52 protein-coding genes, 1 pseudogene and 2 other annotated features (1 of these 55 cut by a window edge) are annotated in these 57,671 nt (G+C 44.3%); of the genes and pseudogenes, 44 read left to right on the top strand and 9 right to left on the bottom strand.

Features of this window, described 5'->3' with window-relative positions; genetic code table 11:
* The first annotated feature begins 46 nt into the window (after nt 1-46).
* The 15 genes from motA (at nt 47) to FZC88_RS11490 (ending at nt 17,251) form a co-directional block, all read left to right on the top strand.
* On the top strand, nt 47-838 hold the full coding sequence (gene motA, locus FZC88_RS11560; RefSeq protein ID WP_113968680.1) for a flagellar motor stator protein MotA: 792 nt from the start codon (nt 47-49) through the stop codon (nt 836-838).
* Nucleotides 825-1,616 carry a flagellar motor protein MotB gene (motB, locus tag FZC88_RS11555; protein ID WP_148994977.1) on the top strand — a complete coding sequence of 264 codons (792 nt, stop codon included), beginning with the start codon at nt 825-827 and terminating at the stop codon, nt 1,614-1,616. The genes motA and motB overlap by 14 nt, the downstream gene beginning before the upstream one ends.
* A gap of 357 nt (nt 1,617-1,973) precedes the next feature.
* On the top strand, nt 1,974-3,365 hold the full coding sequence (locus FZC88_RS11550) for an alanine/glycine:cation symporter family protein (RefSeq protein ID WP_148994976.1): 1,392 nt from the start codon (nt 1,974-1,976) through the stop codon (nt 3,363-3,365).
* A gap of 239 nt (nt 3,366-3,604) precedes the next feature.
* Nucleotides 3,605-4,555, top strand: a complete 951-nt coding sequence (locus tag FZC88_RS11545; RefSeq protein WP_148994975.1) for an ABC transporter permease — start codon at nt 3,605-3,607, stop codon at nt 4,553-4,555.
* The gene (locus tag FZC88_RS11540) at nt 4,548-5,498 is read left to right on the top strand and encodes an iron chelate uptake ABC transporter family permease subunit (RefSeq protein ID WP_148994974.1); all 951 of its coding nucleotides are present in this window, start codon (nt 4,548-4,550) and stop codon (nt 5,496-5,498) included. Before FZC88_RS11545 ends, FZC88_RS11540 begins: the two co-directional genes overlap by 8 nt.
* Nucleotides 5,495-6,256 carry an iron ABC transporter ATP-binding protein gene (locus FZC88_RS11535; protein ID WP_148967391.1) on the top strand — a complete coding sequence of 254 codons (762 nt, stop codon included), beginning with the start codon at nt 5,495-5,497 and terminating at the stop codon, nt 6,254-6,256. The genes FZC88_RS11540 and FZC88_RS11535 overlap by 4 nt, the downstream gene beginning before the upstream one ends.
* 19 nt (nt 6,257-6,275) lie before the next feature.
* Nucleotides 6,276-7,226 carry a siderophore ABC transporter substrate-binding protein gene (locus FZC88_RS11530; protein WP_148994973.1) on the top strand — a complete coding sequence of 317 codons (951 nt, stop codon included), beginning with the start codon at nt 6,276-6,278 and terminating at the stop codon, nt 7,224-7,226.
* Between the two features lies 1 nt (nt 7,227).
* Nucleotides 7,228-7,536: an antibiotic biosynthesis monooxygenase family protein gene (locus FZC88_RS11525; RefSeq protein ID WP_148994972.1), complete on the top strand. Its 309-nt coding sequence runs from the start codon at nt 7,228-7,230 to the stop codon at nt 7,534-7,536.
* Nucleotides 7,537-7,656: 120 nt separating this feature from the next.
* Nucleotides 7,657-8,751 carry a carbohydrate kinase gene (locus FZC88_RS11520; RefSeq protein WP_148994971.1) on the top strand — a complete coding sequence of 365 codons (1,095 nt, stop codon included), beginning with the start codon at nt 7,657-7,659 and terminating at the stop codon, nt 8,749-8,751.
* Nucleotides 8,752-8,785: 34 nt separating this feature from the next.
* Nucleotides 8,786-9,703 (top strand): pseudouridine-5'-phosphate glycosidase, encoded by a 918-nt coding sequence (locus FZC88_RS11515; RefSeq protein WP_187443611.1) that lies wholly within the window; start codon nt 8,786-8,788, stop codon nt 9,701-9,703.
* 96 nt (nt 9,704-9,799) lie between these two features.
* Complete coding sequence (locus FZC88_RS11510) at nt 9,800-12,277, top strand: PAS domain-containing protein (RefSeq protein WP_148994969.1); 2,478 nt, start codon at nt 9,800-9,802, stop codon at nt 12,275-12,277.
* Nucleotides 12,278-12,560: 283 nt separating this feature from the next.
* Nucleotides 12,561-13,877, top strand: a complete 1,317-nt coding sequence (locus FZC88_RS11505; RefSeq protein WP_148994968.1) for an FAD-dependent oxidoreductase — start codon at nt 12,561-12,563, stop codon at nt 13,875-13,877.
* On the top strand, nt 13,874-14,863 hold the full coding sequence (locus FZC88_RS11500) for a class I SAM-dependent methyltransferase (RefSeq protein ID WP_148994967.1): 990 nt from the start codon (nt 13,874-13,876) through the stop codon (nt 14,861-14,863). Before FZC88_RS11505 ends, FZC88_RS11500 begins: the two co-directional genes overlap by 4 nt.
* 482 nt (nt 14,864-15,345) lie before the next feature.
* Nucleotides 15,346-16,653 carry a lysine N(6)-hydroxylase/L-ornithine N(5)-oxygenase family protein gene (locus FZC88_RS11495; RefSeq protein ID WP_148994966.1) on the top strand — a complete coding sequence of 436 codons (1,308 nt, stop codon included), beginning with the start codon at nt 15,346-15,348 and terminating at the stop codon, nt 16,651-16,653.
* An 82-nt stretch (nt 16,654-16,735) separates the two neighbouring features.
* Entirely contained in the window at nt 16,736-17,251 is a 516-nt protein-coding gene (locus FZC88_RS11490; protein WP_148994965.1) for a type 1 glutamine amidotransferase domain-containing protein, read from the top strand.
* 82 nt (nt 17,252-17,333) lie between these two features.
* Here FZC88_RS11490 and FZC88_RS11485 read toward each other — a convergent pair whose 3' ends face one another.
* Entirely contained in the window at nt 17,334-17,555 is a 222-nt protein-coding gene (locus tag FZC88_RS11485) for a DUF1128 domain-containing protein (RefSeq protein ID WP_044338940.1), read from the bottom strand.
* A gap of 166 nt (nt 17,556-17,721) precedes the next feature.
* Between FZC88_RS11485 and FZC88_RS11480 the strand changes: the two are divergent.
* The 15 genes and pseudogenes from FZC88_RS11480 (at nt 17,722) to FZC88_RS11415 (ending at nt 32,108) form a co-directional block, all read left to right on the top strand.
* A pseudogene (locus FZC88_RS11480) lies at nt 17,722-18,215 on the top strand (low molecular weight protein-tyrosine-phosphatase).
* On the top strand, nt 18,202-18,621 hold the full coding sequence (locus tag FZC88_RS11475; protein WP_148994964.1) for a hypothetical protein: 420 nt from the start codon (nt 18,202-18,204) through the stop codon (nt 18,619-18,621). The pseudogene FZC88_RS11480 and the gene FZC88_RS11475 overlap by 14 nt, the downstream one beginning before the upstream one ends.
* A gap of 17 nt (nt 18,622-18,638) precedes the next feature.
* On the top strand, nt 18,639-19,481 hold the full coding sequence (locus FZC88_RS11470; protein ID WP_148967403.1) for a YihY/virulence factor BrkB family protein: 843 nt from the start codon (nt 18,639-18,641) through the stop codon (nt 19,479-19,481).
* A gap of 119 nt (nt 19,482-19,600) precedes the next feature.
* Nucleotides 19,601-21,340: a sensor histidine kinase gene (locus FZC88_RS11465; RefSeq protein WP_148994963.1), complete on the top strand. Its 1,740-nt coding sequence runs from the start codon at nt 19,601-19,603 to the stop codon at nt 21,338-21,340.
* Nucleotides 21,337-22,059 carry a LytR/AlgR family response regulator transcription factor gene (locus FZC88_RS11460; protein WP_148994962.1) on the top strand — a complete coding sequence of 241 codons (723 nt, stop codon included), beginning with the start codon at nt 21,337-21,339 and terminating at the stop codon, nt 22,057-22,059. Before FZC88_RS11465 ends, FZC88_RS11460 begins: the two co-directional genes overlap by 4 nt.
* Before the next feature lie 267 nt (nt 22,060-22,326).
* The gene (locus FZC88_RS11455) at nt 22,327-23,775 is read left to right on the top strand and encodes a carbon starvation CstA family protein (RefSeq protein ID WP_148994961.1); all 1,449 of its coding nucleotides are present in this window, start codon (nt 22,327-22,329) and stop codon (nt 23,773-23,775) included.
* A 348-nt stretch (nt 23,776-24,123) separates the two neighbouring features.
* Complete coding sequence (locus tag FZC88_RS11450) at nt 24,124-24,324, top strand: hypothetical protein (protein WP_113968695.1); 201 nt, start codon at nt 24,124-24,126, stop codon at nt 24,322-24,324.
* A 501-nt stretch (nt 24,325-24,825) separates the two neighbouring features.
* The gene (locus tag FZC88_RS11445; protein WP_148994960.1) at nt 24,826-25,377 is read left to right on the top strand and encodes a sigma-70 family RNA polymerase sigma factor; all 552 of its coding nucleotides are present in this window, start codon (nt 24,826-24,828) and stop codon (nt 25,375-25,377) included.
* Nucleotides 25,370-26,008: a hypothetical protein gene (locus tag FZC88_RS11440; RefSeq protein ID WP_148994959.1), complete on the top strand. Its 639-nt coding sequence runs from the start codon at nt 25,370-25,372 to the stop codon at nt 26,006-26,008. Before FZC88_RS11445 ends, FZC88_RS11440 begins: the two co-directional genes overlap by 8 nt.
* A 51-nt stretch (nt 26,009-26,059) precedes the next feature.
* Nucleotides 26,060-26,310 (top strand) — a binding site (T-box leader).
* 61 nt (nt 26,311-26,371) lie between these two features.
* Entirely contained in the window at nt 26,372-27,595 is a 1,224-nt protein-coding gene (locus tag FZC88_RS11435) for an MFS transporter (RefSeq protein WP_148994958.1), read from the top strand.
* Nucleotides 27,596-27,619: 24 nt separating this feature from the next.
* Nucleotides 27,620-28,645: a hypothetical protein gene (locus tag FZC88_RS11430; RefSeq protein WP_148994957.1), complete on the top strand. Its 1,026-nt coding sequence runs from the start codon at nt 27,620-27,622 to the stop codon at nt 28,643-28,645.
* A gap of 46 nt (nt 28,646-28,691) precedes the next feature.
* Nucleotides 28,692-28,896 (top strand) — a binding site (T-box leader).
* A gap of 240 nt (nt 28,897-29,136) precedes the next feature.
* Nucleotides 29,137-30,567: a proline--tRNA ligase gene (proS, locus tag FZC88_RS11425; protein ID WP_148967409.1), complete on the top strand. Its 1,431-nt coding sequence runs from the start codon at nt 29,137-29,139 to the stop codon at nt 30,565-30,567.
* Nucleotides 30,564-31,160, top strand: a complete 597-nt coding sequence (locus tag FZC88_RS11420) for a hypothetical protein (RefSeq protein ID WP_148994956.1) — start codon at nt 30,564-30,566, stop codon at nt 31,158-31,160. The genes proS and FZC88_RS11420 overlap by 4 nt, the downstream gene beginning before the upstream one ends.
* A gap of 96 nt (nt 31,161-31,256) precedes the next feature.
* A complete protein-coding gene (locus FZC88_RS24010; RefSeq protein ID WP_187443194.1) occupies nt 31,257-31,430 on the top strand; it encodes a hypothetical protein in 174 nt (57 codons plus the stop codon).
* 117 nt (nt 31,431-31,547) lie between these two features.
* Complete coding sequence (locus tag FZC88_RS11415) at nt 31,548-32,108, top strand: GNAT family N-acetyltransferase (protein ID WP_148994955.1); 561 nt, start codon at nt 31,548-31,550, stop codon at nt 32,106-32,108.
* Between the two features lie 39 nt (nt 32,109-32,147).
* Here the strand turns inward: FZC88_RS11415 and FZC88_RS11410 are convergent, their stop codons facing one another.
* Nucleotides 32,148-33,827, bottom strand: coding sequence for a DUF3159 domain-containing protein (locus FZC88_RS11410; RefSeq protein ID WP_148994954.1), 1,680 nt, complete (start codon nt 33,825-33,827; stop codon nt 32,148-32,150).
* 168 nt (nt 33,828-33,995) lie between these two features.
* Here FZC88_RS11410 and FZC88_RS11405 point away from each other — a divergent pair, with 168 nt between their 5' ends.
* Together FZC88_RS11405 and FZC88_RS11400 are read left to right on the top strand one after the other, a co-directional pair.
* Nucleotides 33,996-35,018 carry a LacI family DNA-binding transcriptional regulator gene (locus tag FZC88_RS11405; RefSeq protein WP_148994953.1) on the top strand — a complete coding sequence of 341 codons (1,023 nt, stop codon included), beginning with the start codon at nt 33,996-33,998 and terminating at the stop codon, nt 35,016-35,018.
* Nucleotides 35,019-35,174: 156 nt separating this feature from the next.
* Nucleotides 35,175-38,135: a carbohydrate binding domain-containing protein gene (locus FZC88_RS11400; protein WP_187443592.1), complete on the top strand. Its 2,961-nt coding sequence runs from the start codon at nt 35,175-35,177 to the stop codon at nt 38,133-38,135.
* Nucleotides 38,136-38,452: 317 nt separating this feature from the next.
* On the opposite strand, the gene FZC88_RS11395 is transcribed toward FZC88_RS11400, so the two are convergent.
* The 4 genes from FZC88_RS11395 to FZC88_RS11380 all read right to left on the bottom strand — a co-directional run bounded on the left by FZC88_RS11395 (nt 38,453) and on the right by FZC88_RS11380 (nt 44,692).
* Nucleotides 38,453-39,256, bottom strand: coding sequence for an endonuclease/exonuclease/phosphatase family protein (locus tag FZC88_RS11395; RefSeq protein ID WP_148994951.1), 804 nt, complete (start codon nt 39,254-39,256; stop codon nt 38,453-38,455).
* A gap of 3 nt (nt 39,257-39,259) precedes the next feature.
* Nucleotides 39,260-40,894 (bottom strand): PTS transporter subunit IIBC, encoded by a 1,635-nt coding sequence (locus tag FZC88_RS11390; protein WP_148994950.1) that lies wholly within the window; start codon nt 40,892-40,894, stop codon nt 39,260-39,262.
* Nucleotides 40,895-41,378: 484 nt separating this feature from the next.
* Nucleotides 41,379-43,295 (bottom strand): heavy metal translocating P-type ATPase, encoded by a 1,917-nt coding sequence (locus tag FZC88_RS11385; protein WP_148994949.1) that lies wholly within the window; start codon nt 43,293-43,295, stop codon nt 41,379-41,381.
* 212 nt (nt 43,296-43,507) lie between these two features.
* Nucleotides 43,508-44,692, bottom strand: a complete 1,185-nt coding sequence (locus FZC88_RS11380; RefSeq protein WP_148994948.1) for an MFS transporter — start codon at nt 44,690-44,692, stop codon at nt 43,508-43,510.
* Nucleotides 44,693-44,821: 129 nt separating this feature from the next.
* Here FZC88_RS11380 and FZC88_RS11375 point away from each other — a divergent pair, with 129 nt between their 5' ends.
* Complete coding sequence (locus FZC88_RS11375; RefSeq protein ID WP_148995171.1) at nt 44,822-45,205, top strand: OsmC family protein; 384 nt, start codon at nt 44,822-44,824, stop codon at nt 45,203-45,205.
* A gap of 186 nt (nt 45,206-45,391) precedes the next feature.
* On the opposite strand, the gene FZC88_RS11370 is transcribed toward FZC88_RS11375, so the two are convergent.
* Nucleotides 45,392-45,811 (bottom strand): pyridoxamine 5'-phosphate oxidase family protein, encoded by a 420-nt coding sequence (locus tag FZC88_RS11370; protein WP_148994947.1) that lies wholly within the window; start codon nt 45,809-45,811, stop codon nt 45,392-45,394.
* Between the two features lie 90 nt (nt 45,812-45,901).
* On the opposite strand from FZC88_RS11370, the gene cax reads away from it, so the two are divergent.
* From cax to FZC88_RS24005, 5 genes are all read left to right on the top strand, one after another.
* Nucleotides 45,902-46,957, top strand: coding sequence for a calcium/proton exchanger (gene cax, locus FZC88_RS11365; protein ID WP_148994946.1), 1,056 nt, complete (start codon nt 45,902-45,904; stop codon nt 46,955-46,957).
* 130 nt (nt 46,958-47,087) lie between these two features.
* A complete protein-coding gene (locus FZC88_RS11360) occupies nt 47,088-49,043 on the top strand; it encodes a hypothetical protein (RefSeq protein WP_148994945.1) in 1,956 nt (651 codons plus the stop codon).
* A 237-nt stretch (nt 49,044-49,280) separates the two neighbouring features.
* On the top strand, nt 49,281-50,123 hold the full coding sequence (locus tag FZC88_RS11355) for a YfkD famly protein (protein ID WP_148994944.1): 843 nt from the start codon (nt 49,281-49,283) through the stop codon (nt 50,121-50,123).
* A gap of 104 nt (nt 50,124-50,227) precedes the next feature.
* Entirely contained in the window at nt 50,228-50,410 is a 183-nt protein-coding gene (locus tag FZC88_RS11350; protein WP_148994943.1) for a hypothetical protein, read from the top strand.
* Between the two features lie 78 nt (nt 50,411-50,488).
* Entirely contained in the window at nt 50,489-50,641 is a 153-nt protein-coding gene (locus FZC88_RS24005; RefSeq protein ID WP_187443591.1) for a hypothetical protein, read from the top strand.
* 78 nt (nt 50,642-50,719) lie between these two features.
* Here the strand turns inward: FZC88_RS24005 and yfkAB are convergent, their stop codons facing one another.
* Entirely contained in the window at nt 50,720-51,847 is a 1,128-nt protein-coding gene (yfkAB, locus tag FZC88_RS11345) for a radical SAM/CxCxxxxC motif protein YfkAB (RefSeq protein ID WP_148994942.1), read from the bottom strand.
* Nucleotides 51,848-51,961: 114 nt separating this feature from the next.
* Between yfkAB and FZC88_RS11340 the strand changes: the two genes are divergently transcribed.
* The 6 genes from FZC88_RS11340 to pdaA all read left to right on the top strand — a co-directional run bounded on the left by FZC88_RS11340 (nt 51,962) and on the right by pdaA (nt 57,260).
* Nucleotides 51,962-52,144, top strand: a complete 183-nt coding sequence (locus FZC88_RS11340) for an SE1561 family protein (RefSeq protein ID WP_034761313.1) — start codon at nt 51,962-51,964, stop codon at nt 52,142-52,144.
* 360 nt (nt 52,145-52,504) lie between these two features.
* Nucleotides 52,505-52,951: a GNAT family N-acetyltransferase gene (locus FZC88_RS11335; protein WP_148994941.1), complete on the top strand. Its 447-nt coding sequence runs from the start codon at nt 52,505-52,507 to the stop codon at nt 52,949-52,951.
* 84 nt (nt 52,952-53,035) lie between these two features.
* Nucleotides 53,036-54,592 (top strand): fumarate hydratase, encoded by a 1,557-nt coding sequence (locus FZC88_RS11330; RefSeq protein WP_148994940.1) that lies wholly within the window; start codon nt 53,036-53,038, stop codon nt 54,590-54,592.
* A gap of 121 nt (nt 54,593-54,713) precedes the next feature.
* Nucleotides 54,714-55,280, top strand: a complete 567-nt coding sequence (locus FZC88_RS11325; RefSeq protein WP_187443590.1) for a DUF4825 domain-containing protein — start codon at nt 54,714-54,716, stop codon at nt 55,278-55,280.
* A gap of 307 nt (nt 55,281-55,587) precedes the next feature.
* Nucleotides 55,588-56,376 carry a DUF2935 domain-containing protein gene (locus tag FZC88_RS11320; protein ID WP_148994938.1) on the top strand — a complete coding sequence of 263 codons (789 nt, stop codon included), beginning with the start codon at nt 55,588-55,590 and terminating at the stop codon, nt 56,374-56,376.
* 107 nt (nt 56,377-56,483) lie between these two features.
* The gene (gene pdaA, locus FZC88_RS11315) at nt 56,484-57,260 is read left to right on the top strand and encodes a delta-lactam-biosynthetic de-N-acetylase (protein WP_148994937.1); all 777 of its coding nucleotides are present in this window, start codon (nt 56,484-56,486) and stop codon (nt 57,258-57,260) included.
* A 60-nt stretch (nt 57,261-57,320) separates the two neighbouring features.
* Here pdaA and FZC88_RS11310 read toward each other — a convergent pair whose 3' ends face one another.
* A protein-coding gene (locus tag FZC88_RS11310; protein WP_187443589.1) for a DUF4362 domain-containing protein crosses the window boundary here: on the bottom strand, nt 57,321-57,671 show its 3' portion. Its footprint extends 96 nt past the window's final position; 351 of the gene's 447 nt are visible here — the last part of the coding sequence; its start codon lies beyond the right edge, outside the window; the stop codon is at nt 57,321-57,323.

The following is a 57,671-nucleotide window of genomic DNA, read 5'->3' as shown; positions in this document are numbered from 1 at the left end:
CATCCGATATTAGTAGTAGACTACGAAGAGTAAGGTGGAGCGATCGATGGATAAGACGTCTTTGATAGGAGTCATTTTAGGATTGATAGCGGTTGGAGTGGGGATGGTTTTCAAAGGAGTAAGCCCTGTTGCCTTGCTTAATCCTGCAGCCATATTGATTATTTTACTTGGGACAGTGGCAGCAGTGACCATTGCCTTTCCAACCCATGAAATTAAAAAAGTACCGAAGCTATTCGGCATACTGTTTAAAGAACAAAAACTGCAGGACCCGAAACAAACGATTCAATTTTTCTCCCAATTGGCAGATCTTGCCCGAAAGGAAGGACTGCTTGCACTTGAGGCCAAAACTCAGGAAGTCGATGATCTTTTTTTGAGGGATGGACTCTCATTAGCGGTGGATGGACAAAGCGCTGATTACATAAGGGATGTGCTGCATGAAGAAATTGATGCCATGGAAGAGAGACACAGTGCCGGGGCGCTCATCTTCACTCAAGCGGGTACCTATGCACCGACCCTCGGCGTACTTGGAGCAGTGATTGGACTTATTGCGGCCCTCAGTCACATGGACAATACGGATGAACTTGGTTACGCCATTTCTGCGGCATTCGTTGCAACGCTCCTCGGTATCTTCACGGGTTACGTTCTTTGGCACCCATTTGCCAACAAGCTGAAGCGTAAGTCAAAGCGTGAAGTTCAGATGAAAATGATGATGGTAGAAGGGATACTGTCGATCATCGAGGGAGAATCTCCACGGGTGATCGAACAGAAGCTGGCATCCTATTTACCGGCAAGTGAACGATTATTGTTGTTAAAGGGGGATGAGGATGAGGCGGCGTAAGAAGAAACATGACGACGAGCATATGGACGAGTCCTGGCTGATACCTTACGCGGATTTGCTAACTCTGTTACTGGCCCTGTTTATCGTGCTTTATGCGTCAAGTTCAGTGGACGCTCAAAAATTCAGGGAACTCTCCCAGGTGTTTAGTGAAATATTCACCGGTGGGACCGGAATGATGGAATATCCCAGTCCCGTAGCACCTCAGCAGTCGAGCGATCAGGAAAGCAAACAGGCAGCATCTTCAGGGAATGATGAGGAAAAAGAGAAGGAATTAAGTAAGGAAGAGCTTGAAAAGCAGGCATTTCTGAAGGATCAGGAAGAGTTAAAGGAAATTCAGGAAAAAATAAATCAGTATATCAAAACGAATAATCTGGAGATTCAATTCGTCACGAAGCTTACCGATGAAGGGTTGCTTCTTACAATCCGGGACAACGTGCTATTCGCCTCGGGATCAGCCACAGTCCAGGGAAGTGACCTGAGTGTGGCAAGTGAACTATCGGCACTGCTTGAAATGAATCCTCCTCGGAACATTATCATTAGCGGTCACACGGACAACGTGCCTATCAGTAATGCGGAATATGACTCCAACTGGGAACTGAGCGTCATGAGGGCCGTCAATTTTATGAAAATCATTTTGGACAATCCGAAGCTTGATCCCCAGTGGTTCAGCGCTAAAGGATTTGGAGAATTTGAACCGATTGCCGACAATTCTACAACAGAAGGTCGGGGACAAAACCGCAGGGTGGAAGTATTGATTCTGCCCAGGGTTTCAGAATAAGAACAGGGATCTGCAGTCAGAAGTTGGCTGCAGATTTTTTATTGGTCAGAAGTTGCCGTATTTCCGGGGAAATGAACGGGTTTTGTCGAATGGAACCCCCTGCCAAAACTCACTTTAATAGACTTTCACCAAATATATCATCCTCATACTTTCCAATTTTCAAACAAAATGTTTCACACAACCAAATTTAGGGAAAAGTTTGAAAAACCATTTAGAAGCTGTGGCTAATTTTTCAGGAACAGGGATCTCATTTAGGAGACAAAGGCATTATACATACATTTGTACGATCATTTAGGCCTGCCCCAATCAAGAATTCCAAACCTTAGCCACTGCCTCTACTAAAAAGGAGGAGCACGATTGGATACGTTTTTTGACATCATAGGTAAAGTTTCGGCATGGTTATGGGGACCTCCATTAATCATTGTCCTGGGTGCAACGGGTTTGTACCTGACATTTTTATTGAAATTCATACAATTTCGCTATCCTCTCTACATATTTAAGCAAACGATAGGGAGCGTTTTTAAGAAGCCAAAGGGCGAAGGAACGGTGACGCCGTTGCAGGCCTTGACGTCGGCTCTATCATCCACCATCGGGGCAGCGAATATTGTCGGGGTACCGGCAGCGATCATGTTTGGTGGGCCGGGAGCTGTTTTCTGGATGTGGGTGATTGCCTTGATTGGAATGGCCCTTAAGTTTTCCGAGAGTGTGCTTGCGGTCCGCTATCGTGAGAAGAACGAAAAGGGAGAGTTTGTTGGCGGTCCCATGTACTACATGACGAAAGGATTAAACATGAGGTGGCTCGGTGTATGGTTCGCCTTTGCCCTTATGATCGAGCTGATTCCAAGTGTGATGGTGCAGGGGAATGCTGTGGCATCCACGGTAGAAGAAACATTCAATGTGGATGGACTCATCACGGGCATTGTCGTTGCCCTCATCGTTGTATTAATCGTATTTGGTGGCATAAAGCGTATAGGTAAAGTGACGGAAATCTTTGTACCGTTCATGGCTCTGATCTATGTAGGAAGCGCATTGGTCATCCTATTTATGAATATTGATGCAGTGCCGGAATTCTTCAGTCTGATTCTGTCGAACGCATTTCAACCAATGTCTGCAATGGGTGGGTTCGCCGGTGTGGCAGTGGCTGAGACGATCCGTTGGGGATTTGCACGTGGGTTATATTCCAATGAGGCAGGACTAGGAACGGCACCGATTGCCCATGCTGCTGCACAAACCGATCACCCTGTCAGGCAGGGGCTATGGGCAATCGTTGGAATCGTGATTGATACGATCATCGTTTGTACAGCAACGGCGTTCGTCGTGTTATCTTCAGGGGTTTGGACTGCTGAAAATGCATTGGATGACCCTTCAGCACTAACAACAGAAGCTTTCTCCAGTTATTTCGGGGAATTTGGTGGAATCCTCGTTACGATTTCATTGATTTTCTTCGTACTATCAACGATTATCGTCATCGTCTTTTATGGAGCAAAGCAGGCAGAATTCCTATTTGGCTACAAAGCAGCACAGGGGATCAAGATTGTTTATACGGTCGCGATTGTCCTTGGTTCGGTTGGTGCAGCAAAAGTCATTTGGCAATTCCTTGACTTAGCCCTTGCAGCGATCTTAATTCCGAATATCATTGCGGTCCTTCTTTTAAGTAAAGAAGTGAAGAGGCTTACTCATGAATTCTTTACGTCGGATGAGTACTACATGAAAGACACTGGCAAGGTAAAAGAAAAGAAAATCTCATAATCCAGAAGACTTGTTTTTCCGAGAGGGAGGGCAAGTCTTTTTTTGTATGTAATTCTAACTGTACTGCGTATTTCGAGCCGTTTTTCAGTTGTGGATGATTATGGAATTAGTGATAATGATTTTCATTTAGTTGTTGACTCCTCTTGAAACCTTATTGTAATATAGGTTTGTATTAGTTGATAATGATTTTCAATATCAATGATATTCAATAAAAATCAATGAAAGTTTTGGGGATAGTCATGAAACAACGTTACCTTTTTATTACGCTCATCTTGCTTTCACTCCTGTCTTTATTTGTAGGAGTGAGCCATATTACACCGATGGATTTACTTCAATTTCAATCCGAAGAGACACAGATTTTTCTCATCAGTCGATTACCGAGATTGCTTGCGATCTTACTTGCTGGTGCGGGAATGAGCATCGCGGGCTTGATCATGCAAAGCTTGAGTCGAAACAAGTTCGTATCCCCTACGACAGTCGGAACCATAGATGCTGCCAGGCTTGGGATCCTTGTATCGATGATTGTTTTTGTGAATGCCTCGATACTTGAGAAGATGATTGTTGCCTTTGCATTTGCGTTAGCCGGCACGCTGCTTTTTATGCAAATACTCGATCGGATCAAGTTCAAGGATGCAGTCTTTATCCCCCTCGTCGGGTTGATGCTTGGGAATGTGTTATCTTCGGTGACAACATTTTTTGCCTACAAGGCAAATGTGATTCAAAATATGGCGGCATGGCTGCAGGGTGATTTCTCATTAATCATGAAAGGTCGATATGAACTTTTATACATAAGCATTCCCATTATGATCATTGCTTATCTTTATGCGAATCGATTTACTGTCGCCGGGATGGGGGAGGACTTCTCAAAGAACCTTGGTGTTTCTTATCGCAAAATAGTGAATATTGGTCTCGTTCTCGTTGCGCTCATCACGGTGACAGTCGTATTGACCGTCGGGATGATTCCATTCCTGGGGTTGATCATACCCAATATCGTTTCCATCTTTAAAGGAGATCACTTACAGAAGACATTACCTCATACGGCCTTACTTGGAGCCATCTTCCTTCTTGTCTGTGATATTTTGGGTCGGGTCATCATCTACCCTTATGAAATTTCGATCAGTTTAATGGTTGGGGTCATCGGCAGTGCCATCTTCTTATACTTGCTGGTAAGGAGGAAGGCATATGCGTAATCGTTGGAAAATGCTTATTTTACTGGGGATTTCTCTATTATTCTGTGGTGTTTATTTATTTTACGAGCTAAATGGAAGCTATGATTATGCACTGCCTCGGCGGGGGATGAAGGTGCTTGCCATGGTCATTACGGGAGTCGCGATCGCCTATTCAACGGTCGTGTTTCAAACGATCACACATAATCGGATTTTAACACCGAGTATTATGGGGCTTGATTCTCTTTATCTCCTTCTTCAAACAGTAATGATCTTTTTCCTGGGATCGGATCACATACTTGTCATAAACAAGAATATAAACTTCTTATTATCGATTACAGCCATGATTGTATTTGCTCTTATCCTGTATCAATTATTATTCCGTCATAGTAATCAACCAATCTATTTTTTATTGTTGATCGGAATCATCGTTGGTACATTCTTTGGAAGCATCACCACATTCCTGCAAGTGTTGATTGATCCCAATGAATTTTTAATGGTTCAGGATAAGATGTTTGCGAGTTTTAATAACATTAATGCAGATCTGGTTTGGCTTGCCCTTTTCGTTGTCACCATCGTGATGATGTTTGGCTGGAGAAAGATCCATTACCTGGATGTCATGTCATTGGGAAGGGAAATGTCCATTAATCTTGGCGTCCCGTACGATCAAATGGTGCGTCGTATGCTGGTGATTGCAACTGTGCTCATTGCTGTTTCTACCGCCTTGGTCGGGCCGATTACCTTTTTCGGGTTGATTGTCGCGAACTTAGCATACCAATTCTTTCGGACCTACAAACATAGCATATTCATTACCGGTGCGAGCTTGATGAGTGTCATTGCCCTCGTCGGCGGACAGTGGGCGGTAGAACGGATCTTCACGTTTTCCACGACTCTAAGCGTGATTGTGAACTTCATCGGAGGAATGTACTTTATATATCTTTTGTTAAAGGAGAGTAAAGCCAAATGATACACATTCGAGGGCTGTCCAAGTTTTACGGGAAAAAGCTGGTGGTTGAAGACGTGACTGTCACGATTCAACCTGGTCAAATCACTTCGTTCATTGGACCGAATGGTGCCGGGAAGTCTACCCTTTTATCAATGGTAAGCCGTTTGCTAGATTCAGATAGTGGTGAAATCATACTGGATCAGGCCGATCTCAGGAAAATGAATTCAGACGATCTTGCCAAAAGAGTCGCGATCTTAAAGCAATCCAACTTTCTTAACGTCCGTTTGACGGTGAGGGAACTGGTATCGTTTGGACGATTTCCTTATTCGAAAGGACGATTGACAGAAGATGATGAGAGGGCAGTTAACCAGGCGCTTGATTATATGAATCTGGTGGACTTAGAGGGGAACTACTTAGAAGAATTATCAGGTGGGCAAAGGCAGCGGGCATTCATTGCCATGGTCATCGCCCAGGATACCGATTATATTCTCCTGGATGAACCCCTGAACAACCTGGACATGAAGCATTCGGTCCAGATTATGAAAATTCTGCGCAGATTAGTAGATGACCTGGGAAAGACGGTCGTCATCGTCCTGCATGACATTAACTTTGCCTCTGTGTATTCAGACAGAATCGTAGCGATGAAAAACGGAAAGGTCATTCGAGAAGGTTCAACAGATATCATCATACAAACCCAAACATTAAAGGAAATCTATGATATGGATATTCCTGTGCAACAGATGAATGACAATCGGATTTGTGTTTATTTTAATTCATAAAAAAAGAGGAGAAAAGAAAATGAAAAAATGGTCATTAATAACAATATTACTTACAGTCTTACTAGTTTTGGCAGCGTGCGGTTCAAAGGAAGAATCAACGACAGAAGCGAAGAATTCCAGTGGAAATGAAGAATCGAAAGAAGTTACAGTCAAGCATGAGCTTGGCGAAACGAAAATGAAACAAAACCCTGAAAAGGTAGTCGTGTTTGATTTCGGTGTTCTTGATACGTTAGATGAACTTGGAGTGGAAGTAGCGGGAGTACCGCAAGCAACGATTCCTCCTTACCTGGAAAAGTACAGCAGCTCAGACTATACGAACGTAGGAAGTTTGAAAGAGGCGGATTTTGAAGCGATCAGCTCGATGAAGCCGGATGTGATTTTTATCTCTGCACGCCAATCGGAAATGTATGAAGAATTCGCAAAAATCGCTCCGACTGTGTATGTTCAAACGGATTATACCAATTACATGGAATCGTTCACGAATAACATGGAAACCATTGCAGAAATCTTTGATAAAGAAGATGAAATGAAGAAGGAATTAGAGGATGTTCAAGCAGAGGTCGACGGCATTAAAGAGAAAACTGGAGGCCTTGATAGCAAAGCATTGATCTTGATGGGGAATGAAGGAGAAGTAAGTGCATACGGACCGGGATCACGTTTCGGAATTCTTCACGATGTATTTGGATTCAAGCCTTCTGATGAAAACATAGAAGAATCCACTCACGGACAAAATGTTACGTTTGAATATGTATTGGAACAAAATCCAGATGTACTGTTTGTGATCGACCGTGATGCTGCATTTGATCCTAACGCAAGCGTCAAAGATTCAATTGAAAACGAACTTGTACAAAAGACGAACGCCTACAAAAAGGAAAAAATCGTATATCTGAATGGTGGCCCATGGTACCTTTCAGGAGGCGGCCTTCAATCGATGAAACAAATGGTTGAAGATGCGAAGGCAGGTTTATAATATGTTTTATCAAATAAAGAGCCTGGCAGTGAAAGAGGGAACATCATCTAAAGTGGTTGAAAGGTTTTCTGGTGAGGGATTGATTGAAAAGCAGCCAGGGTTTATAGACTTAAAGGTCCTCGTCAAAAAAGTCCGCCGCGGCGACGAAGAAGTGATTGTCATGATTCAATGGGAGTCGGAAGCGGATTGGAAAAATTGGGAGAAGAGCCCTGAGCATATTGCAGGTCATAAAGCGAGTGCCGGCAAGCCTAAACCCGACCATATTCTTGAATCGAGTCAACATGTGTATGAGGTAAAGGCAAGTAAATAATGAAATTAAGTGTCCTGAGTTATATCGGGACGCTTTTCTTTTATTTTCCATCTTGTCTAAATTTAAACAAAAGTTTAGAATATTAACAAAAGTTATTTTTCTTTATAGGGGTGGGAGCTTGTGAACGAAAAAGAAAAGCTTTTGTTGACGTATATTGAGGAAAATCCATTTATGACTCAACAGGAATTGTCCGAGCGAAGCGGGATGTCACGCTCAGCCGTTGCGGGGTATATTTCGAATCTGGTGAAGCAGGGGAAAATCATGGGGCGTGCGTATGTTCTTCCGAAGAAAAACGGGATCACGTGCATCGGGGGAGCGAATATCGACCGGAAGCTTCAGTTGGACGGAAAGTTGATTGCTGAAACATCAAACCCTGCTAGAACAGAGCAATCCAGTGGTGGCGTGGCTCGCAATATTGCCGAGAATTTAGGACGGTTAGGAAAACAGGCCAATTTGGTAACAGCTGTAGGAGAAGATACGGAAGGAAGCTGGCTTTTATCTCAAACGAAGTCGTATGCCGATGTATCCGCATCCCAGCGACTTCTAAATGAAAGCACCGGGGCTTACTCCGCCATATTGGACGAACGTGGGGAAATGCTGTTTGCCCTTGCTGATATGAACATTTATGAAAGCGTTGACATCGGTTTTGTTGATAAGAGGTGGGGAATGATTTCTTCATCGGAAATGGTGCTGCTCGACACCAATTTTCCAGAGAATGTGCTCAAGTATATCATTCGACGGTGCCAAACGGAGGGGGTGCCCCTTACGATCATCCCGGTTTCTGAACCGAAAGTGTTGAAGCTGCCAGCATCACTGGAAGGCGTTTCCTGGTTCATATGCAACAAAGGGGAAGCGGAAACGTATTTAGGAATGACGATTGAGACAGAGGGTGACTATTTTAAAGCTGCTAAAGCCATCACTCAAAGGGGGGCGGAAAGGGTCGTGATTACCCGGGGAGATCAGGGGTTAATCTATTACACTATTTATAAAGAGGCGAGAGCCGTTCTGCCTCCGAAGGTTGAAGTTGCTGACGTGACCGGTGCGGGAGATGCCCTTGTCGCGGGAATATTATTCGGTTATTTAAAAGGATCCGATACAGACGGAGCCTGCCGGATCGGGGTGATCTGCTCGTCGATTACACTGCAATCCAAATTTACGGTGGCACCAACGTTGAACAAGAGCTTGCTTCAACAAGAGTTTAGTCATTACTATTGATTAGGGGGAAATGTACGTGAATATCAACTCATATATGGAATACTCGCAGGAAGTATCAGAAGCAAGAAAGACAGGTAAGGCGATTGTGGCATTGGAATCAACGATTATTTCTCACGGAATGCCTTATCCACAAAATGTGAAAACCGCCCGTGAAGTAGAGGACATCATTCGTTCAAAGGGGGCCGTTCCCGCAACGATTGCTATTCTGAACGGGAAAATCAAGATTGGGTTGTCCCATGAAGAGCTTGAATATTTAGGTCAGGCGACAGGCGTGATCAAGGCAAGTCGCCGCGATATCCCATATATCCTTGCTTCTAAAAAGGACGGAGCGACTACGGTTGCTGCTACCATGATCTGTGCAGAGCTTGCTGATATTTCGGTTTTCGTGACAGGGGGCATTGGTGGTGTTCACAGAAATGCAGAGGTGACCATGGATGTTTCGGCGGATCTTGAAGAACTTGCTGTGACGAACGTGGCCGTTGTCTGTGCAGGTGCTAAATCCATATTGGATATAGGCTTGACGATGGAATATCTGGAAACGAAAGGGGTACCTGTTTTAGGGTACGGAACGGATTCCTTACCGGCCTTTTACACACGAAGCAGCCCTTATTCAGTGAACTATAAAGTTGAGACAACCGAAGAGACGGCAGACATTTTAAAAGCGAAATGGGATCTTGGATTAAAGGGGGGCGTCGTGGTAGCTAACCCGATTCCTTCCCGGGATGCCATGGATGAAAACGAGATGAATAGAATCATAGAAAGAGCGTTAAACGAAGCGGAAGAACAAGGGGTTACCGGAAAGGAAGCAACGCCATTCCTCCTGGGGAAAGTAAAGGAATTAACAGACGGAAAGAGCCTTACAGCGAATATTGCACTTGTAAAGAACAATGCTCTTGTGGGGGCGGATATTGCGGTTCATTTCGCAAAGCTTGCGAAGGTGGAAACCTTCTAATGGTGTAAAAATTGGTGAAACCTGGGCAGATGGTCATGCCCGGGTTTTTTATATGAAATATATTGACCGTTTATATGTTTGAAGAGGTAGGGTAAAATGGTGGTAAATAACGTTACGAAAAAGGAAGGTACTATGGCTTATATGCAACCCTATCATGCATTGAGTGTTGATTCGATTCCGGTCCCGGCTGCAATAATAGATGTGAAAGGCCAAACTTTTATAGAAGAGAATGAAGAATGGAAAGGATTGACCCTGCAAGAAGATAATCTTCTTCAGAAAATTTTAGTAGAAAAGAATTGTTCCATCCGTTTAAATCATTATACCTACACAGTTAAACGTAAACAGGTAGATGAAACAAAAGAATTAGTGATGATTGTTCCAGAGGCCTGTGGAGAGAAGCACATTTCTCTTGATTACTCGAATAACTCCCGCTCGGCCATATATGAGTCTCTTATTTATAACACCCCGACTTGTGTATGTATCCTTGATAACAAAGGGAAAGTAGTGGAGATGAATCAATCCTTTCAGGAGCTGTTTCAAATTTCGGATGCCGTACTGGGGGAGTCCCTGTGCAATCAAACACCCCTTCAGAATCCATCCTTTATCACTTTAGTGATGAATGGAATAAGGGGAGTGAATACAACCGGGGAAGAAGTAACCTTTATGATGAATAAGGAACGGAAGATTACATGCAATATTACAATCTCCCCGGCCAATTACAAAAGTGATGGGACCGTAGACAGTGTCGGAATCATCCTTCACGACATCACGGAGAAGAAAAACTATGAAAACGAACTGGTCTCATTGAAAGCGGAACTTGAGAACACCCTCAGGCTCCAAAAGACGATCACCTATAAGATCAATAAGAAAGGCAATGAATTTGTGATCGAGATGGCGGCAGGGGAACTATTGAAAAAATTAAATCTGACTCCTTCAAAGGTGATTGGTAAAACCATTGAAGAAGTATTTGATTCCCATCACTTAGGGAAGATCCAACCTAAACTAAAGCGCATATGGGAAACAGGGGAAGAGTTGACGTATGAGGATGAATACAAGGATTTAGAATATATCGCCTCCATCGTTCCAGTGGTACAAGATGGAATGGTAGTGGAAATCATCTGCTCCATTTCAGATATTTCCCTGATCAAAGATATTCAGAGAAAATTGATTGAAAGCGAACAAAAGTATAAGTCAATTGTGAAATACAGCCCTGATAATATTTATATGGTAGATACAAACGGGATTATCCAGGAAGTGAACCCTGCTGTGAATAAGCAATGGAATCATATCTCTCCCTATATGATCGGCAGTCACTTCAGTGATTTCATCGCGGAAGGCAGCCGTCACACAGCAGTCAATCATTTTGAAGTCGCCCTTAAAGGTGAAGCGTCAAGATTTGTCACCACCTTCGAAAATGGAGAAGGTGGCAAAAGCCATGTAGCTGTCACCAACATCCCGATCCGGGTCAAAAACAAGGTCATCGGAATTTATGGATTTGGACAGGACATTACAGAGAAAATGAAGATGGAAGAAGAATTAAAGGAAGCGAAAGAATTACTGGAAGCGTACTTTGAGCATGCCGGTGATGGGATTGTCCTTTTAGATCCGGAGGGAAGCGTATTAAAGGTCAACCAGCAGTTTGAATCGATGTTCGGTTGGAATAAAGATGAAATAACAGGACATAAGATCACCTTTATTCACCAGGAAGACCAGGTAGGGCAATTCAAACAGAATTTAATGACCATTAAGGCCGGGAAGCGAATAAAGGATTATGAAACGGTGCGGTACCGAAAAGACGGAACGCCGATCGAAATTGCCTTTAACATGAATCCAATCTTAAATGACGATGGAAACCTCATCGGTATTTCAGCCATCATCAGAGACTTATCCGAGAAGAAGCGAAATGAAGATTTACTGAAGAAATCAGAACAGTTAGCGATGATCGGACAACTTGCAGCAGGAGTGGCCCATGAAATCAGAAATCCGCTGACGACACTCAAAGGCTTCTTACAACTGATGAAAGAAAATGCGAAGGATGACTTTTACCTAGGGGTCATCCAGGGAGAGCTCGATCGAATCGAAATCATCACCAATGAATTTCTGGCCTTGGCGAAGCCAAGAGCCGTTCAATTTTCCCTGACGTCATTGACGACCCTGCTTACAAGCTCTGTAGAATTCATTAAGATGGAATGCCTGAAGCAAGGAGTCGATGTAAGGTTCTCTGTGGAAGAAGCGGAAATTTATTGTGATTCCCATCAAATGAAACAGGTCATTTTAAACGTCATGAAAAACGCCCTGGAAGCTATGCCGAGTGGGGGTCTCCTAAGTGTTCAACTTGAAAAAGAAGACGGTTATGCGAAAATCTCCATCCAGGACAACGGAAATGGAATCCCGCCGGAGCGCATGAAGCATTTAGGAGAACCGTTCTACAGCACGAAAGAAAAAGGGACCGGACTCGGATTGATGATTTGCCAAAAAATCATCAAAGAACATCACGGCTCACTATCGATTCAAAGCAATGTAACGGAAGGAACGACCGTTACGATCTTACTTCCGATTGTAAATGAAAAATAGAAGAAACTCCATGATGAGAGGGAACTCTTGTCGTGGAGTTTTTTTTTATTTTCTCGTGTATTGTCGAATTGCCTTCAGGGAGTATTCCGACAAAATATGTAAATGCCAGAGGTTTTTGAATCATGAAAAGCTGATATTTTCCGGGAAATAGTACGTTCTACAAATTTCTTATTTCTCTTTTCTTTTTTAAGAACCTGTCTACTCATGGCGAATGGATGTGAGCACATCGCCAAGTTTCAACATCCTGGAAAAAGGTTAAAGAGATGGAAAGAGGTGAAGAGAAATGAAGACGAACGTCTTTATTAGCGGTGGAGGAATCGGCGGTCTGACACTCGGCTTAAAATTAGCGCAGTGCAATATAGACGTAACGGTTGTTGAACGGTTACCAGGACCAGGCTCAGTGTATAAGGGAGAACTCCTCCAGCCCAAAAGCTTGGAAATATTTGATTCATTGGGAGTCATTGACTCTGTGTTCGAAAACGGCCACATCATTTCCGATTTGGAACTGATTGAATTGAAAAATGCTAAATCGAGAGCGGAGAACTCCACGATGAGCTACTCTATTCTTCCCAGTCGATACCCTTATTCATTAATGATCCATCATGAAACGTTAAAGGGGATTCTCCGAGAAAAAGGGCAGGAGTATCCAACATTTCATTATCGATCGAATACAATCTGTAAGAAAATAGACGGTCATACGGTGATCATCGAGAATCGCGGGACGAAAGAGGTTCAAGAGATTCATAGTGATTTCATTATCGGGGCGGAAGGAAGAAGCTCTGTCACCCGTGACCATATGGATGTGGATGTGAAGGAGAAAAAGTACAACCATCACTTCTTAACGGTTACCTTTCCGCGACCAAAGGAAATGGTGAAGGGACGTATCATTTCTACATATCAATCATTCCTGGGTCTATTCCCGTTGCCAAACGATGAAGTACGATCCGTTTACCTCATCCCGGCAGGGGAATATAAAACGCTCAGGAAAAAATCAATTTCAGAGTTTCATAAGCTTTATATCGAAATGTGCCCGGATCTCGATGGGTACGTGAACCAAATTGAGGACTGGAAGAAGATCCAGCTGATGGTCCCATTGAAATATCATGCTGAAACCTATGTGAAGGACCATCTTGCCCTGATAGGCGACGCCGTCCACACGGTTCACCCCATGGCAGGAGAAGGAATGAATATGGCGATACAGGATGGGAGCATTCTTGGAGAGTTGCTGTGTGATATGTATTCAGCGGGTAAATTAGATCCGGCAAATCTGGAGTGGTACCCAAAGGTCAGAAAAAGAAGGGTTGCCCATCAAATGCATCTCAGCCATTTATCAGCCCTCGTTTATTCGTATCCGTATCGACCTGTTGGCTGGATGCGAAATAAGAGCCTGCAGCGAATGGAGAGGGATTCAATCTCCCATTACAAGCAAATGCTGAACATATCAGGTCTCGGCATGTGGAGGGAAACCCTGTATGACCGGATGGTCCAGGGGGGAGTGCTACCGATCAGAAAGGATTCGTTGACTGAGGAAGAGAAGTCCAACACAAAATTTACGGTAGTCCAGGACTATCCCTGGAAAGGAAAGGAGGCACTACTATGATCGGAGAAATGGTGAAAGTATGGCGTGCAAGAACTTGGATGAAAAAGAATGTGCCGTTTCTGTACAGCTGGCATGCCTATGTAGGGTATGAAATGGATCTGTTTGATAGTTTTACAAAGCCTGCCTCCATTCAGGAAGTGGCGCTTGCTAAAAATATCGAAATGGACCTTCTTGAACAGTGGGTTGAGGTCGGCATCACCATCAAGCATATGAAGCGGGTGGAGGATGAAAAAGTCACAACGAGGAACCGCTGGAAGCTGCCGACTTCAAAGAGGGACCCTCATTCATCCGGTATTTTGCTGAAAGAAATGATGGAGCTGCACATACCGGCCTTGTTGTCGTATCCTCAATTATTGCGCAATCAAACGAAGCAGCATTTCAATTCGGATGTCCATGGCTCGACTGTAGCAAAAACGTCGATCCTGTTAGAGCGCTTTGCCTTTCCAAAGGTGCAGAAGGCAATTAAAAAATACAATGTAAATTCGATATTGGATCTGGGCTGTGGGGAAGGAGGATATGTGAAGAGAATAGGAGATCGCTATCCTGATAAGAGAATGGTAGGGATCGAGATTCATGAAGCCGTCGCAAAGGCTGCTGAAGAATCGCTCAGTGACTATGAAAATATTGAAATCCTTTGTAAGGACCTCCATGAATATGAACCCGGTCAGCTCTTTGACATGATCATGGCCAACAATCTCTTTCACTATATCGACCCATCAGAGAGATTGCAATTTTTTGAAAAAGCATCGAAGTGGCTTGAAAAAGAAGGCTTGTTCTTTGTTCTGACCCCGATGCAAAAGTCCAAGCACGGGCAGCAGTTTTCCAGTGCCTTCAACAGCTTTTTCATGACCTTCCAGAACCTGTATCCGATTCCGTCGCAGAAGGAGATGGAGACATTGGCCGGTAAAACAAATTTCAAAGTGGAGTCCGTCGAACCGATCGTGAAAGAAGGAGGATGGTATGTAATGATATTCAGGAAGAACTGATCCTTGTAGCGGGGATTGGTTTTTTTGTTTGGGTGTGTGGTGTAGGTGTATGTCTGTTCGTTTCGTTTTTTCCTTAGTCGATAATAAAAGTGCAAAAGTCGATAATATATCTGGAAAGTCGATAATATAACCCGAAAGTTGATAATATATAGCGGAAACTCGATAATAAAAAGTTTGTATCCCCTTTGAAGTATCGCATCAATACACATTTGTCCTTTTCCCGAACCAATATTCAATCTCGAATAATAAAAAACACCGTTGAGGGTGCAAGTCTTAAGCAAAATAGTTCAGCAGCTGAATCTCAGGTTTATTTTAACAGTCAAATTTCGTTTGGAAATTCAAATGTAAAATATCAAGCGAAATTCAACAGTCAAAATATTCACCCACCGCACACATCCGTCACAATTATTTTCACTAAAAAGGGTAATCAACCATCGTTTTAGGGTAAAAATAGAAAGATTACAGATGTGGAGGAGAGCCAATTGAGTAGACAGGATGTATGTGATTGTATCGGTATCGGTATTGGGCCGTACAATTTAAGTTTGGCGGCGTTAATGGAGGAGAAGACGGATTTGAAGGTGAAGTTTTTCGATCAGACTCCGGAGTTTCAGTGGCATCCGGGGATGTTGATTAATCTGACGGATCTGCAGGTTCCATTTATTGCGGATTTGGTGACGTTTGCGAATCCACAAAGCCGGTACAGTTATTTGAATTACTTACATACGCATAATCGTTTATATAAATTTTTCTTTTTTCAAAAGTTTGAAATGCCGAGGCAGGAGTACAATGATTATGCCCGCTGGGTGGTGAGTCAGCTTAGCTGCTGTCAATTTCATAGTGAGGTGATCGGGGTCACGGATGAAGGCGACTGCTATAAGGTTGTGATCGATAACCGCTTGACCGACGAGCGTGAGATTTATTATGCGAAACATGTGGTGATGGGTACGGGAAGCAAGCCGTTGATTTTAGACGGAATGGATGGTCTGCCGGATGTGGACGTCCATCATACGAGTAAGTATCTGTTTCATAAAAACATGACGATGGAAGGGTCATCGATTACGATTGTCGGGTCCGGGCAAAGTGCTGCCGAGGTGTTCTTTGACCTTTTAAAAGAACAGAAGGATCATTCCTATCAGCTTACATGGCTGACCCGTTCCGAAGGGATTTTGCAGCTAGAGTCGTCGAAGCTGGGACAGGAATTCTTTGCCCCTGACTATGTTGATTATTTTCATGGGCTGACGTATGAGAAGCGTGTGGAGGCATTAGAAACGTTGGATCAGCTCAGAAATGGGATCGATCCGGATACCCTCAATAATATTTACAACATCCTTTATAATCATTCGGTCAGTGATAGCTCACCGGACATTACGATTCAGCCTTTAACGGAAGTGAGTAAGATCCGGAAAGAGGAGGATCAGTACGTCCTGAATTGCCGTCAATGGCAGGAAGGGCGTGATTTTTCATATCAGACGGATAAAGTGATATTGGCGACGGGTTATAAGCCGAATATTCCCGAATGGTTTTTTGAGGAGTTCGAGGACAAAATTGTCTGGGAAGATGAGGAGAAGTATAAAGTCTCCCGGAATTATAAGCTGGAATTCAAAGAGAACAGAGACCGGGGGCATCATTTCTATACGGTGACGAGCCTGGAGCATTCTCACGGTGCAGGGGCAACGAACTTAGGATTGGCTGTGGACCGGAATATTCAAATCATCAATGACATCGTTGGTAAAGAGGTATATGAAGTGCAGAGGAACACGATCTTTTCTCAATTCACGATGGATAAATAAGGGAGTCGTGTTTGAATGTATGCACAAAGGGTAAAGTACATGTGTGATAAAAAAACAACGATAACTAGGAGTGTTTCATTTTATGGCTAAAATAGCAACGTTAATTACAGACATGTTTGAAGACGTAGAATTTACAGATCCTGAAAAAGCGTTTAAAGAAGCAGGACATGAAGTTGTGACGATTGAAAAAGAAAAAGGAAAATCAGTCACAGGGAAGCAGGGAGATGCAAAGGTGAAAATCGATGAAAGCATTGATGACGTCAATCCTGCAGACTTTGATGCCCTATTATTACCAGGCGGATTCTCTCCGGATCAGCTGCGTGCAGATGACCGTTTCGTTAAATTCACGAAGCATTTCATGGATGAGAAGAAACCGGTATTCGCGATTTGCCACGGTCCACAATTATTAATTACGGCAAAAGCACTGGAAGGACGAAAAGCGACAGGCTTCAAGTCCATTAAAGTAGATATGGAATATGCAGGTGTGACGTACGAGGATAAAGAAGTCGTCGTATGCGGGAACCAGCTTGTGACAAGCAGGACACCGGATGATCTTCCGGCATTCAACCGTGAATCACTGGCGCTTCTTTCGAAATAGGACAACTAAATGAAAGGGGACATTCCCCAAGGTATTTTGTACCTTTGAGGGAATGTCCCCTTTTACATATTGTGGTTGAAGATTATTTACGCAGGTTACCCATTTCTTCAATGATCGCAGTCATTTCACTCGGGCTGAATCTGTCCTTGCGATCGACCATTACATAAAGGTCGTGAAGATCTTCATACATTTCTTCATTGAAATCTTCTGGCTTTACGGCACCGGCATTGACTATTTTTAATTTTTCTTTAATGGCAGTGACCATGAACTCGATATTTTCCGTGGTATTTTGTGATAAATCCATCTGGTATCGTCCTTTCTGACGTGCATTCATTATATTTATCTTTCCATGATTCCTCCAACCTGTCAACATAACTTCCACTTGAGAAGGATTTTTTTCGGAGAATGTTTTACACTATTAAGGAATGGGAAATGAGTAGGTAAGTTAAAACGTTAGGAGAGGCGCGTTCATGGTATCTGTGTTGTTTGTATGTTTGGGAAATATTTGCCGGTCCCCTATGGCGGAGGCGATATTCAGGGCAAAGGTTAAAGAAGAGAATCTGGATGGCGTGATTGAGGTTGACTCTGCAGGCACGGGAGATTGGCATGTCGGGAAGAAACCTCATGAAGGAACTTTAGCCATTCTTAGAGAAAATAATATAAAGAGTGATGGCTTGCTCGCGCGACAATTCATAGGAGAAGATAAGAAATATGATTACATCGTGGCAATGGACGCTTCGAATGAACAAAACATGAAGAAGATTCTTGATAGTGATCATCACGGAAAGGTGTTCAAGCTCCTGGACCTGGTGGAAGAAAGCCGGGAGAAAGATGTTCCCGATCGTACTTCACGGGGAATTTTCAAGAAGTGTATGATCTAGTGGAGTCCGGCTGCAGCCTATTATTAGAAAAAATAAAAAAAGACAATCATTTGAAGGAGGGTAATACATATGGGAAGCAATAAATTTTTCAAAGGGGTTTTGTTAGGTGCCGCGGCAGGAGGGCTGCTTTCCCTCTTGGATAGAACGACCCGTCAGGAAATGGGTACATCTTTAAAGAACAGTGGGAATTATATTTCAACATACTCAAAAAATCCTCAAAGACTGGTCGAGTCATCGAAGGAAGTGTATGAGAAATTACGTACGACAGCTGATCAGGTCAGCAGGGATATTCAATTCATCAGTGAAAAGGTAGATGAAATCAAAGGGATGACTCCACAGGTGAAAGAAATAATCGAGGAAACGAAGGAAACCTTCGAAGACTCTTCAGAAGCTTATAAAGATACGTTTTCAGATAGGGAAACATCAAATGAACTAACAACTCAGGATGAAGAGAGCCAACCTATTGCATCTTCATTTAAGGGGTATTAACGAAAAGAGGTGAGAACATGTCGGATGAGACGGTCAAAGGAGGATGGAAAGGATTTTCTAAAAGTCTTTTCTCAAACATTAGTGCGAATGATGTAACGGGCCTGGCCGCACAAATTGCCTATTACTTTCTTTTATCGCTCTTTCCACTGCTGATTTTTATCGTAACACTCTTGCCATACCTTCCTGTCGAGCAGGGGGACATACTGGGTCTGGTCAGGGATTTTGCACCAGGGGAAACGATGTCCATGATCGAGGAAACGCTACAGGACATCATGTCGAATCGGAATTCCGGTTTACTTTCTGTCAGTATCATCGCCACGATATGGTCGGCATCCAATGGGATGAATGCCATCGTGAAAAGTTTAAATCGTGCCTATGATGTAGAGGAAACAAGATCATTCATTGCGACCCGTCTCATGTCTATTCTATTGACACTAGCCATGATTCTCGTATTTGTCATAGCTCTTTTACTTCCGGTGTTCGGGAAACAGATCGGTCTATTATTATTTTCTCAATTCGGATTTTCAGAGCAATTTTTAACGGTATGGAACGGGATTCGCTGGGCGATCAGTCCCATCATCCTGTTTATTATTTTCGTTGGGTTGTATTTCTTTGCTCCAAGTAAACGGATCAAATGCTTAAGTGCGTTCCCGGGGGCAATCTTTGCGACGCTTGGCTGGGTACTCGCATCCTTGGCCTTTTCTTATTACGTCGGAAGCTTTGGGAATTATTCAGCCACATACGGCAGCATCGGAGGGATCATCGTCCTCATGATCTGGTTCTACTTAACGGGAATCATCATCATGATCGGCGGGGAAATCAATGCATTGGTCACGATTAAAGATAAAGATTCGTGTTAAAATAGGGGAAATCACTCCCCGGACATAGTACAGGTTCAAGTAGGGGAAGATTCTATTAAACATTCGTGTTTAAGGGGGGTCTTCTTTTTTGATGTGAAACAGAAAGCGAGGTTGAGCCTATGTTGATAGCTGCAATGGTGGAGAGGCTTGGTATCATTGTGACCATTGCCTTTGTGATGACGAGGATCAGCTTCTTCCGTCATTTAATCGAGAAGCGGACCCATGTAAAGAAAACCCAGACTCTGCTCCTTATCCTGCTGTTTGGTTTCTTTGGGATCGTTGGTACATATACGGGATTGATTGTGAATCCATTTCAAGCAGAATATACAAAATGGCAGTGGCATCTTCAACAGAATGAAGCGATTGCCAACTCCAGGGTGATCGGAGTCGTGGTCGCCGGGTTACTGGGTGGTCCATGGATCGGACTAGGAGCTGGATTGGTCGCCGGGGTCCACCGGTATTTTCTTGGAGGATTCACGGCATTCTCCTGCGGTATTTCGACGGTGTTAGCTGGTTTACTGGCAGGATGGATCGGAAAGCGGGAAAAGAAGAACAGGCTTGTTTCCCCTCAAAAAGCTTTTTTGGTTGGTTTTGTCGCAGAAGGGATGCAGATGCTTCTCATCCTTCTATTATCGAAGCCATTTGCTGATGCTTATATACTCGTTTCCGATATCGGATGGCCCATGATCCTTGCAAACGGAGTCGGAGCCGGAATTTTCCTGTTGATCATTAAAAGTGTTTTTTATGAAGAAGAGCGAATGGGAGCGGCTCAATCCCAGAAAGCACTGCGATTGGCTGATAGCACGGTGAAATATATGCGAAAAGGATTGAATGCCGCCTCTGCACAGGCAACATGTGAAATCCTGATGAGAGATGTGAACGCTCTGGCAGTTTCCATCACGAACACTTCCCACATCCTCGCTCATGTCGGTCTGGCCTCGGATCACCATCAACAAGGGCGCCCGATTCAAACCGAAGCGACGAAACGGGTCATCGAAACGGGAGAGCTCATGAAGGTGGGAAGAGAGGATATTCAATGTGACCGGAATGGATGCCCATTGGGAGCCGCGATCATGGCCCCTCTTTTAAAAGGGGGTGAAATTGTCGGAACGCTTAAATTCTATTTTCATTCGGAAAAAGAAATCTCGCCGATCTTGATGGAATTAACGAAGGGGATCGCGACCCTGCTTAGTCACCAGCTGGAACTGGCTGAAATCGATACCCATAAAGAGCTTGCGAAAGAGTCAGAAGTAAAGGCACTGCAGGCACAGATCAATCCACATTTCTTGTTCAATACCATCAATGTCATCGTGTCGTTGACGAGGATCAATCCCGATAAGGCGAGGACCCTGCTGATTTCACTATCTCAATTTGTGCGTCAGAATCTGACAGGAAGCACGAAATCCACCTCGACCCTTAAAGAAGAAGGACAGCATGTAAAGGCTTATCTCGCCATTGAAGAAGCACGATTCTTTGACCGGCTGGAAGTGGTGTATGAGATTGACGAAGGTGCCCTGCAGGCAAAGGTCCCTTCGATTACCCTTCAGCCTCTTGTTGAAAATGCGATTAAGCACGGGATGAAGAATGTAGAAGAAGGATTTGTGTTAAAGATCTCGATTGATTCGAATGGTGATGAGGTGACTGTCCGTGTGGAGGATAACGGTGCCGGAATCGATGAAGAGAGAGTGGAAAAGCTTTTGCTTGAGCCGGTGGAATCACAGTCCGGAACAGGAATCGGCCTCTATAACGTGAACACACGATTGGAAATGATGATGGGGAAAGAATCAGGTCTATCGATCACTTCATCAATAGGAAACGGGACCACCATTGAATTTACGGTAAGGAGTGAGAAAGGATGAAAGTTGCCATTATTGATGATGAGCCCTATAGCCGGGAGGAAATGAAGCATCTCTTAAGCGGATATTCATGGGTGGAGGTAGTCGGGGAAGCAAGTTCTGCTGAAAAGGGATTGGAAATCATCTTAACAAAAGAACCCGATGTCTTATTTCTTGATATTGAAATGCCTGGCATGAGCGGAGTAGACTTAGCGGAAGCCCTGCAAAAAATGAAGCACAAACCGGAAATCGTCTTTGCCACTGCCTATCCGGATTATGCCCTTAAAGCGTTCCGGGTAGAAGCCGTTGACTACTTATTGAAACCATTTGAAGAAGATCAGCTTGGGCAAACGATGGAGCGGTTGAAGAATCTTTTGAAAGTGGGAGTGAAAGAGCAGAGCGAGAGTCCGTCGATGGGGAAACTTGCGGTTCAGGATGAAGACAAAATTGTATTCATCAGCCCTAAAGACATTCTATATATATTCCGTGAAGAGCGGGAAACCTTTATATGTACGGAGAAGAAGAAGTATACTTGCCGCTTGCCGATCAAGGAATTGGAATCGAAGCTCAGTACATATCCATTTTTCCGCGTCCATAAAAGCTACCTCGTTCAGCTGCCCTTCGTAGAGGAGCTCATCCCATGGGGAAGCGGCGTGTTTCAGTTGAAGGTTCATGGAGCGGATGAGGCGATTCCGGTGAGCAGGAATTATGTTAAGGAATTGAGGGAGCGGTTGGAGTTGTAGGTATTTGGATATGTACCTGGTACATAAACCGATTATTGTACCAGGTACAATTTTGGTTTTGGGTGCCTGGTACAAATCGAGCATTCGGAGCCGCGCACCAAACTGCTCATCTGTAACATGCACCATCTCTTCTTTCTCTGCACATGAACCCCCGCTCAGAACATCTTAACCCCGATTTCCGACATCTTGAACAGAATGTGACGAAACTGTGAATATGATTGCTATAATGAAAGCGTATTCATAAATGAACGAAAGGGGATCATAAGCATGGTCACATTTCTGGTCTCGATTGTTGTATTAATTATCGGTTATTTCACATATGGAAAATTAATTGAAAAGATCTTTGTAATCAATGAAAGTCGTTCGACTCCTGCTTATGCGAAAGCGGATGGAGTGGATTATGTTCCAATGAAGACGGGTAAAAACTCCATGATTCAGCTGTTGAACATTGCAGGTGTAGGACCCATTTTCGGTCCAATCATGGGAGCACTTTATGGACCTGTCGCGTTCCTTTGGATCGTACTCGGAGCGATTTTTGCCGGAGCGGTTCATGATTACTTAACGGGGATGATTTCAATCCGTAACGGTGGAGCTCATTTACCGGAGCTTGCAGGACGCTTCCTTGGTAAAACGATGAAGCATGTTGTGAACGCATTCTCGATTCTATTACTCGTGCTGGTGGGTACGGTTTTCGTTACAGCACCTGCAGCATTGATCGCGAATCTGACGCCAGCCTGGATTTCTTTAGGTGTTATTATCGCCGCAATTTTTATTTATTATATTGTCGCAACCTTATTACCTATTGATAAAATCATCGGTAAAGTATATCCACTTTTCGGAGCACTCCTTGTAGTGAGTGCAGTTGGGATCGGTGCGGGATTAGTGATTACAGGTGCGGATATTCCTGAGATCAGCTTGACTAATATGCATCCTGAATCAGTAGCGATTTTCCCATTATTATTCTTGACGATTTCTTGTGGGGCACTTTCAGGGTTCCATGCTACACAATCACCAATCATTTCAAGAACGACTCAAAATGAAAAGAACGGACGCAAAATTTTCTACGGAATGATGATTTTAGAAGCGATCATTGCGATGATCTGGGCAGCAGCTGCCATGAGCTTATTCCAGCCGGGTGAATTGAATGCCATCTTGAAAGAAGGCGGACCTGCGGCGGTTGTAAGTGAAGTATCGATCCTTATGCTTGGATCAATCGGTGGAACACTTGCCATCCTTGGAGTGATCATTCTTCCGATCACGTCTGGTGATACATCATTCCGAAGTGCGCGAATGATCATTGCCGACTATATTAAAGTAGGACAAGTGAAAATGTCGAGCAGGCTTTGGATTGCGATTCCATTGTTCGTGATCTCAGTCGTGTTGACACGAATCGACTTTAACCTATTATGGAGATACTTCTCCTGGGCGAACCAATCGACAGCGATGATCGCCCTTTGGGTAGGTGCCATGTATCTGGCGTTGCAAAAGAAACCTCACTGGGTCGCAACGATTCCAGCGATCTTCATGACGATGGTGACATTCACGTATATCCTGAGTGCTCCGATCGGTTTCGGATTATCAATGAGCACAGCGTATATGGGAGCGACAGTCGTAACCATCGCCGCAATATTAGCATTTATTTACACATTGAGAAAGCGCTTAAACAATGGATCCGTCATTCAAGTCGACGAAGACGTTCCTCAATCAGCAGCCTAATGTGTTAGGGAGTTTTCCGGTAATTACCGGGAGACTCTTTTCTTTTTTTGCACAAAATAAGAATGGTTCAAAAACCACAAGTTTTCTAGATGCCGACTAATTATTAGGAGTGATTCAGCATGACAAAGAAAACGAAAAAAGACGGCGGTACAAAGCAAAACGGAAAGCACAAACCGAAACAGAAAACATCCGGTTCTGCTAACGGGCAGAATGGATACCACTAGAAAATGAAAGCCAATCCTTTACGGGTTGGCTTTTTTATTTGGAACTCGAGATGTTTTCTGGTGGAGGATGTATTATAATAGAGGTAGTTTCAAAAATTTAGTAGTCTCAAAAGGAGATTCCATTATGTCGAATAATAATGATCAGCAAATACAGCCAGAAAAGAAAAAAATCAGCCTGCAGGAAGCAATGAAGCAGCAGCTGGCAAAGAAAAAAGAAGCCCAGGCAGGCGGCAAGCAAGCAACAGGCGGTTTAGCATCGAATCAACGCATGCAAAGCCAACAAACGAAGAAGCCTAGCAATACTCGTCGTAAGATGGGAAGCTAATGGGGGAGAGCGCTCGGGAATTGGGGAGTGCTCTTTTTTTGTTTTGGATGGCGTTTCTGGTGAGGCTGTACGGTTGGGCTCGGGTACAGCGGTCGGTACAGCGCGAAACTTGACGAAGTTTGTAAAATGGCAGATACATCAGGAATTCGGCAGATAACCTGGAAAAAAATGCATATAAAAAATTCCACATAAATCGTGAGAACGGCAGATATATCACAGAAGTGGCAGATAACTTTTTCAGTGTAGAGATCTGGTCCCGATTGGGCGTGCGAAATTTGTCGCTATATGAAGAACGGTCGATATCGTGAAAATAAGGTCGATAAATCGAGATAACGGTTGATAAAATGATATAACGGTCGGTAAATCGAAATAAAGGTCGATAAATCCAAAGTACACCCCTTCCTCCCGCCACAACTCCTTTCAAATATCCAATCCCACTAAAAAAACCAAACTTTTTCCTCTCCATAGTCGTCAAAGTAGTAGAAAAGAGGTGATCTCTCCTTGAATGAAGAACAGGTACACGATTTCACTCTGTCGAAGGAGGGAATTCTGGAAGAAGTGATGAATGAATACGGCAAAGAGGTGCTATATATCGCTTATTCTTATGTGAAGGATTACAGTCTTGCTGAAGATATCGCTCAAGAGGTGTTTGTCCGGTTTTATCAGCGGTACGATTCGTTTCGGGGAGACTCCTCGTTGAAGACGTGGATCATCCGGATAGCCATCAATCAGAGTAAGGATTATCTCAAGAAGTGGGAAACGAGGAAGCTGCTTTTTACAAATAAGTTGAGTGAGTGGATTCAGGAGAGCAGGAGTCGATGGCCGGAATCTCAAACGATACATAGGGAAACGGGCAGGGAGCTGCATTCCAGGTTATTATCTTTGCCAATCAAATACAGGGAGGTTCTATTTCTGTATTATTATGATGAACTGAAAATCACGGAAATTGCCGAGTGCTTGGAGATCAACATCAATACGGCTAAAACCCGTTTGAAAACAGGGAAAGAGAAACTGCAAAAAATGTATCCAAAAGGGGTGCATCACGATGGATAGAGAGCTTCAGCGACAGGTTAGAAAAATGACGGATGAAGGATTACTAGGATTCGATTTTAATAATCAAATGAAGGACCATGTAAGGAAAAGAGTAGCTGAGGGGAAGCCGGAAAAAGAATATCGGCGCAGGTGGTATGCGCCATTGACCAGTTTTGCCATTGTTCTCATCGTTGTATTTGCGTTTGCCGTATTGAAGGGGGAGCAATGGGGAATCCTGGGTAGCGAGAAGCTGAGTGGTTTCTTCACGAATAAATCGAACTTTGATGTGGAAATCCGCTTTGATGGGGGGATGACCATAAGTACGTTTACGGACACGATTACAAATCAAGATGGTGAGGAAAAAGCTCTAACCTTCTCTAAAGACGAAATGAGTGAAGTTTACACAAAGATAGAGGGCCTGAATCTGAAAGGGAACAAACAGTTGTCTTACCGTAAAGATTGCACCATTCTATCTCTTGAGGGTTACATGATGAAGATAAGAGTGAATGAAGATGTATATGAATACTATCATTCAGAGTGTGCGACGACGGCTGACAGAAGGGAATTCGACGAGTTACGCCAACTCATCATCACCATCATCAAACAAAAACCTGGGTACGAAGAAATGTTAAAGGAAAGATTGAAGATGTAAATATTCCATTTACTTCCTCTCCCAATCATGCTATCATAATAAAAATTTCAATTAAATGCCAAGAAGAGAAGAGTAGATATCTGAAATCTTTACAGAGAGCTCCGGAAGCTGAAAAGGAGCAAGAGGGACGGTATTGAATCAAGACTCTGAGCAGCGCATCGGAACCGGGCAATGGGGATGGTGTGACGGGAGCTCCCGTTATAGGGCTAGGGTATAAGCCGCTTGGCCGTACCCGAAAAGGTTAGTATGGCGACATATTAACGAACTGGGGTGGCACCGCGATAAATAATCTCGCCCCCAAGATCAACGTCTTGGGGGTGGGATTTTTTGTTTCACAAAACATATCGCGGGGAGGAATAACCAATGAGGAAGTGGAAGTATCCTTTATTGCTGCTGGCAGGCATCGGGATTTCAAATGTAGGAGGGTGGATTTATTTAATCGCCCTAAATTTGATTGTTTTAGACGAGTGGGGATCACCTCTGGCAGTGGTGATTTTATATGTATTGAAGCCTGTGGCGGCCCTTTTGACAAATGGCTGGGCGGGAAGCTTGATTGACCGGGTCAACAAGCGGAATCTGATGGCAGGGCTTGATTTTTTCAGAGGGGTGTTGATTGCGGTACTGCCTTTTCTTTCGTCGAGTTGGTGGGTGTATGCGGTTGTGTTGATCATCAATATGGGAAGTGCCATGTTTTATCCGGCGTCCATGGCGTACATCACGACCTTCATCCCACGGGGCAACAGACAGCGCTTCAATGCTCTCCGGGGGCTGATCGGATCGGGTGCGTTTCTCATTGGACCGGGAATTGCCGGACTGATGTTCATGATGGGGACACCGACGTTTGCCCTTTATATGAATGCACTGGCCCTCTTTTTGTCAGGAGTGATCACCCTCTTTCTACCGAAGCTTGAGGATGGGATCCCTGTTGATACAGGTGATACCAAATGGGAAGTCATCAAAGAGGATTGGCGAATGGTGTGGAGATTCAGCCGGCGCACTACTTATGTGATGGTCCTTTACGTCTTGTTCAGCATCCTGATGGTAATGACGGCAGCGCTCGATTCCCTTGAGGCCGCATTTTCTAAAGAGGTATTGCACCTTTCGAACAGTACGTATGGATATCTTGTAAGCATTGCAGGGGGAGGATTTGTACTGGGGTCGATCCTGAACGCGTCCCTTTCCCATAAACTCCATCACATGCATCTTATGGGATTTGGTTCTCTGCTCGTTTCCGGAGGATATCTGATTTATTCTTTCTCGGAAGGTTTCTTATTAGCGGCGATCGGGTTTGCTGTTTTATCATTTGCCCTCGCCTTTGCGACGACAGGGTTTGAAACCTTTTATCAAGAACATATTCCCGCCGAGATAATGGGACGGGTAGCCAGTATGTATGGATTGCTGGAAGGGGTATTGGTCATCCTTGCTACGGTGCTTATTGGAGTGGGAGCCGAGTTGGTGTCGATCCGATTTGTTGTGATTGCGGGTTCGATGATCATGCTTGGGATCACCGTGATTTTGTATATTAGCTCTAACAGGAATTATTGGGAAAAACAGTTAAGACGTAATTCTGAATGTTATAATAAATAGAAAAGACACAAAGGGGGTAAGTGGATGAAGATGACGGCTGATCAATACTGGGACCGGTGGGAAGAGTTGATGGGCCGGGAAGAAGCAAGTTATGAGAAGTGGAACGGTTTAGAGGATCTGTTGTCCATTGCTCAGAAAGAAAAGGACCTCTATAAGGAGTTTTGCTGCCGGTTCGGGATCATGAGGACCGTCAACTATCTTGGGGAGTATGAGGAATTATTCGATCATTTCGAGTGGTGCAACGGCTTCTTTTTAGATAATGAAGAGAGCCTGCAGGATTGGGTGGAAAGCTTCTTCTGGATCTATAAATGGATGGCGGAGCATTTGGTGAAGATGCCCGGCATTGACACGGAACTGTTAGATGCCTTTTTCAGTGAATTTCAAGAAGCGTATGAACGTTATGGCTACAGTCTGCGTCCCTTTTATCAGCATCAGCATAAACGTGCGTTGAAAACAGGTAATGCAGAAGAAGCGGAAGAGTATTATCAGATGTGGATGGAAGCGGAAAGGGATTCGCTTTCAGACTGTGAAGCCTGTGAATATCAGACACAGCTGGAGTATTTTTATTTTACCGGGGAAAAGGAAAAAGCCCGCCCCATTGAAATGTTTTTATTATCAAAAGAAGTGACCTGTGGTGAAATCCCCCACTTGACCTATAGTAAGCTCCTTTTGCCTTATTATGAAGATGGCCGGGTGGAGGAAGCCTCACGCTATCAGTCAGAAGGATACTTTTTCATTTATGATAAGCCACACTTTTTAGTCGAAGCTTCCGAACATATCAGGCTTCTTGCCTTAACGGAACCAGTCAGGGGAATCAAAATTTTGGAGCGTCACATCGAGTATGCGGATAGTGGGAAGGATCCTTACGGGATGTTTTACTTTTATATGAGTGCGATTGTTCTTCACCGTAAGCTTGTTGAAGCCGGTCATCGTCCGGGATTTGCCATTGATGTGATGAGTGAAATTGCAGAAGAGATCGCCGGGGATTTTGATGAGAGGAATGGGAATGATTTCTTCAGTCGGGAGATGGAGAGGATTTATTCTTTGTAACAAATATTGACAGCCCCTGCATATCTATATATAATCATCTAAAATAACTGAAACATTGCCGAGGATCAGTAAAGGGATCTTGTCTTTTTAGAGAGGGAGCGGTTTGGTGAAAAGCTCCCATTGATGAACCTTTGAACCTGCCTCTAAGTTCTGTATCGAATGAAGATATCAGCGGTCCGATACCGTTATCATGGAATGAGTGTAAAGCTTTGCTTTGAATCAGGGTGGTACCGCCAGAAATGGTCCCTGATGAGAAGCAGGGCTTTTTTTGTTTTATGGGTGAAGGCGATTCGCCGATAAAATGAAAATTTCGCTGATAAATCCGGGATTTCGCCGATAAAATGAAAATTTCGCTGATAAATCCAGGATTTCGATGATAAAACTAAAATTTCGCTGATAAATCCGGGATTTCGCCGATAAAACGAAAATTCCGCTGATATATCCAAATTTCGCTGATAAAACCAATCCAATTAAAAATGAGGTGCTCACAAATGGCAAAAGAATTTGTAAAAGATGTAACGGGCATGGATGAAGACTTTGCCCAGTGGTATACGGATGTCGTGACAAAGGCGGAGCTGATCGATTACTCGAGCGTCCGCGGGTCGATGATCATCAGACCTTACGGATACGCACTTTGGGAAAATATCAAGGATGCCCTCGATGCAAAAATAAAAGAAACAGGGCATGAAAATGTGTATATGCCACTCTTTATACCGGAAAGCCTTCTTCAGAGAGAGAAGGATCATATCGAAGGCTTCGCGCCTGAAGTGGCATGGGTGACTCATGGAGGGGAAGAGGAGCTGGCGGAACGGCTGTGCGTGCGTCCGACTTCTGAGGTATTGTTCGGGGAGCACTACAAAAACATCATCCATTCCTACCGTGACCTGCCTAAGCTCTACAATCAGTGGGCCAATGTGGTCCGCTGGGAAAAGACGACCCGTCCATTCCTGAGAACTTTGGAATTTCTGTGGCAGGAGGGGCATACGTGCCACGAGACCGATCAAGATGCTCATGATGAAACGGTGAAAATGCTGGAGGTGTACGCGGAGCTTTGTGAAGATCTGCTGGCGATACCGGTCATCAAGGGTCAAAAAACAGAAAAAGAAAAGTTTGCCGGTGCCAAATATACGTATACGATCGAAAGCCTGATGCATGACGGGAAGGCATTGCAATCTGGAACGTCCCATCATTTAGGTGACGGATTTGCGAAAGCTTTCGGGATTCAATTCACGGACCGCGATGGAAAGCTTCAGCATGTGCAGCAAACGTCCTGGGGTTTCACGACCCGCATCATCGGTGCCATGATCATGGTTCACGGGGATGACCGTGGACTGGTCGTTCCACCAAGAATCGCTCCGACTCAATTGATGATCGTACCGATTGCACAGCATAAGGAGGGCGTCCTTGATTTTGCGTATAATCTGAAAAGCCAGCTTACCGGTGTTGCCCGTGTTGACATCGATGCGAGTGATAAAAAGCCGGGCTGGAAATTTAATGAATATGAAATGAAGGGCATACCACTTCGCTTGGAGGTTGGTCCACGGGATATCGAGAACGGGCAGGTGGTATTAGCAAGACGTGATACAGGTGAGAAAATCACGGTCACGATGGAAGAACTGGAAGTGAAAGTCTCTGAACTTCTGGAAGACATTCAACACAACCTTTTAGAAAAAGCGAGAGCCCATCGCGATGAAAAAACAACCGTAGCCAAAACCTTTGAGGAATTCAAAACGACGGTTAGGGAAAAAGGCGGATTCGTCAAAGCGATGTGGTGCGGGGACCGGGCTTGTGAAGATAAGATCAAGGAAGAAACGGGTGCCACTTCTAGATGCATGCCGTTTGAGCAGGAGCTGGTGTCGGATACATGTGTGTGTTGTAGTAAGGATGCGAAACATTTGGTTTATTGGGCGAAAGCATATTGAAGAAGGGAAGTGTCATTCTCATATTGGCCCTAGCCAGCAGTGTGATGATAGTGGCACTGGCGTTTTTTCAGTGGGAACTCGTCCACATCCTGACGCCGTTTTTGATGCCTTTTCTCTGGTTAGTGGCAGGAGGTTTTTTCCTGGTCATTCTCATATTCGCCGTTATAGACGTTTTTAAAAACAAGAACTGGATACCGTTCTTCATTCAAGTACTGACCGTGATCTTCATGATTTTTTTCCCTTTCACTAAGGTCATATTGGAGATGGATTTCAAGAGGAATCATGATGATCGAATGAGTGTGGTGAATAAAATAAATGAAGGGGCAATTACCCCGAATGTACCCTACAATGACTCTATCATTCACCTCCCCGGGGAATACCAAGGTGTGTCCAAAGGTGGAGGCGATATTCTGGTAGAGAAAAAGGAGAAGGATATGAAGGTCCTTTTCTTTACCTTTCGGGGGATATTGGATAGTTTCTCCGGGTTTGTCTATTCGTCATCAGGGGAGAGACCCCGTACAGGTGACTTTGGAGGGGCCTTCAACAAGATAGAAAAGTTGGATGAACACTGGTATTTCGTGAGTTCCGGATGAAGAGGGGACTTTCGGACCTATTCGCCTTTTTTCTCCCTAAAGCCTTCTTTTTCCCGTGTTTGATTAATAAACATAGGTAAAGGAGGCATCGATTATATGGAATTTGAACTCATCCTCGTTTTATTCATGGCAGTCGTGGTAATCAGCCTTTGGGTCGTGCATTCCAAGCTTAACCGGATCACCGAGCATGTGCAGCAGCTGGATGAAGAATACTTGTCCGATGAGCAGATTGAGAAGGAACTAGAGGAAGAATGGTATAAAGACAAGTAATGATGAAGGCGTTTCTCAGAGGAGGGACGCCTTCCGCTTTATTGAAAAAGGACTACCATTCTAAATGGCAGGTTGATACTATTAAAAATAGAAATAAACGAAAAGGGAGGGGCAAGGATGAAGCATAAGGACTTAACCATCGAATCACCAAGGCTGGTCATCAGACCCTTTGTAAACAGGGATTACCAGAACTGGTTAAGGGGACATCTGAACAGGCTCCCATCCCAGCATAAATATGATGTTGGCTATCAGGACATGAGTGAGTGCACGGAGTTTTGGTTCAGGGAGATGCTTCTGAAGCATGATGAGATGATCGATCGGGACCAAGTCTATATTCTGGGGATCTTTCTGAAAGAAGGTGGCGCGAATATTGGGACCATCGACTTCTCCACTCTGATGCGGTACAACTTTAACTGGGGCAGGGTCGGTTATATGATACATAATCGCTACTGGAACCGGGGCTACGGGAAGGAAGCGGTGAAGGCAGCCCTTCAGCTGGCTTTTGTGAAATTGAATTATCACAGGATCGAGGCCCATATCAATCTCGATAACGCTCCATCGATCAGCCTTGCAGAAGGTGTCGGCATGCAGTATGAGTGCACGCGGAAAGGATTCATTTATGAGTTTGGGAAGTGGACGGATAATCTGGTGTATTATGTGAATGCCGGTGAATCATAAAAAAACGATGAGAGCTCATGTGCCCTCATCGTTTTTTTATTATAATCCTTCGATGGTCAGTTCTTTCACTGGCAGGAATTCTTCCCCTGTATCCATGTACTTCACGTTCACCTTGTCATTTTCCTTCAGGTAGATCGCAAGTAAGCTGTTTTCCGAGGAAACGATATAGTTGTTGCCGTTGTCTAGTAAGAATGATACGACTGTGTAGTCACCTGTCTTTTCTTTATAGACACGGACGACTGTACCATTTGTCTGTTTCTCCTCTGCTTTCGAGCTGCCGTCCACACTGCCGCCTCCTCGTTGGAGTGCCGTTTTGTATTGCTTCAAAGCCTGGTTTGGCGTATTGGCATAGGCAGATATTTCCGGGTTGGCTGCCGAGACGATGAAGTAGTTTTGTAAGAAACCATTCGCATCGAGCACCGGAGTCAGCCAGCTTGCTTCTCCGTAGAAGTTATAAAGCACCGGCATTTCGCCATCCCATTTTTTCTCGATGAATTTCTTCTGGATGATCTGCAGGGCTCCCTGTGAATCCATGTAGGACTCTTCAAGGTTTCCTGTATAGAACGTTGCTTCTCCCGTTCTTGAGTTCGTCAGGGAGTAACCGAGCATGGAATCGACACCTTCTTTTGGCGAGGTGAAATCGGTGAAGTAGTACATGTCACCATTTTCGTCAAAAATAGGGCTCACATTGGCTTCGGTCCCTTCATCTGACGGAAGCTTGACGTCTGATTTACCGAAGCGGCTGTTCCAGAATCCTTGAACGTAGTTACCGAAATAGCTGTTCTGGAGGCTGACGGTTTCCGGTGAAATCGCTCCGTCAATGAAATCCGGGACGTCATCGATTTTATATGACTTGGTATCACCGGACATCGGATCGACCATGACGATTCCTTTCGCTTCAAATCCGTTTCGTGCAGAAATGAACTCACCGTACGTTCGAATATAGAATGGCTTTCCTTCGTCATCGATCTCAAGCTGAACATCACCATTGAAGATCTCCTTCGGATAGTTCAAGCGGATGTGTCGCTCGATTTTTTTATTAAAGAAGGCAGATGGTGTGTAGACCATTTCTTCTTTAATGAATTTAGGGTTTGCTGATGAATCGGTGGCACTTAGCGTGAAGTAACCGGGTGTTTCATCCCCCTTGAACCATTTGAAGAATCCGGAGAATTCAACCGGTGCAATGTAGACGTACTCGCCATTGACCTTTTGAATCTGCAGTCGTCCAAGCTCATAGTAACTCGTATTTGGAACCTGACCAAATGCTTTCTTCATTTTGTTACGGGCGAATTGTGGAGGGACGCTTGCCGGCGTTTCCTTCTCATCAAACGCTTCGATTTCCGTTTTTACGTCCATTTTCGCTGATTCAAATTTCTCATCGGCGTTGAAAACAAAGGCAGTCAGGAAGTAAGCCCCGACGAGGAGACTTCCAAGGAACAGTGCACCCTTCACCATTCTTTCGGTCCCGGTTGCAAGTGTGGCGCCGATTCCTGCAGCAACGATGAGTAAGATCCAGATGCTCGTAAAGTTCTGATCAAGATTTGTCATGTAATAGAAGACGAATACAATGATAGTCGTGATAAGGAGAGTGGCTCCGAACAGTGCTGCAAATGACGGATACCCCTCTTTTTTATTCTGCTTTTTCATGATTGCCATCGGGATGACGAGTAAGGCCATGACCAATCCGACAATGACTGAAAATAGTAATATATTTCCCATAGTGTTCCCCTTTCAAGTGCTTCTGTTTATAGTGTATATACGTATGAGGGGGTGGGTAGGTTTCAACTGTTTTTTTGAAAGTGGAGAAGGACGTCCAATCATGGTCATATATCCAACCCCAATAACATTCGTTATAATAGAAAGAAGTAACCATTTCAGGAGGACCCTATGGATATATTTGATATTGCGAGGATTGCGGGGGTATCGCGGAAGACGGTACAGCGTGTATTGAACAATTCGGATCAGGTAAGGGCGGAGACACGTGATCGCATTCTGCAGATTATGGAGGAGAATCACTATCAGCCCAATGTGTCAGCGAGAAGGCTGGTGAAGAAAAAGACGCACACGATCGGCCTTTTTATCATTCAAGATCCTTCGAAGCATCGTATATATTCGGATGACCTTTTTTACAGTGTAGTGATAGGGGCCATGATCAATGCCTGCTCAGAGCGGGGCTATAATATGCTTGTGACCATGACGGATCTGAATGATTCCTCCCCCGTTTTAAAACTTTACCGTGAAAAGAGCATCGATGCGGGGATCATCATCAGTTGGAGCAACGTCCAATCAATCGTGGATGAAATTTCCGCAGCGGGCTTCTTTGTGGGGGTCTTTGATCAAAACAACGTGTCAAGGTGGACACCTGAGATCCCGATGCCCGTATTACAAAACGAGGTTAGTGCAATGGGGGCGACCAATCATTTCATTGAGCTTGGACATGAGGAGATCGGAATCATTACGGGTGATGAAGATAATCCTGCAGCAATTGCGCGTTTGAGAGGCTATCAAATAGCGATGCAAACAGCAGGGATTCCCATTCAATCGGATTACATATTTAAAGGCAAGTTCATCGAGGATTCAGGAAGGGATGCCGTCAATCATTGGATCGGGCAGGGAACTCTTCCTTCAGCTATCGTTTGTTCGAATGATCATATTGCATTCGGTGCCCTCAAGGGGTTAAAAGATGCCGGCAGAAGTGTCCCTGACGATGTGTCTCTCATTGGCTTTGATAATCTATTGCTTACGGAATATACGTCTCCAGCATTAACGACCATGCATGTACCTAGAGTTGAGATGGCGGTGGCTCTGGTGGAGCAGTTGATTCACAGAATCGAAGAGATCCCCTATGAAAAGATGAGTCCATTTCAAGCTGCACTCGTCAAACGAGATTCCTGTCGTCAAAAAGAATAAGAAGAGAAAATGCTGTATTCCCAAGGGAGTAAGCATTTTTTTGCGTTTAAAAGGGGATTGTTATTGTAAAAAAATGTTGTCAAAGAGTGGTGATGCTTTTATAGTTATATACAAATGTCCCACGTGAGACATAAATTCAAAACAGGAGGCGTTCCAATGATCAAAAAAGCAGTCACCTCTTTTACCGCTGCATGTCTCATTATGAGTCTTACACCAGGTAACATAGGAAAAGCAGCACATAAGGATAAACCCTATCACCTCAAGGATTCGACCTTAAAGAATAAAACGATTGAAGGCGATTTAGTCATCACCCCTGGTGCAGGGAGAAATATTACGTTTGAGAATGTGACGGTTCTTGGCACCACCATTGTGAAAGGGAAAGCTCCTGAAACTTTCGAATTGAAAGATTCCCAGTTACATAGCCTCTCTGTTCAAACACCTGCCCATGCCACGAAGATCACCGTTTCTGGAGAATCCAATGTCAATGAGACACGGCTGGATGGACAGGTTTTGTTAACAGAGAATGAAATTACATCGGAAGGCTTTCAGGATGTAACGGTATATTCCTCTCCTTCTAAAAAGAAAAAGGCTACACTGCAAGGTGAGTTTGATACAGTCACAACCACCGGCAAAAAGGGTCAGGCTAATGTAGAGCTTGGGGGTATTGCCGAACGGGTAAAATTGAACACGTTTTCAAAGTTCACTCTTCCCACTAATGGGTTAGTGAAAGAGCTTCATGTGTTGAAGGCAGGTAAGGGATCTGTTATTACCGGTGATGGCTCCGTACAAGAAGCAACCCTTGATAGCCCCATCATGTTCAATGGAAAAGAAACTTTTGACGCTACTTCTTTCACCACTCCATGGTCCCTGATGTGGCATGATGAATTTAATCAAACAGAGATTGACCGTGGAAAGTGGACGTTTGATATCGGCAACGGGTATACCGATGCGAACGGTCAATTTATCCCGGGGTGGGGGAATAATGAAAAGCAATATTACACAGACCGCCCTGAAAATGCGAAGACAGAAGATGGAAAGCTCGTGATCACGGCTAAAGAAGAAGAATATGAGGGGTACTCTTATACATCGGCTCGCCTAAAAACGAAGGGTCTTTTTTCAAAAACGTATGGGAAATTCGAAATAAAGGCGTCGCTTCCGGTTGGAAAAGGGTATTGGCCGGCATTCTGGATGCTTCCTGAAGATGATCGATATGGTGGATGGGCAGCATCAGGGGAGATTGACATCTTGGAGGCACAGGGAAGCAATCCCCATGAAGCGATCGGCACGATTCACTATGGTGAAAGCTGGCCAAATAACAAATACACCGGCGCACACTATGCCTTTGAAGATGAATCGACCATTGCAGACGAACATGTATACTCGGTTGAATGGGAACCGGGGGAAATTCGCTGGTATGTAGATGGAAAACTCCGCCAAACCCAAAACAATTGGTATAGCAAAGGAATTGGCACATCAGCTAATTTCACATATCCAGCTCCATTTGATCAGCCATTCCATATGCTATTGAACCTGGCGATCGGCGGGAACTTTGATGGAGATCCAACTGAGGATACCATGTTCCCTCAATACATGAACATTGACTATGTGCGGGTGTATGATCTGACGGGACGACCTTATAAGACTCCCGAGTTACCAGTTTTCGAGCAAGCTCCTTTGCCAGATGAGGCGAAACAACCCCTTGAAGACGGGAACCTCATTTACAATAATGGGTTTGATCAGGAATGGGAAGACGTAGAAGGGATTGCAGGAGTGGAGAACACGGATTATTGGTATTTCTTGACCGTGCCTGATTTTGGCGGGAAAGCAAATGTATCCATCGACCAGGTGGATAGCGTGAACTATGCAAAAGTCGATATACAGGAGCCCGGTAATCAACCTTATTCTGTCCAGCTGATACAAGATGCCTCTATTGGAAAAGGACGTTATTATCGTGTGTCCTTTGATGCGAAGTCCAGTGAACCGCGTCCGATCAATGTAAAAGTCAGCGGAGGTGCAGAGAGGGGATATGCCACGTATTCAAGAAGCGAGTCGTATGAGTTATCAGATCAGGTGCAATCCTATGAAACGGTGTTCCAAATGACGGAGGAAACCGATCTTGCAGCCCGACTGGAGTTTAATTTGGGCTTGTCCACCCTGCCTGTCTGGATCGGAAATGTCCGGGTCGAGGAAATCCCTCCTGTGAAAGTGGATCCGGATGCTTCCAAGCCTGCGCTTCCTGACGGGAACCTTGTCTATAATGGAACGTTCGACCAGGGATTCCCTGACCGTTTGCTTTATTGGAATCTGGTAGATTCCGAGAATGCTGATTCCATGGAAGTGGATCCTGAAGAGCGGGAATTTTCGTCCAAGCCTTTAAATGAAACGGACGAAGTACAATTAGTGCAAAAAGGTGTGCAGCTTCAGGCTGGGAGTGAATATGAACTGACACTGGACGGGGTGGCTGAAAGTGCCCGTGGTATTCAGATTGAGATGAGAAGCAAGGATGGAGAGATTTCCTATGCAAAGGAAACGATCTCTCTGAATGGTGATTGGGAAAATCATGGCATGGCTTTCTCGATGCCGGATATGACAGATTTGGAAGCGCAGCTGGTCATCCACCTTGGGGGCAGCACTCATGAGGTGAAGTTGGATAATATTAAACTATTGAAAAAAGTGGGACCCGTTGATCCTTTACCTATTAAAAACGGGACATTCGACAATGGCTTAGATCCATGGGAGTCCTACATCCATTTTGATGCAGGAGCAAGTATTCAGCATGTTGATGGTGAAGCACATATCTCCATTGGGAATGAAGGAATGGAAGCATGGAGTGTTCAACTCTTTCAGGGGAATCTGGTGCTAGAGCCCGGGAAAGAATACACGCTTTCCTTCGATGCAAGCTCTTCAGTAGCCAGGTCGATGGCAGTGACGCTTGAAAACAGTCAATATACGAGGTACCTCTCGGAAATTGCTGAACTTAATGAAAATATGGATCGCTTTGAATATACGTTTACCACCCCTTTGAGGGAGGAAACGAGTGTTAAGTTTTTACTGGGTGCCACTGGAGAGGTGCTTGGCTCACATGATGTAGTGATTGATAATGTGGAGTTGAAGTAAGCTGGGGTACAGCGTCTTTTGGGCGCTGTGCTTTTTTTGATGTTTGGGGGGGAGGTGGTGAGCGTATTTGACTGAGCGTTCAGTCAAGTTGTGTAGTGTGGGGAGTGATGAGAAGTTTGTCGAAAGATGTAAAGTGGCAGATAAAACTGTAGTTTGGCAGATAAATCTCCAGAGCGGCAGATAAAATAGAAATAGGGCAGATAATTTTCCTGAAGGACAAACCAACAAAATAGAAATCCTGCAGATCAACCATAAAAAGCAATACGATCCCGATCCAACTGTAAGCCAAAAACTACAAAAAAGCAGCCGATCCAAGATCAGCTGCTTTCTCCTTTACCCAAAACCACTTCAACCCCGAAGTGATCCGAGACAACAGGTTTATTCACATGATTAAAGATGACACGTGAAGACTTAACCTCCACTTTCTCACTGGACAACACAAGATCAATCCTTAAATCGACCTTATTCTCATCCCATCCGGCAATCTTCCCTTCAACGGTGACACCGCTGTCCCGTTGGGCGGCTACATCAAATGTATCCAGGAGTCCTTTTGAAAGAAGGTAATCGTATCCTTCTTCACGAACCCATGCATTATTATTGAAGTCTCCCATTAAAAAGAAGGGGGATTCAGGGGTGACTTGCTCCATCAAGGAATCAACTTGAAACTTGAACGGTTCTTCATCATCTGTCCACCAGCCGAGGTGGCAGGAGAAGAAGGTGAAGGGCTTTCCTTCATATGAAATCGTCGCCCCTACAATCTTTCGGGTTTTCCAGTAGGATTGGTCATGGCTTTTTGAGATGAAGAAGCGGTGTTCTTCAACGACCGGGTGTTTCGTTAATATTGCCACGCCTTCTTCGTACACGTCGTATCCGATATGAGCGAAGTCCCAAACGAGTGTGTAATCTGTCACACCTTGTTTCTCCAGTTCTCCAAGAAGGACGAGGGCAAAATTGTCTTTTTTAACGAAGCCCTCGACTGGTTCACTTTCGATCAGCTGACTGACTTCCTGGAGGGCGATGACATCGTAGGATTTCTCCGCGATGTCATGTGCCAGGATCGAGATTTTTTCGAGTTGGTTGTCTTCCTGCCATGAGTGACAATTCAACGTGAGTAGTTTCATGTATTAAGCTCCCAGTAGATCTTGAATGTCAGATTTGATGACGTCTGCTTTCGGACCATAGATGGCTTGTACGCCTTTGTCTTTCAGGATGAGTCCCAAGGCTCCGTTTTTCTTCCATTCCTGTTCAGTCCCGACAAGGCTTGTGTCTTTTACTGTTACACGAAGACGGGTCATACATGCATCTACGTCTACGATGTTTTCTTTACCGCCAAGCATGGCAACGACTTTTGGTGCGATGGAATCGGCACTTACGGTACCGCCGCCTGTGGATGCTTCCTCTTCAATGTAGTTCCCGTTACGCCCCGGTGTCGGGAAGTTGAACTTTTTGATCAGGAAGTTGGCAACCGTAAAGTTAAGTGCAAAGAATACGATACAGGCAATAACGAAGTTCACAAGGTCCACCCACAGACCAGCTTTGATGATCATCGGCACACGAGTCAGAAGCTCGATGGATCCGAATGAGTGAACGCGGATGTGAACGATATCCACAATCGCGAATGCAAGTCCTGTCATGATCGCGTACACAACATATAAAAGTGGGGCTGCGAACATGAACATGAATTCGATTGGCTCTGTAACACCTGTTAGGAATACGGCTAAACCAGCTGATAGGAACATAGATTTGTATTTTTTCTTCTTGTCTTTATCCACATTACGGTACATGGCATAGGCGATACCGATCAGGGCAGCTGTGGATAAGATCATTTGACCTACTTTGAAACGTGCAGGTGTGACGTCATTTAATAATTGCTTGTAGCTTTCTGTATCTCCTGCAGCCAGGAAGTTGTTTAAGTCAGCGATCCATGCAAGCCAAAGTGGATCTTGACCTGCAACCGTTGAACCGGCACCTGATCCTGTCAGGATTTTGTATGTTCCGCCAAGTTCTGTGTAGTTGATTGGTACCGTTAACATATGATGCAAACCGAATGGTAATAGTAAACGTTCTAATGCACCGAAAATAAATGGCGCAATGATTGGTGCTGTGTTTCGCGATGTTGCAATCCATTGACCGAAATCATTCAGTAACCCCTGGATGAATGGCCATACGATCGCCATGATGACAGCGATGACGATAGAGCCCACAATCACCACAAATGGTACAAAACGTTTTCCGTTAAAGAAGGAAAGAGCATCGGGTAATTTACTGTAGTTATAATATTTGTTGAAAAGATTGGCTCCTAAGAAACCTGAGATGATCCCGACGAATACACCCATATTTAAAGCAGGTGCACCAAGGACCGATGTGAAATAATCAGAAACCACTAAGGTTTGTCCGAAAAGGGAAGAGACTGTTGCTTCAGGATCCCCAAGCATATCTCCATTAACTCCAAAAATCGCGCCTGTAATACGGTTGATGAGGATGAAGGCGATCAGAGCAGCGAAGGCTCCTCCTGCACGTTCTTTCGCCCACGAACCACCGATGGCTACGGCGAAAAGGATGTGAAGATTAGTGATGACACCCCAACCGATATCCTCCATCACTCTTGCAATCGTTTGCACTAATGTGATGTCTCCACCCATCATCGCAATCAACTTACCGAGGGAAATCATGATCCCTGCAGCTGGCATGACGGCCACTACTACAAGCAACGCTTTCCCGAACTTCTGCCAAAAATCAAACGACAATAAATTCTTCATAAACCCGTTTCCTCCTTTAATATCAATCTATTCGAAACTATATTTTATATTGAATGACATGTGTGCGTTTACATTTCAAATTAAAGTGAAATGCTGAGGGGTACCTATTCATGACTAGAGTGCTATGTAACATGAAAAAGATGCAACCGTTTGCACTAACTAAACACATTTTATGATATCCCTTTCAATAAAGCAACAACAAAATATTATTTTAGTAAAATATTATTAGTTGGAGGGACGGACCTTGGTAGGGGAAGGTGTGTTGCAGGGAATGTGGATAACTATTCTGGTTGTTTAGTAGTGGGAGGAATAGAGGGGGGAGTTATTCATGGGAATGTAGATTGTGGATAATTTTTAGGAGGTGAAAATGGTTGATATATTGGGATGAAATAGGGGTGTGGATAAGTGTCAGAGAATCGCTGGCCGCACTATACCATTCATAAAAAAAAGCATCCAATCCCTCAAGATTGGATGCTTATCAACATTATTTCAACAATCGCAGACCATTTAATATAACCAAAATCGTACTACCTTCATGCCCGATGACCCCATAAGGGAGATCCAGGATTTGCAGGAAGTTCGACGCGATCAGCAGCATGATCACAGCAATTGAAAATACCACGTTTTGTTGCACGATCCGCTTCATTTTTTTCGATAGTTTAATAGCTTCAGCAATACGGGTAAGGTCGTTTTTCATTAACACGACATCGGCTGTTTCCAGGGCAACGTCGGTGCCTTCACCCATGGCGATTCCGACGTTGGCCGTTGCAAGTGCAGGTGCGTCGTTGATCCCGTCCCCGACCATTCCGACGGTACCGAATTGGCGTTTCAGCTTTTTCAGTTCGTCTACTTTCGTTTCCGGCAGGCACTCAGCAATGAAGGAGGCAACCTTGGCTTCTTCTGCGATGGCACGGGCTGTCTTTTCGTTGTCCCCTGTCAGCATGATGGTTTGGACGCCTTCTTGCTTCAATAATTCTAACGCTTCAATGGTTTCTTTACGAACCACGTCTTTCAATGCGATCAATGCCACAATTTGATTTTCCTTGGCAACAAAGACCGTCGTTTTACCTTCTGAAGCGATTCGTCCAAAGGTACCATCCATAAATTGTTCTGCCAACACTTTATCCACAAAATCTGCTTTCCCGATTTTCCATTCGGTTCCGTCCACAAGCGCTTTGACTCCCCAACCGGATACGTCTTCGAGGGAATCCGGCTGGAAAAGGTCCAGGTTTAACTCGCGGGTTGCGTGGCGGACAATCGCTTGGGCAAGAGGGTGATTCGACTGGTTTTCAATCGAAGCAACGGTAGTCATGACTTCACGTTCATCCACATGATCCCTAACCACTATATCCGTTACGACGGGTTTCCCCTTCGTCAACGTTCCTGTTTTATCAAAGGCAATGGCTTTAATGTTGCTCAAATTTTCCAAGTGAGCTCCGCCTTTAAAAAGAATTCCATGACGGGCACCGTTTGAAATCGCCGATAAACTTGCCGGCATGATCGCTGCAACCAGGGCACAAGGTGAAGCAACAACGAGCAGGACCATTGCCCGGTAGAATGTTTCCGTCCAGCTCCATCCGAGGAAGAAGTGGGGTAGGAACATCATCAGGAAGACAACGGCAAGCACGACTTTTACATACGTTCCTTCAAAGCGTTCGATGAACTGCTGTGAAGGCGACTTTTCACTTTGTGCGGATTGCACGAGATCAATGATTTTTTGGAAAAGGGTTTCGCTGCTTGGTTTGGTCATTTCAACCGTGATGGCACCGTTGATATTGACCGTTCCTGCGAACACTTCATCTCTTTGACCTTTCGTTACAGGGACTGCTTCTCCGGAAATGGCTGCTTCATCGATGGACGTTGTTCCTTTAACGACCACTCCGTCTGTTGGAACGCGTTCACCTGGTTTAATTAAAATATGATCGCCGATTTCAAGCCTTGAAACGTGGACTTTCTTTTCACCAGATCCTGTCACGAGCCATGCTTCTTCAGGCTGAAGCTGCATGAGTGCGGAAATTTCCTTCTGAGTTTTGTTCATCGTATACGTTTCAAGTGCGCCGCTGACAGCGAAGATAAAGATCAGGATGGCACCCTCTGTCCAGTAACCGATGATGGCAGACCCAACGGCGGCAAAAATCATCAGCATTTCTACATTCAGTTCTTTGTTTTCGATGGTTTCTTCGATTCCTTCTTTGGCTTTCGCGAATCCGCCGATGGCAAAAGCAAGGAGATAGAAGATGATGCTCAAGCTTGAGTCATCGTTTGACGTCAACCATCCCAGTAAAATAAACACACCGCTTACTAGTGCGGCAATCAATTCTGCATGAGGCTTTATTTTTTCAAAGAAGTTTATTTTTTCATTCGGTGTCCCCATGGATAAGGCTTTGGATTGTGAGCTCATAGCGTATTCCTCCTTAGTTAAATGAAAATACGAGATTCTCATTGAGAATAATAATCAACGTCATTACCCCTATAAAACGACGAAAGCTGCCACCAATGAAAGGTGACAGCAAAACTGCACGTGCTCTTAGTTGAATGTATATGAAGTTAGTAATTTATAATTATTATAATCTAATCCTATCACATGTATATGATAATGGAAAGAGTTTTGTGCTAGTTATTCTGGGTTATTTCTCCACGTCGATTTTGGATGGAAAAGACGAGTAGGCTCACAAAAATCATCAGCATCATGCATGCGATTAAATAGAAGAAGCTTGAGCCTTTGAACCAGTCGATGGTGATTCCGCCAACGAATGGACCGATCATGCTTCCGAAGCTGAAGAAGATCCCGCACATGATGTTTCCGGCAGGAAGTAATTCTTTTGGCAGAAGATCCGTCATATAACTAATACCGAGTGAAAAAGTCGATCCGACAGCCATCCCGGCTAACGTAAAGCAGATAAATAAGCCCATGGTGGATTCAGAGACGATTCCTGCTGCCGAAAAGCAGAGAAAACCGATCATCATGACGATGAGAAGGACATTTTGTCTTCCATATTTGTCACTCAGAATCCCAAGAGGCACCTGGGATATAATACTTCCCACGGCAAAAGCAGGTAGGAGGATGGCGACTGCTTCAATGGAAAGACCGTTTCGAAGGGCGAACACAGGGAAGTTTCCATTTAATGAAGCTTCCAGGAATCCATATCCCAATGGAGGCAACAGGGCGACCCATGCATATTTGAGAACCTTTCCGAAGCGCTGGAACGATCCAAGGAACGAGGCACTGCCGATATTTTGCTGATCGGGGAATTCGTTTTGTAATTTAAAGACGAACATCCACACGGTCAGGCTTAATAAGGAAGAGATAATGAACGGTAATGCTTGATGGATGGTGATGAGCTGTGTCATCATCGGCCCCACGGCAAAACCGACTCCAAAAGAGACCCCGTAGATGGATATATTACGTCCGCGATGTTCTTTTGGTGAAAACGATGTGATCCATGTCTGGGTGGCGAAGTGCAGCATATGATCGCCGATTCCGATGCAAAGACGCAGGAAGAACCAGAACCAGAAGGATTTCCAAACCGGGAATAGTAAGAGTGACGCTGCGACCACAATTCCTCCGATGATGATCATCGGTTTGTATCCGATTTTCTGAAGTGGTCTTTCCATTAATGGAGAGGCGAGTAAGATTCCGATATATAGGGCGGTTGCGTTTAATCCGTTCAGGGAGGAAGAAACGCCGTCCTGCTCGAATATGATGGCGATCAGCGGCAGGAGCATCCCTTGTGAGAATCCTGAAATTGCCACGATTCCGACAAGGACCCAGAAACGGAAGGTTAGTGTTTGATTCATTTGTAAAAACTCCCAATCATTGATAATAGCTTCTTTGATGGTACCCCCAATTTCATTGTTTGGCAATACGAAACGAATGGAGTAAAATCAAAACATCTACTAACATAATAAGGAAGGAATGAAGTGAAAATGGAATTTAACATGCAAGAAGGCGGATTTTTCACAGATTTAGGGTTTGGGAAGCTGGAGGTTTCGGGTAACGAAGAGTATGGATTTCGTCCGTTCCAATTATTGGTATCTTCAGTGGCAGTCTGCAGCGGGGGAGTGCTTCGAAAAGTCCTGGAGAAAATGCGCATCGAATTTGACGACATACATATCAAAGCCGACGTAACCCGCAATGAAGCCGAAGCAAACAGAGTCGAAGCCATCTTCCTTCACTTCACCATAAGAGGGACGGACCTCGACGAAAACAAAATCGAAAAAGCCATGAAGCTCACCCGCAAAAACTGCTCCATGGTCCAATCCGTACAGGACAGCATCAAAATCGAAGAAACGTTTGAGTTAGTGCAGTAAAGCGATGAGAAGCGATGAGGGACGGACCTTCAAGGAGTATAAGACCTATTGTATCAAGGATTATAACTAGATGAAGGTCCGTCCTTCAGTGCAGTAAAGTGTTGAGGGACGGACCTCCAAAACAGCATAAGCCCCATTGTATCAAGGCTCTAGCCAGATGAAGGTCCGTCCCTCATTAGGTGTCCTCTATAGACTTAGTTCCTGGGGTTCTTTGCCTGTTTTTTCGTAGTAGAGGATGGTTTTGGGTGTGAGTTTGAGGAGCATGTATTCCGGGTCATCTGGGCTTGCGATCCAGGATTTGAGTTGTTCGTTCCAGAATTTTTCTTTCAGCTCTTTGGATTCTTCCACAGTTGCCTCTGCTTCGATTTCTACATAGTGCTCATGATCGGAATCGCGGTCATGGCCGAGAAGAATATGAACATGAGGGTTCTGTGCGATGTCTTCCGCTTTGTGAGCATGCTCATTGGTTGCAGTGTAGAGAGTAAGGTCTTCATGGTAGAACATCATAAAGCGTGAATACGGTTTGTTATCACGAATGGTGGCAAGGGTGCCGGTTTTGTGGTTGGAAAACAGCTCAACGATTTTGTCTTTTAAGTTTTGTGCCATGTGTTGTACCTCCTAAGTGGGTTCTATCTATAATGTGTCTAATCTCCCTTGATTTAAACAAATTTTCTTTTAGAAAGAAGGATCTTACACATGAATAAAGTATTCGCACTGCTTGTATTTGCAGGTGTTCCGATCTCAGTCATCGGCTCACTGCTTCATTGGCCGAGTGTCATCATGTTCGTGATTTACTGTGTGACGATCATTGCCCTCGCTGCCTTTATGGGAAGGTCGACGGAAAGCTTGGCCGTTGTGTCAGGACCCCGAATCGGCGGATTATTGAATGCTACCTTTGGAAATGCGGTCGAACTCATTATTTCTATTTTTGCGTTAAAAGCTGGTTTGATCGGCGTCGTCCTGGCGTCCTTAACGGGTTCCGTGCTTGGAAATCTGCTTCTCGTTGCCGGGTTATCCTTTTTTGTAGGGGGAATCAAATTCAAGCGTCAGAAATTCAACGTGTTTGATGCCCGTCACAACTCGGGGCTGCTTATGTTTGCCATTATCGTTGCTTTCGTGATCCCGGAAGTATTCGCCCAGGATATGAACGAAGCTAAGACCATGTCTTTATCCATCGGTGTTTCAGTCATCTTGATTGCTCTTTATTTATTTGCCTTATTCTTTAAATTAGTCACTCACCGAGGGGTGTATCAGCATGAAGGCGAAGAGGGTGGGCACGCTCATGAAGAGCCGGAGTGGAGTAAGGGGAAAGCGTTGCTGATCCTTGCCGCTTCCACTGCTGCCGTTGCCTATGTATCTGAACGCCTTGTTCATACGTTTGAAGAAGTGGGGAACACATTCGGCTGGAGCGAGCTCTTCATCGGGGTCATCATCGTAGCCATCGTCGGAAATGCTGCTGAACACGCGTCGGCAATCATTATGGCTTATAAAAATAAGATGGATATCGCTGTGGAGATTGCAGTCGGGTCTACCTTGCAGATCGCGATGTTTGTAGCGCCGGTCCTTGTATTGATTTCACTGTTTTTTGAAACGAGCATGCCACTGGTGTTTACATTACCAGAACTGGTGGCCATGGTTTCAGCAGTACTTGTCACCATCGTCATCTCCAATGACGGGGAGACGAACTGGTTTGAGGGACTGACGCTCCTAGCAGCTTATTTCATTATGGGAATCGGTTTTTACTTACTTTAAAAAAAAGCCCCGGCAGTCATCTGTCGGGGCTTTTGCATGAAATCATTCGTCAGATGATGAAATTCGTGAGAACAGCCTACTCAACCCTGAATAAGATAACAGGAGAGTTTTGTGTAAAGGAATGAGTATAGTGAGAAAAAAGAAAAAACCATCCTTAGTAAAGTTCATTGATTGTAATATCGATTTGCCTCCCAGAGGATGTCCAGGGATTTTCCCTTTTGAAGGATGCACGAATCCAACTATACAATTAGATGCAATTGGCACGATCAGCTGTGAAGGCATCATCAGTGGTAGAGTGCTATGTGATTATCAACCCCTCCAAGGTGTCACGGTTAATCTGTCGTCATCATTCCCGGGACTGGTCTTTGATAACCCGAATCCTGCCACGGACAGCACCGGGCGGTTTTCAACGAGAGTGACCGTGGCTCCGGGCACTTCGATCATACCAAACGTCATCGTGACTGCAACGGCGGTGGTCATCGGGAAAACCATCAGGGATTCGATATCAGTAAGAGTGGACTGTATTAGATGTAAAAACCCTGAACTTACGCTGGATCCGATCAAGGAGCCTGTCGGGTGCAAGGGGGCAAAACTTTCTGGACGACTCATTTGCGATGGAAGGGCAATAGGGAGTGCTGCCATTTCATTTATCATTGAATCACAATCCAAGCGTATCGTTATCACTCCAAATCCTGCGATTACTCAGGGGGACGGGAAATTTACGGCAACCCTTGTCCTTTTTCCAGATGTGAATGAGACCATTACGATCACAGCAACAACGAAAATCGGCGGTAAAAGGGTTACCTCAGAAACAAGGGAAGTGAAGGTTCGCTGCGTCAAATGTAAGAAACCGGACATAAAGCTAAATAAATTCAAAAAAATCGATTGTCGTGCCGTTGTGGTTGGGAAAGTTACCTGTGATGGCGTACCACAGGCGAATATCCCGGTAACACTAACCGGCTCCCCGATTCTGAAGTTTAAGCCGGCTGTCCCAGTGACCAATGAGAAAGGAGAATTTTCTTCGGTCGTCAAGGTGAAAAATGGAACTAAGTTTCAGTCTGCTTTCTATAAAGCGGAAGCAGTGGTGGGTGGGAAAAAAGTGGAGGACACTGACCAAGTCATTGGAGGCTGTGACAGGTGTGATAAGCCTAAACTGACTCTCGAAGTGCCGTGTGAGGTCATCCCTTGTAAAGGCACTAAATTGACCGGAAAATTAACATGTGACGGAACCCCTATCCGAAATACTGCGATCAAGATTGTGATTATTGATTCATCACCAGGTGCTGTGGAAGTGAAACCCAATCCTGCCCTGACCAATGAGCAAGGTGAATATGAAACAATGATCACTCCAATCTTGGGAAAATCTGAAGACATATCCATTCAGGCGACGACCACTTTAGGTGACACGGTGATCAAGTCGATGATCAAAACGGTCAAAATTCATTGTGAATGCAAAGATCCGACTATTGAACTGGATCATCTAAAAGTAATAGACTGCTGTGGAAAGGTGAGCGGTAAAGTTAGATGTGACAAGGAACCGTTGGATAATGTGAAAGTGAGATTGTCCAGTCCTGTTTTACGGTTTGAACCAGATGTTGTGTCTACAGATGAACATGGTAGGTTTACCAGTGACGTCAAAGTGCCTCCGAACACTCCATTCAAAGACGTTATGTATTCGGCAAGTGCCGTGATAGAGGATAAGGAAATTGAAGAAAAAACATTTGTTTATGCGGGCTGCCAGGAGTGCAGTGAAGTCAAACTGACGTTTCATGTGCCGCCGTATATAGGTTGCAAAGGTGGCCGCCTCACTGGAAGAGTACTGTGTGATTCCAGGCCGCTTGAAGATATCAAGGTTCACTTTGAAGTGAAAGAAAAGCCCTTTAAGGGTGCTATACTACCCAACCCAGCTATCACAGACGAGAAAGGAAACTATCTGGCCAAAATCATTCCTGAATACGGAATGCATGATCGTATTTCAATCCAAGCCTTTGTCGTCATTGATGGCAAGAAGGTTTCCACCAAACCATATGAAGTACACATCAAATGTGTCTGTCCACCTGAAGAATGTTCCTGTCAGTATGATTAAAAAAGCAGCGGAGTTCAATCATGAACTCCGCTGCTTTTTTTAGGGAATGTAGGAATGATTGAAAACAGGCCAGTTTGCTTTGTAGGTAGAAGCCTGACTGTTTTCTTATAAATAATAGTATAAAATAATATTTGAATTTTGTAAATATTCTTTCAAATAAAGTTTTTGGGATAAGCTTTTCCAACTAGGAAAAACTAACCGCAAACCCTTAAGTTAAGTTTGAAAGGAGTCAATTTCATGAAAATCATGCGCACTGTTCTTATGTTCATACTCGCATTTTTCGTTGCAACAACGGGTATTCACGCTGAAAATAATCCTAAAAAAGAAAACAAGGAAGCGACGGAGAAAGCTCCGAAACCACCTGAAGATACCAGCGTAAAGATCCCAAACTCAGTATTGAACATCGCAAAGGAAAATACGTATCCCAACTCAACCCAGGATCAACCGTATCTCCAACCTAGTGAGTGGTCCCAGGAATTGATCGAAACATCGAATGTGAAAATAGAAAACCCGAACCTGATCCGTATGCTGAATGAATCCACCATGAATAAAGCACCAACGATTGGATTACGGGCAACGATCTATTTAGGGGAATGGCCTTTAAACTATGCTTCAACCGAGACATCCCCCAACTGGGAGTATCAAAAGGTCAACACGAATTACTTCGATAACCGCGGCGGAAAATCAAACTACCAAATTCATTACGTCCAGGAAGCACAAAAAGTAGTAAAGGGCGGATTGACAGCTAAAGTACCACACGCAGATGATGTAGAAAAAATGATGCTCATCAAAGCAATGGATAAATCCAAACTGCCACTTGCATTCCAAACAATTGTAGGAGCAGGGACGAAGAAGGATCAGGTGTACAATATTTCACCCAAACGTCTTGGCTACCTCTATGCCTACGCACCAGCGATTAACGAAAAAGGAAAAGTAACCTACGGTGAAGTGTTCCTTGTGATGAAAGGAACAAAACGCTCCGTCGTCGTGAAAAATGTTACATCCCAAGGAGTCGGGGCCTGGATTCCAGTTCAGGATCACGTCCACTTCGGCTTCATGGCAAGCGAAACACCAAGATAAATGTTTAAAGATGAGTGAAATGGGGTAAAACTTATTTCACTCTTTTATTATTTTCTTTGATATGTTATAATAATTAGAATATTCAGAATTGAAGGAGGGATATCATGGAGTATTTACTTATTTTTGGAGGCCTGCTAGTGGCGTTCATCACATTAAGAGTATGGTTCGGAGCGAGAAGAGCAAAGATCTATTCTGAGATAAAAAAACAAAAATACAATGTAATGGATCCAGCCATGGAAAAAATAGCTCAACCTCTCAAAAAAAATGACCGCGGCCCAATCGGATAAGAAGCACACCGGATGAATGTCCGTTGTGTTTCTTTTTTTGTTTGGAGAGGGACGGACCTTGAGCTGGGAGTGTTTTGAATGTGTATTTGGTCTACGAGGCCGCGTGCTGTTCACAATTTTGCGCAACAAACCTGGAAAGTGGCACAAGTTTGGGCGGAAGTGGCGTATCAAACAGCCAAAGTGGCACGACAAACCCGAAAACTGGCACAAAAAGGCAGGCCTGAAAGTTAGTTAATAATAGAAAATCAGATCCCAAATTTCCATGAAAAAAGCCCAAATCCATAATAGATTTGAGCCTTCACACTATTTTCATCGGGAAATCTTCGCTTCACGCTTCGAAAAGTCCACATCTCCATAATACATTGATTTCACGAGCACGTTCGGTCCTAGGCAGCGAGCCACCCGACAATGGCAATTCAACTCTTTAGCAAGAGGTTGTTGTTTCCACTTTTCAAATATGGCAGGAAGGGTATCCTTTGCTATATTTCCAAGTGGTGGCGTGTCGCCGAAGTCAGTGACGATGACATCACCGGTGAAAATGTTGACGTTCAGACGGGAACGGCCGTCAGGGTCATTGCGGACGCTGACATTTTTAGCGGCATAAAGTTCCTTCAGAAAATCCAAGTCTTCCTGTGAAGAGCTGCATGGATAGAATGGAAGTGTTCCAAATAGCATCCATACGTTTTCATCACGGAAGGAAAGAATATTTCTGATTGCTTCCCTTGTTTCTTCTAATGAAAGAGTTTCAAGGCTTGAGGCGAAATCCGACGGGTACATCGGGTGAATTTCGTGACGGCCACACATCATTTCATCGACAACCTGGCGGTGGATTTTTTCCAGGTAAGGCAGGGTATTTTTATTTAACATCGTTTCTGCCGAGACAAGGACTCCGCGTTTTGAGAGAGCACGGCTGTTTTCAATCATGCGGTCAAATAGCTTCTGGCGCTGTTCCCTCGTTGGCTTTCGTTCCATATTGGCAAAGCCGACATCGATGAACTCATCGATCGTTCCCCAGTTGTGCGAGATGTGCAGGACATCCAAGTAAGGGGCAATTAATAAGTATCGGTCAAGATCCAGGGTCAGATTTGAGTTGATTTGGGTATGTACGCCTCTGGAATGTGCATACTTGAGTAAGGGCAAGACATAATTTTCAACGGATTTCTTTGACATCATCGGCTCTCCGCCGGTAATACTAAGGGAACGAAGTGTTTTGATTTCGTCGAGCTTCTGTAGAATCAATTCAATGGGAAGGGCGCTTGGATCCTTCGGAGATAACGTATAACCGACGGCACAGTGCTCGCATCTCATGTTACAGAGCGTTGTGGTGGTGAATTCTATATTGGAAAGCGTGATATCACCATGCTCATCCACATCTAAATAAGCCTCCCAAGGATCATGGTCAATCGACATTTTCTTGGAGAGAGTATCAGTTTTCATTATATAAGCTCCTTTATTAATAAGTCACCTATTCATTATTGAGAAACGCCCAGCCCTTGTCAATCCGAAAGTTATTGGTTACCATAGTAAACGTATTGAAAGGAGAGAGAACTCTTGGGTAAAGCTATCAACGATAAAGACTCACAAGTGAGCTATTTAAAACAACGCCTGAACCTGTTCGTCGACGTTCTGGACTCAATCGATCCCGAACAAGCTGACATTGACGATATCGATCGCCTGATCGCCATGATCGATGATATAGAAGTAAAATGCGAGCAATTTAAGAAGAGTGAGTAAGAGTCCTTGATGGGGCTCTTATTTTTTTTGAGGGACGGACCTTTGATTGGGGGTGGTTTGCGATGGTGAATAGCGATGGTGATTGTGATGGTTTGCGAAATTTGTTGGATTTTGTAGAACGGTCGATATTTGGATGATTTCGGTTGATAAATCTGAATAACGGTCGATAAAAAGAAATAGCGGTCGATAAATTTAAATAACGGTCGATAAAAATTCATAACGGTCTACAATTTTTATATCCGCCCCATAAACCCCACGCTTCATCCTATGCAGAATGGTAGACAAGAATACCAAGCAGGATTTTCCCGCTAAAACGTCAAACTTTAATAAAAACATCTATTAAAGGAGCGATCCATCCCCATGATCATCACACCAATCGAAAAACACCAGTGCGAGCAGGCAAAAAACGTGGTCCTGTCAGGTTTCCTCGAACGATTCGGATTCATCGATCACACCCTGAATCCCGATATTCATGACATATCCGTAGAGTATGACGGCACGGAGCATCATTTTTTTGTAGGAAAAGAGGGTGACGACATCATCTGCACAGGAGCGATTCGAAAAGAATCAGACGACACGTATCAGATTGTGAGAATGTCAGTCCGATCCCCATACAGGAAATGTGGTCTCGGCCGTATCTTGCTCAGATTCCTGGAAGAAAAAGCATACTCCCTTGGGGCTCGGCACCTCATCCTCGAAACCAACAATCAGTGGTCGGACGCTATCCGGTTTTACCAAAACAACGGGTACATCTATAAGGAAGAAGACGAGGTTTCATGTTATTTCGAGAAGGAAATTCCATTGTGAAATCCCTTTCAATCTCATTCTTATAGGAGTATAATGATGTATGAAAATTAAGACTGTTTTTGAGATCTTTAGAGGGGGAGAACGATGAATAAAGAGACATTACAGCAAAGTATGTACGATTTGATTGTGGAAACATCCACGAACCTGCCAAAGGATGTCAGGCGTGCGATCCGCTCGGCGAAAGCCCGTGAAAACGCCGGCACACGTTCGGCGATGAGCCTGGACACGATTTCAAATAATGTAAAGATGGCGGATGACAATGTATCACCGATTTGTCAGGATACAGGACTTCCGACTTTTAAAATAAAAACACCGGTCGGCGTGAATCAGCTTGAAATCAAAGAAGCGATTTATGCTGCGATGGTACAGGCGACGAAGGACGGAAAGCTTCGTCCAAACTCAGTTGATTCATTGACTGGTGCAAACTCAGGAGACAATCTTGGCTTAGGGACACCGGTCATCAAGTTCGAGCAGTGGGAGAAGGATTATATCGATGCCCGCCTGATCTTAAAAGGTGGAGGTTGTGAAAATAAAAACATCCAGTACAGCCTTCCGTGTGAGCTTGAAGGACTGGGCCGTGCCGGACGTGACCTGGATGGGATCCGTAAATGCGTGATGCATTCGGTGTATCAGGCACAAGGACAAGGCTGCAGTGCCGGTTTCATCGGCGTTGGAATCGGGGGAGACCGTTCTTCAGGCTATGACCTGGCCAAAGAACAATTATTCCGCTCCGTGGATGATGTGAATGCGAATGAAGATCTTCGGAAGTTAGAAGAGTACGTAATGGACCATGCGAATGAGCTTGGGATCGGCACGATGGGATTCGGCGGTGAAACGACACTGCTTGGCTGTAAAGTCGGCGTCATGAATCGTATCCCTGCAAGCTTCTTCGTATCCGTTGCCTATAATTGTTGGGCATTCCGTCGTTTAGGCGTGAAGCTTGATGTTGAATCAGGCGGTATCGACGAATGGTTCTATCAGGAAGGCGAGAAGATCGACCTTACTCAAGGGTCACAGGCTGAGCTTGAAACGGCAGCGGCTTCATCCGGAGAACAGCCAAACGTTGTGGTACTCCGAGCTCCAATCACGGAAGAAAAAATCCGTGAGCTGAAAGTGGGAGATGTGGTTCAAATCAACGGGCGCATGTACACCGGCCGTGACGCGATCCACAAGCATCTGAGTGAGAATGATGCACCGGTGGATCTTGACGGTCAAATCATCTATCACTGTGGTCCGGTCATGCTTAAGGACGATGAGGGCAACTGGCACGTGAAAGCGGCTGGTCCGACAACATCGATTCGTGAAGAGCCTTATCAAGGGGACATCATGAAGCGGTTCGGTATCCGTGCTGTCATCGGGAAAGGCGGAATGGGTCCTAAAACCCTTGCAGCCTTGAAAGATCATGGCGGAGTGTATCTGAATGCCATCGGTGGAGCGGCACAGTACTACGCAGATTGCATCAAAGGCGTAGACGGAGTGGATCTGATGCAGTTCGGTATTCCTGAAGCGATGTGGCACCTGAATGTGGAAGGCTTTACAGCGGTTGTAACGATGGATTCACATGGAAACAGCCTTCATGAAGAAGTGGATAAATCGTCATTGGAAAAATTAGCTCAGTTTAAAGAGCCTGTTTTTAAATAAAGGAATAGGGACCACCTCGTTATGATACGGGGTGGTTTTTCTATTGGGTATTTATGTTAAAATATGAAACCATAAACACATGTTTTTCGTATTACATACAAACAGGAGCTGGAGGGCTATGATGATTTTCAATAAATTAGTGAGCATGTTGTTTCTTTCCTTGATGGTGTTCTTAACTGGGTGTGCAAGTAATAGTGAAAAATCGAATATTACTTCAATTGAAGATGTAAACGTTGATATGTTAAAAGAAAACAGCGGAACCTATGTAGGGGATAACTCCAAGGTCAGTGCGATCCTTCAGGAATTACCTGGTGGAGAAACCATTCAGGAAATCGATCTTTCTGGGGAAATGGTGAAGGTGATCTATGGCAATAAAGAAGGGAGCCTTCCTGAAAGTGACGTGGATGAGTTTTGGTTTGACGGTAATCATGCCGACCGGAAGAACTTTTATTACAACGCCATCTACCTGACCCTTCTCGTTCCGAATGCCCAGGAATATCATTTCCAGGTAGACGAATCCATGGTATCCGTTTCAAGGGACAAAATGGTCAAGAACCTCCAGGATGAATTTGAAGCATTCCCAACAGGTAAGGCCATTTGGGATAAAAAAACCGTATCTGAATTTATCGATGAACATAACGGGAAACTAACCGAAATGGCTACGAAGTATCAGACTTTTTTTGAGTGAGGGACGGACCTTATCTCGAAACGTGTTTCTCTTCGATGGAAGATGAAATATCAGGGTGACCTGAGACATATGCCTGGATAAAAACCCAATTTTTTGTAGGACCTTTATTGTAATGCATGCAATTTATATAATCATCTAAACTTCATTCTACTGTCAGTCCCTCTCGAAGATTCCTTTTGTACCAATAGGAGGAATCTTTTTGCTTTTTCCATTCGAACTACGTGAATTTAACATATTTAAAGTATTATCTTAAATACATCTACATAAGTATGAGGGGGGAAGAGTGAGAGTAGAGGGGGAAGAATATATGACAAATCCGATCGTTGCACGATCTTTAGATGAGATTCAATTCTGGTCGAGAATTATGAAGGAGCATGCTCTATTTCTGAGCTTGGGATTCACGTATGATCAGAAGCAATTAATTGAAGAAGCACAGCAGTTCATTACGGTTTTCGAAAGAATCGAGGAGAAGCTGAATAAATACTCCATCAACACGGATGTGCGACAAATTCAAGCATTTAACAGCGAAGTTTATCAAGCGGCAGCTGCGATTTGGAACTATAAGCGGAAAATACTAGGTTTGACATTGCGATGTGAAATCCGTTCTAATAATTATCCATTGTTAGTGGATCATATTAGCAGGGAGGCAGCATTCTTTGCCAAACGTCTGCAGGAATTGAATGAGGGGAAACTTGTACCAGAACAGGATTCCGTAATCCAGGAAAATGTATTCTTTCTGAAAATCATGGCCGATCACGCAAAGTTTATCGGACATCTATTGGATCCTTCCGAACGGAAATTAGTCGAGCAGGCGAGAGAGTTCAGCCAGGATTTCGATCAACTGGTTTTTCAAGCGATTGATTTAGACTCCATGCGTCCACAATCAGAAACAAAGCCGATGTTGAATCAATTTCTGAATCAAAATAAGGTTTCAGTTAAGTCATTACGTGATTTCAAGAAAACCGCAAGAGAACTAATTGAAGAATGCAGGATCAAAAGTAATATCCATCCACTTTTGGCTGATCACACATTTAGAGAAGCAGAACGATTCCTGGAAATCATCGATCTTTTTGAAGCGAGTTTGCAATCGAAATAAAGGTTGGGGTATGATAACCGTTTTAACTATTGGATACTTTTAGTACACATGAATCCTTCCCGTTCTCAAAAACTAAAGGAAACGGAATGTGAAAGAAGGGTTCAATTTTGCGGAAATCACTAAAAGTGTTGATAATAGCGTCAATCTTAGTATTGCTCATCCCGGCACAAGCCTATGCAGCTTCGAATAACCCGATTGGCTGGGGATTTAAAAAAAGTCAGAATGAAGTCCCTGCAGAAGCAGGAGCACAGCATGATCGGCTGCTTGAGAAATATGACGCCTTTTACAAGGGGTCACCGGATAAAAAAGTTCTGTATCTAACCTTTGATAATGGGTATGAAAATGGCTACACAGGGCAAATCCTTGATGTGTTGAAACAGGAAAAAGTGCCAGCCACCTTCTTCGTGACAGGTCACTACTTACTAAGCGCTGAAGACCTGGTCAAGCGAATGGTGAAAGAAGGGCACATCGTAGGGAACCATTCCTGGCATCACCCGGACTTCACGGCAAGCTCCGATCAGAAAATCAGGGAAGAGCTGGAGAAAGTAAAAGTGAAAACGAAAGAACTAACCGGTCAGAAAGAAATGAAATACCTGCGTCCCCCAAGAGGCGTATTCTCTGAACGTACACTTCAAATCGCGAAAGAAGAAGGCTACACCCACGTCTTTTGGTCAGTCGCCTTCATCGATTGGAAAACCGATCAGCAAAGAGGCTGGCAATACTCGTACGACAATATCATGGCCCAAGTCCATCCAGGCGCGATCATCCTTCTGCACTCTGTCTCCAAAGACAACGCAGACGCCATGGAAAAAGCCATAAAAGACCTAAAGAGAAGAGGCTACACCTTCAAAAGCCTTGATGAACATCCAATGATGAGAAAATAGAGGGACGGACCTTCATTCCTAGGACCTGGTCCTAGGAATTGAGGTCCGTCCCTGAATTCATTAGTACCAAAGCACATTCTCATCTGCATCCTTCCGGTCACAATCGGCCAGCTTGTATATATTGTCCGCCATTTTCCTTTTTTGTATATACTCTATATTCTCGCAGGACATTTCTACAATCTCACCACTACCAAACGTATCCCGACGTGAGTCCCGAACGGAATGAAGTACATTCCCGTCATAATCGAGGTCATGTAAGATTGGATCACCTTCTTCCGTATAAGTAACAATCCGAATGCGATCCTCCACATCATCCCCGACATTCTTATAAAACTCTTCAAAACGCTCCATATTCTCTATATTCCCATGAGTATTCACTACATCTGTCTCTACAGGCTTATAAGCTCCCAC

Origin of the sequence: Rossellomorea aquimaris, assembly GCF_008180865.1 — a bacterium.
In the GTDB taxonomy this organism is placed as follows: Bacteria; Bacillota; Bacilli; order Bacillales; family Bacillaceae_B; genus Rossellomorea; species Rossellomorea yichunensis.
This window is presented reverse-complemented; position numbering and strand designations above follow the sequence as displayed.

What these genes read in the sequence shown, in the direction of transcription:
- FZC88_RS11460 (WP_148994962.1), top strand. Translation starts at nt 21,337, where the DNA reads ATGAAAGTTGCCATTATTGATGATGAGCCCTATAGCCGGGAGGAAATG.
- FZC88_RS11540 (WP_148994974.1), top strand. Translation starts at nt 4,548, where the DNA reads ATGCGTAATCGTTGGAAAATGCTTATTTTACTGGGGATTTCTCTATTA.
- FZC88_RS11320 (WP_148994938.1), top strand. Translation starts at nt 55,588, where the DNA reads ATGACAAATCCGATCGTTGCACGATCTTTAGATGAGATTCAATTCTGG.
- FZC88_RS11380 (WP_148994948.1), bottom strand. Translation starts at nt 44,692, where the DNA reads ATGAATCAAACACTAACCTTCCGTTTCTGGGTCCTTGTCGGAATCGTG.
- FZC88_RS11375 (WP_148995171.1), top strand. Translation starts at nt 44,822, where the DNA reads ATGGAATTTAACATGCAAGAAGGCGGATTTTTCACAGATTTAGGGTTT.
- FZC88_RS11335 (WP_148994941.1), top strand. Translation starts at nt 52,505, where the DNA reads ATGATCATCACACCAATCGAAAAACACCAGTGCGAGCAGGCAAAAAAC.
- FZC88_RS11440 (WP_148994959.1), top strand. Translation starts at nt 25,370, where the DNA reads ATGGATAGAGAGCTTCAGCGACAGGTTAGAAAAATGACGGATGAAGGA.
- FZC88_RS11350 (WP_148994943.1), top strand. Translation starts at nt 50,228, where the DNA reads ATGGAGTATTTACTTATTTTTGGAGGCCTGCTAGTGGCGTTCATCACA.
- FZC88_RS11430 (WP_148994957.1), top strand. Translation starts at nt 27,620, where the DNA reads ATGAAGATGACGGCTGATCAATACTGGGACCGGTGGGAAGAGTTGATG.
- FZC88_RS11490 (WP_148994965.1), top strand. Translation starts at nt 16,736, where the DNA reads ATGGCTAAAATAGCAACGTTAATTACAGACATGTTTGAAGACGTAGAA.
- FZC88_RS11390 (WP_148994950.1), bottom strand. Translation starts at nt 40,894, where the DNA reads ATGAAGAATTTATTGTCGTTTGATTTTTGGCAGAAGTTCGGGAAAGCG.
- cax (WP_148994946.1), top strand. Translation starts at nt 45,902, where the DNA reads ATGAATAAAGTATTCGCACTGCTTGTATTTGCAGGTGTTCCGATCTCA.
- FZC88_RS11455 (WP_148994961.1), top strand. Translation starts at nt 22,327, where the DNA reads ATGGTCACATTTCTGGTCTCGATTGTTGTATTAATTATCGGTTATTTC.
- motB (WP_148994977.1), top strand. Translation starts at nt 825, where the DNA reads ATGAGGCGGCGTAAGAAGAAACATGACGACGAGCATATGGACGAGTCC.
- FZC88_RS11415 (WP_148994955.1), top strand. Translation starts at nt 31,548, where the DNA reads ATGAAGCATAAGGACTTAACCATCGAATCACCAAGGCTGGTCATCAGA.
- FZC88_RS11325 (WP_187443590.1), top strand. Translation starts at nt 54,714, where the DNA reads ATGATTTTCAATAAATTAGTGAGCATGTTGTTTCTTTCCTTGATGGTG.
- FZC88_RS24010 (WP_187443194.1), top strand. Translation starts at nt 31,257, where the DNA reads ATGGAATTTGAACTCATCCTCGTTTTATTCATGGCAGTCGTGGTAATC.
- FZC88_RS11465 (WP_148994963.1), top strand. Translation starts at nt 19,601, where the DNA reads ATGTTGATAGCTGCAATGGTGGAGAGGCTTGGTATCATTGTGACCATT.
- proS (WP_148967409.1), top strand. Translation starts at nt 29,137, where the DNA reads ATGGCAAAAGAATTTGTAAAAGATGTAACGGGCATGGATGAAGACTTT.
- FZC88_RS11435 (WP_148994958.1), top strand. Translation starts at nt 26,372, where the DNA reads ATGAGGAAGTGGAAGTATCCTTTATTGCTGCTGGCAGGCATCGGGATT.
- FZC88_RS11395 (WP_148994951.1), bottom strand. Translation starts at nt 39,256, where the DNA reads ATGAAACTACTCACGTTGAATTGTCACTCATGGCAGGAAGACAACCAA.
- FZC88_RS11535 (WP_148967391.1), top strand. Translation starts at nt 5,495, where the DNA reads ATGATACACATTCGAGGGCTGTCCAAGTTTTACGGGAAAAAGCTGGTG.
- FZC88_RS11515 (WP_187443611.1), top strand. Translation starts at nt 8,786, where the DNA reads ATGGAATACTCGCAGGAAGTATCAGAAGCAAGAAAGACAGGTAAGGCG.
- FZC88_RS11400 (WP_187443592.1), top strand. Translation starts at nt 35,175, where the DNA reads ATGATCAAAAAAGCAGTCACCTCTTTTACCGCTGCATGTCTCATTATG.
- FZC88_RS11330 (WP_148994940.1), top strand. Translation starts at nt 53,036, where the DNA reads ATGAATAAAGAGACATTACAGCAAAGTATGTACGATTTGATTGTGGAA.
- FZC88_RS11530 (WP_148994973.1), top strand. Translation starts at nt 6,276, where the DNA reads ATGAAAAAATGGTCATTAATAACAATATTACTTACAGTCTTACTAGTT.
- FZC88_RS11525 (WP_148994972.1), top strand. Translation starts at nt 7,228, where the DNA reads ATGTTTTATCAAATAAAGAGCCTGGCAGTGAAAGAGGGAACATCATCT.
- FZC88_RS11470 (WP_148967403.1), top strand. Translation starts at nt 18,639, where the DNA reads ATGTCGGATGAGACGGTCAAAGGAGGATGGAAAGGATTTTCTAAAAGT.
- FZC88_RS11505 (WP_148994968.1), top strand. Translation starts at nt 12,561, where the DNA reads ATGAAGACGAACGTCTTTATTAGCGGTGGAGGAATCGGCGGTCTGACA.
- FZC88_RS11370 (WP_148994947.1), bottom strand. Translation starts at nt 45,811, where the DNA reads ATGGCACAAAACTTAAAAGACAAAATCGTTGAGCTGTTTTCCAACCAC.
- FZC88_RS11405 (WP_148994953.1), top strand. Translation starts at nt 33,996, where the DNA reads ATGGATATATTTGATATTGCGAGGATTGCGGGGGTATCGCGGAAGACG.
- FZC88_RS11475 (WP_148994964.1), top strand. Translation starts at nt 18,202, where the DNA reads ATGGGAAGCAATAAATTTTTCAAAGGGGTTTTGTTAGGTGCCGCGGCA.
- FZC88_RS11355 (WP_148994944.1), top strand. Translation starts at nt 49,281, where the DNA reads ATGAAAATCATGCGCACTGTTCTTATGTTCATACTCGCATTTTTCGTT.
- FZC88_RS11385 (WP_148994949.1), bottom strand. Translation starts at nt 43,295, where the DNA reads ATGAGCTCACAATCCAAAGCCTTATCCATGGGGACACCGAATGAAAAA.
- motA (WP_113968680.1), top strand. Translation starts at nt 47, where the DNA reads ATGGATAAGACGTCTTTGATAGGAGTCATTTTAGGATTGATAGCGGTT.
- FZC88_RS11500 (WP_148994967.1), top strand. Translation starts at nt 13,874, where the DNA reads ATGATCGGAGAAATGGTGAAAGTATGGCGTGCAAGAACTTGGATGAAA.
- FZC88_RS11510 (WP_148994969.1), top strand. Translation starts at nt 9,800, where the DNA reads ATGGTGGTAAATAACGTTACGAAAAAGGAAGGTACTATGGCTTATATG.
- yfkAB (WP_148994942.1), bottom strand. Translation starts at nt 51,847, where the DNA reads ATGAAAACTGATACTCTCTCCAAGAAAATGTCGATTGACCATGATCCT.
- FZC88_RS11545 (WP_148994975.1), top strand. Translation starts at nt 3,605, where the DNA reads ATGAAACAACGTTACCTTTTTATTACGCTCATCTTGCTTTCACTCCTG.
- FZC88_RS24005 (WP_187443591.1), top strand. Translation starts at nt 50,489, where the DNA reads ATGTGTATTTGGTCTACGAGGCCGCGTGCTGTTCACAATTTTGCGCAA.
- FZC88_RS11450 (WP_113968695.1), top strand. Translation starts at nt 24,124, where the DNA reads ATGTCGAATAATAATGATCAGCAAATACAGCCAGAAAAGAAAAAAATC.
- FZC88_RS11410 (WP_148994954.1), bottom strand. Translation starts at nt 33,827, where the DNA reads ATGGGAAATATATTACTATTTTCAGTCATTGTCGGATTGGTCATGGCC.
- FZC88_RS11485 (WP_044338940.1), bottom strand. Translation starts at nt 17,555, where the DNA reads ATGGATTTATCACAAAATACCACGGAAAATATCGAGTTCATGGTCACT.